The organism is Philodulcilactobacillus myokonensis (assembly GCF_027923585.1).
Classification (GTDB): Bacteria; Bacillota; Bacilli; order Lactobacillales; family Lactobacillaceae; genus Philodulcilactobacillus; species Philodulcilactobacillus myokonensis.
The window spans coordinates 1-57,671 of sequence record NZ_BRPL01000004.1 but is presented as its reverse complement, the minus strand read 5'-3'; the positions used below and the strand labels follow the sequence as shown (position 1 = coordinate 57,671).

General features: G+C 32.9%; 51 protein-coding genes, 1 pseudogene, 1 CRISPR repeat array and 1 other annotated feature (1 of these 54 running past the window's edge). Of the genes and pseudogenes, 16 read left to right on the top strand and 36 right to left on the bottom strand.

The annotated features are described in order from the left end of the window. Positions 1-87, bottom strand: partial view of a phosphoglycerate dehydrogenase gene (locus WR164_RS07500; protein ID WP_286136989.1) — the 5' portion only. It extends 1,074 nt beyond the left edge of the window; 87 of the gene's 1,161 nt are visible here — the first part of the coding sequence; it begins with the start codon at positions 85-87; its stop codon lies beyond the left edge, outside the window. Between the two features lie 17 nt (positions 88-104). Continuing rightward, positions 105-1,184 (bottom strand): 3-phosphoserine/phosphohydroxythreonine transaminase, encoded by a 1,080-nt coding sequence (serC, locus tag WR164_RS07495; RefSeq protein WP_286136988.1) that lies wholly within the window; start codon positions 1,182-1,184, stop codon positions 105-107. A 150-nt stretch (positions 1,185-1,334) separates the two neighbouring features. Here serC and WR164_RS07490 point away from each other — a divergent pair, with 150 nt between their 5' ends. Continuing rightward, entirely contained in the window at positions 1,335-1,946 is a 612-nt protein-coding gene (locus WR164_RS07490) for a histidine phosphatase family protein (RefSeq protein ID WP_286136987.1), read from the top strand. Positions 1,947-2,131: 185 nt separating this feature from the next. After that, positions 2,132-4,342 carry a beta-glucosidase gene (locus WR164_RS07485; protein ID WP_286136986.1) on the top strand — a complete coding sequence of 737 codons (2,211 nt, stop codon included), beginning with the start codon at positions 2,132-2,134 and terminating at the stop codon, positions 4,340-4,342. Positions 4,343-4,413: 71 nt separating this feature from the next. Here the strand turns inward: WR164_RS07485 and WR164_RS07480 are convergent, their stop codons facing one another. After that, positions 4,414-5,244, bottom strand: a complete 831-nt coding sequence (locus WR164_RS07480; protein WP_286136985.1) for a methylenetetrahydrofolate reductase — start codon at positions 5,242-5,244, stop codon at positions 4,414-4,416. Between the two features lie 193 nt (positions 5,245-5,437). On the opposite strand from WR164_RS07480, the gene WR164_RS07475 reads away from it, so the two are divergent. Then, positions 5,438-5,719, top strand: a complete 282-nt coding sequence (locus WR164_RS07475) for a hypothetical protein (RefSeq protein WP_286136984.1) — start codon at positions 5,438-5,440, stop codon at positions 5,717-5,719. Between the two features lie 186 nt (positions 5,720-5,905). On the opposite strand, the gene WR164_RS07470 is transcribed toward WR164_RS07475, so the two are convergent. The 12 genes from WR164_RS07470 to WR164_RS07415 form a co-directional block, all read right to left on the bottom strand. Beyond that, a complete protein-coding gene (locus tag WR164_RS07470) occupies positions 5,906-8,098 on the bottom strand; it encodes a beta-glucosidase (RefSeq protein WP_286136983.1) in 2,193 nt (730 codons plus the stop codon). Between the two features lie 203 nt (positions 8,099-8,301). Beyond that, on the bottom strand, positions 8,302-9,198 hold the full coding sequence (gene metF / locus WR164_RS07465; protein WP_286136982.1) for a methylenetetrahydrofolate reductase [NAD(P)H]: 897 nt from the start codon (positions 9,196-9,198) through the stop codon (positions 8,302-8,304). Continuing rightward, on the bottom strand, positions 9,185-11,467 hold the full coding sequence (gene metE, locus WR164_RS07460; RefSeq protein WP_286136981.1) for a 5-methyltetrahydropteroyltriglutamate--homocysteine S-methyltransferase: 2,283 nt from the start codon (positions 11,465-11,467) through the stop codon (positions 9,185-9,187). The genes metF and metE overlap by 14 nt, the downstream gene beginning before the upstream one ends. Positions 11,468-11,546: 79 nt before the next feature. After that, positions 11,547-11,792 (bottom strand) — a binding site (T-box leader). A 195-nt stretch (positions 11,793-11,987) separates the two neighbouring features. Next, positions 11,988-12,479 carry an HXXEE domain-containing protein gene (locus tag WR164_RS07455; RefSeq protein WP_286136980.1) on the bottom strand — a complete coding sequence of 164 codons (492 nt, stop codon included), beginning with the start codon at positions 12,477-12,479 and terminating at the stop codon, positions 11,988-11,990. Between the two features lie 310 nt (positions 12,480-12,789). Beyond that, positions 12,790-13,942: direct repeats of the CRISPR family, unit length 36 nt; unit sequence GATCTAAAACCTATTGATTTAACATACTTCTAAAAC. A gap of 191 nt (positions 13,943-14,133) precedes the next feature. Then, positions 14,134-14,802 carry a type II-A CRISPR-associated protein Csn2 gene (gene csn2 / locus WR164_RS07450; protein ID WP_286136979.1) on the bottom strand — a complete coding sequence of 223 codons (669 nt, stop codon included), beginning with the start codon at positions 14,800-14,802 and terminating at the stop codon, positions 14,134-14,136. Continuing rightward, positions 14,799-15,104 (bottom strand): CRISPR-associated endonuclease Cas2, encoded by a 306-nt coding sequence (cas2, locus tag WR164_RS07445; protein WP_286136978.1) that lies wholly within the window; start codon positions 15,102-15,104, stop codon positions 14,799-14,801. The genes csn2 and cas2 overlap by 4 nt, the downstream gene beginning before the upstream one ends. Further along, a complete protein-coding gene (gene cas1, locus WR164_RS07440; protein ID WP_286136976.1) occupies positions 15,082-15,984 on the bottom strand; it encodes a type II CRISPR-associated endonuclease Cas1 in 903 nt (300 codons plus the stop codon). Before cas1 ends, cas2 begins: the two co-directional genes overlap by 23 nt. Before the next feature lie 58 nt (positions 15,985-16,042). Beyond that, positions 16,043-19,090, bottom strand: coding sequence for a type II CRISPR RNA-guided endonuclease Cas9 (cas9, locus tag WR164_RS07435; RefSeq protein ID WP_286136975.1), 3,048 nt, complete (start codon positions 19,088-19,090; stop codon positions 16,043-16,045). Continuing rightward, on the bottom strand, positions 19,083-20,327 hold the full coding sequence (gene cas9 / locus WR164_RS07430; protein WP_286136974.1) for a type II CRISPR RNA-guided endonuclease Cas9: 1,245 nt from the start codon (positions 20,325-20,327) through the stop codon (positions 19,083-19,085). Before cas9 (WR164_RS07430) ends, cas9 (WR164_RS07435) begins: the two co-directional genes overlap by 8 nt. 454 nt (positions 20,328-20,781) lie before the next feature. After that, positions 20,782-21,084: a CHY zinc finger protein gene (locus WR164_RS07425; protein WP_373876923.1), complete on the bottom strand. Its 303-nt coding sequence runs from the start codon at positions 21,082-21,084 to the stop codon at positions 20,782-20,784. Between the two features lie 7 nt (positions 21,085-21,091). Then, positions 21,092-21,670 carry a DUF488 domain-containing protein gene (locus WR164_RS08395; RefSeq protein ID WP_309297716.1) on the bottom strand — a complete coding sequence of 193 codons (579 nt, stop codon included), beginning with the start codon at positions 21,668-21,670 and terminating at the stop codon, positions 21,092-21,094. Positions 21,671-21,881: 211 nt separating this feature from the next. Beyond that, entirely contained in the window at positions 21,882-22,070 is a 189-nt protein-coding gene (locus WR164_RS07415; RefSeq protein ID WP_444980962.1) for a DUF805 domain-containing protein, read from the bottom strand. Positions 22,071-22,567: 497 nt separating this feature from the next. Between WR164_RS07415 and WR164_RS07410 the strand changes: the two genes are divergently transcribed. Further along, positions 22,568-22,894, top strand: a complete 327-nt coding sequence (locus WR164_RS07410) for a hypothetical protein (RefSeq protein ID WP_286136973.1) — start codon at positions 22,568-22,570, stop codon at positions 22,892-22,894. Between the two features lie 99 nt (positions 22,895-22,993). Here WR164_RS07410 and WR164_RS07405 read toward each other — a convergent pair whose 3' ends face one another. From WR164_RS07405 to WR164_RS07380, 6 genes are all read right to left on the bottom strand, one after another. Continuing rightward, entirely contained in the window at positions 22,994-23,482 is a 489-nt protein-coding gene (locus tag WR164_RS07405) for a hypothetical protein (protein WP_286136972.1), read from the bottom strand. 135 nt (positions 23,483-23,617) lie between these two features. Beyond that, positions 23,618-25,123: a glutamate/gamma-aminobutyrate family transporter YjeM gene (gene yjeM / locus WR164_RS07400; protein ID WP_286136971.1), complete on the bottom strand. Its 1,506-nt coding sequence runs from the start codon at positions 25,121-25,123 to the stop codon at positions 23,618-23,620. Between the two features lie 196 nt (positions 25,124-25,319). Then, complete coding sequence (locus tag WR164_RS07395; RefSeq protein WP_286136970.1) at positions 25,320-26,519, bottom strand: RNA-guided endonuclease InsQ/TnpB family protein; 1,200 nt, start codon at positions 26,517-26,519, stop codon at positions 25,320-25,322. After that, positions 26,479-27,105: an IS607 family transposase gene (locus WR164_RS07390; RefSeq protein WP_286136969.1), complete on the bottom strand. Its 627-nt coding sequence runs from the start codon at positions 27,103-27,105 to the stop codon at positions 26,479-26,481. Before WR164_RS07390 ends, WR164_RS07395 begins: the two co-directional genes overlap by 41 nt. Positions 27,106-27,602: 497 nt before the next feature. Beyond that, positions 27,603-30,755 (bottom strand): carbamoyl-phosphate synthase large subunit, encoded by a 3,153-nt coding sequence (carB, locus tag WR164_RS07385; protein ID WP_286136968.1) that lies wholly within the window; start codon positions 30,753-30,755, stop codon positions 27,603-27,605. Positions 30,756-30,766: 11 nt separating this feature from the next. Beyond that, positions 30,767-31,840, bottom strand: a complete 1,074-nt coding sequence (locus WR164_RS07380) for a carbamoyl phosphate synthase small subunit (RefSeq protein WP_286136967.1) — start codon at positions 31,838-31,840, stop codon at positions 30,767-30,769. A 665-nt stretch (positions 31,841-32,505) separates the two neighbouring features. On the opposite strand from WR164_RS07380, the gene argC reads away from it, so the two are divergent. The 4 genes from argC to argD are packed head-to-tail and all read left to right on the top strand — an operon-like array spanning position 32,506 to position 36,649. Further along, positions 32,506-33,552: an N-acetyl-gamma-glutamyl-phosphate reductase gene (argC, locus tag WR164_RS07375; RefSeq protein ID WP_373876922.1), complete on the top strand. Its 1,047-nt coding sequence runs from the start codon at positions 32,506-32,508 to the stop codon at positions 33,550-33,552. Between the two features lie 11 nt (positions 33,553-33,563). Then, positions 33,564-34,754, top strand: a complete 1,191-nt coding sequence (gene argJ / locus WR164_RS07370; protein WP_286136966.1) for a bifunctional glutamate N-acetyltransferase/amino-acid acetyltransferase ArgJ — start codon at positions 33,564-33,566, stop codon at positions 34,752-34,754. Between the two features lie 5 nt (positions 34,755-34,759). Next, positions 34,760-35,482 carry an acetylglutamate kinase gene (argB, locus tag WR164_RS07365; RefSeq protein WP_286136965.1) on the top strand — a complete coding sequence of 241 codons (723 nt, stop codon included), beginning with the start codon at positions 34,760-34,762 and terminating at the stop codon, positions 35,480-35,482. A 21-nt stretch (positions 35,483-35,503) separates the two neighbouring features. Further along, on the top strand, positions 35,504-36,649 hold the full coding sequence (gene argD / locus WR164_RS07360) for an acetylornithine transaminase (RefSeq protein WP_286136964.1): 1,146 nt from the start codon (positions 35,504-35,506) through the stop codon (positions 36,647-36,649). A gap of 309 nt (positions 36,650-36,958) precedes the next feature. Here the strand turns inward: argD and WR164_RS07355 are convergent, their stop codons facing one another. The 7 genes from WR164_RS07355 to WR164_RS07325 form a co-directional block, all read right to left on the bottom strand. Continuing rightward, a complete protein-coding gene (locus WR164_RS07355; RefSeq protein WP_286136962.1) occupies positions 36,959-38,095 on the bottom strand; it encodes a hypothetical protein in 1,137 nt (378 codons plus the stop codon). Positions 38,096-38,223: 128 nt separating this feature from the next. Beyond that, positions 38,224-38,970: a hypothetical protein gene (locus WR164_RS07350; RefSeq protein ID WP_286136961.1), complete on the bottom strand. Its 747-nt coding sequence runs from the start codon at positions 38,968-38,970 to the stop codon at positions 38,224-38,226. A gap of 24 nt (positions 38,971-38,994) precedes the next feature. After that, the gene (locus WR164_RS07345) at positions 38,995-39,240 is read right to left on the bottom strand and encodes a hypothetical protein (protein WP_286136960.1); all 246 of its coding nucleotides are present in this window, start codon (positions 39,238-39,240) and stop codon (positions 38,995-38,997) included. 311 nt (positions 39,241-39,551) lie between these two features. Continuing rightward, positions 39,552-39,986 (bottom strand): LysE family translocator, encoded by a 435-nt coding sequence (locus WR164_RS07340; RefSeq protein WP_286136958.1) that lies wholly within the window; start codon positions 39,984-39,986, stop codon positions 39,552-39,554. A gap of 124 nt (positions 39,987-40,110) precedes the next feature. Next, positions 40,111-40,473, bottom strand: coding sequence for a hypothetical protein (locus WR164_RS07335; protein ID WP_286136957.1), 363 nt, complete (start codon positions 40,471-40,473; stop codon positions 40,111-40,113). Between the two features lie 3 nt (positions 40,474-40,476). After that, positions 40,477-41,244, bottom strand: a complete 768-nt coding sequence (locus WR164_RS07330; RefSeq protein ID WP_286136956.1) for a ParA family protein — start codon at positions 41,242-41,244, stop codon at positions 40,477-40,479. A gap of 99 nt (positions 41,245-41,343) precedes the next feature. Continuing rightward, on the bottom strand, positions 41,344-42,330 hold the full coding sequence (locus WR164_RS07325) for a replication initiation protein (protein ID WP_286136955.1): 987 nt from the start codon (positions 42,328-42,330) through the stop codon (positions 41,344-41,346). Between the two features lie 677 nt (positions 42,331-43,007). Between WR164_RS07325 and WR164_RS07320 the strand changes: the two genes are divergently transcribed. Both WR164_RS07320 and WR164_RS07315 read left to right on the top strand, forming a co-directional pair. Then, a complete protein-coding gene (locus WR164_RS07320; protein WP_286136954.1) occupies positions 43,008-43,157 on the top strand; it encodes a hypothetical protein in 150 nt (49 codons plus the stop codon). A 7-nt stretch (positions 43,158-43,164) separates the two neighbouring features. Further along, a complete protein-coding gene (locus WR164_RS07315; RefSeq protein WP_286136953.1) occupies positions 43,165-43,560 on the top strand; it encodes a hypothetical protein in 396 nt (131 codons plus the stop codon). A 119-nt stretch (positions 43,561-43,679) separates the two neighbouring features. Here WR164_RS07315 and hisC read toward each other — a convergent pair whose 3' ends face one another. After that, positions 43,680-44,753: a histidinol-phosphate transaminase gene (hisC, locus tag WR164_RS07310; RefSeq protein WP_286136952.1), complete on the bottom strand. Its 1,074-nt coding sequence runs from the start codon at positions 44,751-44,753 to the stop codon at positions 43,680-43,682. A 244-nt stretch (positions 44,754-44,997) separates the two neighbouring features. On the opposite strand from hisC, the gene WR164_RS07305 reads away from it, so the two are divergent. Next, a complete protein-coding gene (locus WR164_RS07305; protein ID WP_286136951.1) occupies positions 44,998-45,678 on the top strand; it encodes a hypothetical protein in 681 nt (226 codons plus the stop codon). Between the two features lie 129 nt (positions 45,679-45,807). On the opposite strand, the gene WR164_RS07300 is transcribed toward WR164_RS07305, so the two are convergent. The 3 genes from WR164_RS07300 to WR164_RS07290 all read right to left on the bottom strand — a co-directional run bounded on the left by WR164_RS07300 (position 45,808) and on the right by WR164_RS07290 (position 50,279). Continuing rightward, a complete protein-coding gene (locus WR164_RS07300; protein ID WP_286136950.1) occupies positions 45,808-45,951 on the bottom strand; it encodes a hypothetical protein in 144 nt (47 codons plus the stop codon). A gap of 397 nt (positions 45,952-46,348) precedes the next feature. Beyond that, entirely contained in the window at positions 46,349-48,871 is a 2,523-nt protein-coding gene (locus WR164_RS07295; RefSeq protein ID WP_286136949.1) for an AAA family ATPase, read from the bottom strand. 82 nt (positions 48,872-48,953) lie between these two features. Continuing rightward, positions 48,954-50,279, bottom strand: a complete 1,326-nt coding sequence (locus tag WR164_RS07290) for a replication-associated recombination protein A (RefSeq protein WP_286136948.1) — start codon at positions 50,277-50,279, stop codon at positions 48,954-48,956. A gap of 95 nt (positions 50,280-50,374) precedes the next feature. Here WR164_RS07290 and WR164_RS07285 point away from each other — a divergent pair, with 95 nt between their 5' ends. Then, entirely contained in the window at positions 50,375-51,190 is an 816-nt protein-coding gene (locus WR164_RS07285; protein WP_286136947.1) for a MerR family transcriptional regulator, read from the top strand. 323 nt (positions 51,191-51,513) lie between these two features. Here WR164_RS07285 and WR164_RS07280 read toward each other — a convergent pair whose 3' ends face one another. The 4 genes from WR164_RS07280 to WR164_RS07265 all read right to left on the bottom strand — a co-directional run bounded on the left by WR164_RS07280 (position 51,514) and on the right by WR164_RS07265 (position 54,280). After that, positions 51,514-51,735, bottom strand: coding sequence for a hypothetical protein (locus WR164_RS07280; RefSeq protein WP_286136946.1), 222 nt, complete (start codon positions 51,733-51,735; stop codon positions 51,514-51,516). 109 nt (positions 51,736-51,844) lie between these two features. Continuing rightward, the gene (locus tag WR164_RS07275) at positions 51,845-52,726 is read right to left on the bottom strand and encodes a MarR family transcriptional regulator (RefSeq protein WP_286136945.1); all 882 of its coding nucleotides are present in this window, start codon (positions 52,724-52,726) and stop codon (positions 51,845-51,847) included. 388 nt (positions 52,727-53,114) lie between these two features. After that, a complete protein-coding gene (locus WR164_RS07270) occupies positions 53,115-53,447 on the bottom strand; it encodes a hypothetical protein (protein WP_286136944.1) in 333 nt (110 codons plus the stop codon). 101 nt (positions 53,448-53,548) lie between these two features. Then, a complete protein-coding gene (locus WR164_RS07265) occupies positions 53,549-54,280 on the bottom strand; it encodes a nicotinamide mononucleotide transporter (RefSeq protein ID WP_286136943.1) in 732 nt (243 codons plus the stop codon). 171 nt (positions 54,281-54,451) lie between these two features. Here WR164_RS07265 and WR164_RS07260 point away from each other — a divergent pair, with 171 nt between their 5' ends. From WR164_RS07260 to WR164_RS07245, 4 genes and pseudogenes are all read left to right on the top strand, one after another. Next, positions 54,452-55,855, top strand: coding sequence for an MFS transporter (locus WR164_RS07260; RefSeq protein ID WP_286136942.1), 1,404 nt, complete (start codon positions 54,452-54,454; stop codon positions 55,853-55,855). 135 nt (positions 55,856-55,990) lie between these two features. Then, positions 55,991-56,632, top strand: a complete 642-nt coding sequence (locus WR164_RS07255) for a TetR/AcrR family transcriptional regulator (RefSeq protein WP_286136941.1) — start codon at positions 55,991-55,993, stop codon at positions 56,630-56,632. A 13-nt stretch (positions 56,633-56,645) separates the two neighbouring features. Then, a complete protein-coding gene (locus tag WR164_RS07250) occupies positions 56,646-57,392 on the top strand; it encodes an ABC transporter ATP-binding protein (protein ID WP_286136940.1) in 747 nt (248 codons plus the stop codon). A 6-nt stretch (positions 57,393-57,398) separates the two neighbouring features. Next, a pseudogene (locus tag WR164_RS07245) lies at positions 57,399-57,671 on the top strand (ABC transporter permease); the annotation flags it as partial.

Genomic DNA, 57,671 nt, shown 5'->3' with positions numbered 1-57,671 from the left:
ATGATCAGATTTATTAATTTGGTAATCCTTCGTAAATGTGTCCAAACCTTCTTGTGCAATTACGTTATAAGTTTTAACTTGGTACATCGTCTCCACTCCTTTAATTAATGCTTCTTTTCAAAATCATGTAAGAAATCAATTAATGATTGGACACCTGCTGTTGGCATGGCATTGTAAAAACTAGCTCGCAATCCACCAACGCTCCGGTGGCCTTTGATACTCATTAGCCCATGCTGAGTGGCTTCTTTAGCAACTTGTAAATCTAATTTCTGATCTCCAGTGGTGAAGATGGTGTTGGTCAAAGAACGATCACTTGGTTTCACATCATTTCTAAACAACTTGGATTGATCCAAAAAATCATACATCATCTTTGACTGTTTACGATTATGTGATTCCATCACGTCGACTCCACCTTGTTTCTTCAGCCATTTCAAAACTAAACCGGCAGCATAGATTGAAAAGACCGGTGGGGTATTATAAAGTGAATTCTTTTTAGCAAATAATGAATAATCAAGGATGCTAGGTATCTTAGGAACTTTTTTGAGCAAATCATCCCTAACGATCACAATCGTGACCCCGGCAGGCCCTAAATTCTTTTGAGCACCAGCAAAAATCATCCCGAAATCTTTGACGCTATACCGCTCAGCAAGAAAATTAGATGACATATCCCCAACTAATGGCAAGTGGGTCGGATTATTAATTTGATGATAAGTGGTTCCTTCGATCGTATTATTGATTGTCACATGTAAGTAATCATCATTTTTTTGATTAAATGTTAACGATAAATGAGGTAATTCATGATAATGTTCTGATTTAGTGGAATCAAGAACGTCAACTTGATAGCCTAACTTGATCGCTTCGTCATGAGCTTTAGATGCCCAATGACCACTGTCAAGTAGTGCTAGGCGATGATGCTTAGAAGCTAGGTTCATTGGTGCAGCAGCAAATTGGCCCGTTCCACCACCTTGAAAGAAAAGAATCTGGTAATTATCAGGTACTTGCATTAAATCTTTTAAATCCTGTTTAGCATTATCAATCACATTTTCAAATAAAGTGGAGCGATGAGAAATTTCTAAGATGCTCATCCCGCTACCGTGAAAAGATGTTAGTTCCTTTTGAATTTGTTTAATGACTGGTGCTGGCAGTACTCCTGGACCAGCAGAAAAATTATATACAGTTGACAAAAGAATCCCCTCTAATTATTCTTTAATTATTTTAGTGCTTAAAAAGAAAGTATCATAAATTCTTAAAAACTTCAATCTTTAATTTTGTGTTGATTTCCGAACTATGCCATAATAATATTAAAAATATAATTTGAGGGGTTTACATAAAAAATGACGACATTTTACTTTATTCGCCATGGTGAAACCAAGGCAAATATTATGAAATTAAAGCAAGGAACGATTAATTCTAAAATGACTTATTTAACTGACCATGGAAAGCAGCAAGTTAGAAATCTAAAAAATCATTTTAAGATTTCATTTGCGGATCGACTATTTGTTAGTCCACTTCATCGCACCCATCAAACCGCGGAGATTCTTAATCACGATGCTAAATTACCGGTACAAGATGACCAGCGGTTATTGGAAATTTCATACGGTGATTGGGACGGTCAAAATAATGTTGATTTAGAACAAAAGTACCCTAAATATTTTGATTCCCATGTTCATGATGTTTTACCAACATATGCTAAAGTAGCGCATGGTGAAACTTTTGAATCAATTATGAAACGAATCAAACAATTTATGAATGATATTGCAAAACATTACCCGGATCAAAAAATCGTGGTTGTTACCCATGGTTTCACGGTTAAAGCTGCTTGCATGGCAGCATTAGATTTAAAAGATCATTTTATGGTAATCCAAGAACCTGATAATGCTAGCGTCACTAAAATTATGTTAGATCACGATCAATTTTATATTCCATATTATAACCGTACTTTCTAGATCACGTCCTTAGTAACAATGCCAATTAAATGAAATGTTAAATTTTTAATATATATTTTATACTACTCACCTATGATGATGATATAATCAAGTTGGAGCTTGAACAGACGACTAAACGCCCAGTGTTTACAATTTAAGTTTTTATCGGATGCCAATCTACATCCCCTCATGAGGAGATCATCATCATGAAAAGTAAGTTTAATTTAGATTTTGTAAAACGATTAACCCTCAAACAAAAAGCAGAGTTAGTCACTGGTCATCATTCTTGGTATACCTATGAAATTAAGAATAAGGGCATTCCAAAAGTAGAAGTTTCAGATGGACCATCAGGATTAAGAAAATCAATATCTAATCAAACGGAAGGAATCAATCAAAGTGTTCAAGCCATCTGTTTCCCTAGTTCTGCATTGACCGCCTGCTCATTCGACACCAGGATGCTTTTTAAATTGGGTCAACAGTTAGGAATTGCATCCAGAGTTGAAAATGTCGATGTTTTACTTGGTCCTGGAATCAATATTAAACGATCACCATTAAGTGGCCGCAACTTTGAATTCTTTTCAGAAGATCCATATTTATCCGGTGAATTAGGTAGTGCATATGTAAATGGCGTTCAAAACAAAGGCGTTGGCGTGAGCGTAAAGCATTTTGCTGCTAACAATCGTGAAAACCAACGTTTCTCTAATTCATCTAATATTGACGAACGTGCACTACGCGAAATTTATCTTTTAGGTTTTGAAAAAGTGGTTAAAGAAGCTAATCCAGCAACAATCATGTGTTCTTATAACAAAATTAATGGTACTTTAAATTCACAGAATCCACGTTTATTAACCCAAATTTTACGAAATGAATGGGGTTATCAAGGACTTGTGATGTCCGATTGGGGCGCCGTTGACAACAAGCCTGCATCATTAAATGCTGGTCTTGATCTTGAAATGCCTGGTAAGGGGGAATATTCAGCTCAATTAGTAATGAATGCCATCCAAAATGGAACATTAAGTGAATCCAAATTAGATTTAGCTGTTTTACATGTCCTTAAATTGGTTGAAAAGTATCATCTTGATGCCAAAACAATTTCTTCATATGATAAGGGCACTCAACATGAATTTGCTAAAAAAGCTGCTGAAGATAGTATTGTTTTGCTTAAAAACGATCATCAAACCTTACCCATCCACAAAGATGAAAAAATTGCAATTATTGGTAAATTAGCAGAGAAGCCACGATACCAAGGAAGTGGCAGCTCACATGTTAATTCTTATCAAGTCACGACCCCATTGGAAGCTGCTAAAAACAGTGGTTACAAAATTCAATACGCTGCTGGATATTCATTAGACCGTGACCAAACTGATAACCATTTAGTTCAACAAGCCATTAATTTAGCTAAAACTAATGACCGCGTAATTGTTTTTGCTGGTTTCCCTGAAAGTTATGAATCAGAGGGATTTGATAAAACTAGCATGGCACTCCCTAATGTCCAAAACGACTTAATTAAGAAATTAGCCCAGGTCAACCATAACATTACGGTTGTTTTGCAAAACGGATCCGCTGTTGAAATGCCGTGGCGCAATGATGTTTCTGCAATTCTAGAAACTTACCTTGCTGGCGAAGCAGTTGGTGATGCCACATGGGACATTTTAACTGACAAGGTCAATCCATCTGGTAAATTAGCTGAAACCTTCCCAATTCGATTAGAAGATAATCCAACTTATGGCACCTTTGATGTTAGTCATCGTGAAGAAAACTACTATGAAGGGATCTTCGTTGGCTATCGTTATTATGATTTGAAGCACATGAAAGTTAACTATCCGTTTGGACATGGCTTAAGTTATACAACTTTTGATTATAGTAAACTTCAAATCAATCAAGATGGTAACCGTGTCACTGTCGATTTTGATATTAAAAATACTGGCAATGTTCGTGGTAAAGACGTTGCTCAAATCTATGTGTCAAATGAAGCTAGTTCAATTCCATTACCTGAAAAAGAATTGAAAGCATTCACTAAAGTTGAATTACAGCCAGGTGAAACTAAACACTTATCAATCAAATTAAACCGCCGTAGCTTTGCTTGGTATGATGTCCAACTTCCAGGTTGGCGTGTTGACAATGGTAATTACACGATCAAGGTTGGCCGTTCATCACGAGATATTCAATTAGAACAATCTGTTCACATTCATTTAGGTATTAAACCATCTCAAAAGATTACTGAAAACACTTATGTCAGTGAAATTCTAAACCGATCCGATCTCAAACCAGCAATTAAAGAAGCTGGTATTAAATCACAGTTAGATAGTATTGGCGCCGATGCAGCCGTTCTAGCCAACATCCCGCTAAGAGCAACTAATATGATTAATATTAAACCTGAACAAATGAAAAAATTTATTGAACTAGCTAACAAATAATAATTAGTAAAAATAAAATCCACTTCCAGTTTTTTAATTGGAAATGGATTTTTATTTTGTTAATTTAAAAACTATATAAAATCAGATTTAACTGCATCCCAAATACTTTGGGCAACATCAATCTGATTCATTGAATATAAATGGATTCCGTGAACATTGTGTTCAACTAGATCATGGATTTGGTCAATTGCATGTTGAATGCCAATTTGTTTCATCGCCTGCAGATCATCTTGATTAACATTCATATTATGAGCAAATGATTTTGGAATAGTTGCATGTGACATTTGAGACATCTTTTTTAATTGGTGAACACTTGTACAAGGCATAATTCCTGCTTCAATTGGAATGTTTAGATAGGCATCATCAGAACACTTTTGTAAATGATAAAAACTTTGGTTATCAAAAAACAATTGTGAAATCATCTGAGTACTTCCGGCATCCCGTTTTAATCTTAAAAATGGCATCTCATCATGCAAAAATTGAATATCATTAGATGGATAACAAGCACTTGCAACTATAAATGATGGAAAATTGGAGTGAATAAAATTAATTAATTGATTGGCATGCTCAAAAACATGTGGTGATGCTAAATTACTAATTTGATTACCCTGTAGTGCTAAAATTTGGTGAACGTTAATTTGATCAAGCCGTTTCAATACAGAGATAACTTGTGCTTTGGTTTGATACCTTCCAGGCAAATGAACCATGGCGGGAATTTTTAAATTATTTTGAAGATAATTTGCAACATCAATAGTATTTTGATTTTGAATGGTGCCATTAGTTCCTAAGGTAACAGACGTAAAAGCGGGATGCATTTGCTGAAATTTTTTTAACATTAGTTGTATTTTGAAATTTGGTAAATTATGTTTAGGGGGAAAAATTTCAAGTGAAAAAATTGGCATGTATTAAAGATCCTTTGATGGTATTTTAATATTAAAATACTTTAGTATTAAAATTATATAACAAATTATAATTAATATTATTATAAAGCATAAAATTTACTTTTGGCAAAATGATTTTAATGATTAATATAATTATTTTCATTTGAATCTTGAATACATTAAGCGTATATTCTAGGTGAAAGGAGAAATAGTTATGAAAACATATGATTTATCAGGCGAACTAACTGACGATGATTTAACAATTATTCACTCTGCATTGGATGATACTGAAACAGATTCTGCGAAAGAATTGAGTGAAAAATTAAAATCATCCAAACCAAATAATTTAACCCATGATGATGTTGTCGAAATTATCAAGGCACTGTTTCATGCTATTAATCGAACTAGAAATACATTCGGAACGGTGGAAGATATTTTGCCATTCAATGTTGCTTTGGGTCATGTTAGTGAATTCCCCAATAAAGCTAATAAATAATTTAAGAGATAGATTTTAATCAATTCACAAAAATTAAATCCGAAATGAACCCCTAGCGTTAAATTACAATTAATTTAACTTTAAGGGCTCCTTTCGTGCGTTATCCAATACATAGTCAAATCAAAATTCATCCCTAAATAATTTAATTTGGGGATGAATTTTTATTTTTTAATATCTTAATTTTAATTACTTATGATTAACTAATCTGATAAATTCATCAACTTTATTCGGATCAACACCAAACATATTGGCTCCTCGAATTGGAAAAATTTGATGATCAGCTCTGATCTTGTGCATGGCATCTTTAATGCCAACTTTTTCAAGGGCAGGCTGTAAATCGGGACGTTCGACAACTTCTTTAATATAGGTATTCGGGGTAACTTTTTTGTATAAATTGCTACCTAAATCAACTTGCACATTTTCCTTTAATCTAATGTCTCGTGATGAACTACCAATTAAAATAGTGTAGGTTCCATTATCGACATGCCAACCTGGAATTTTAGTGTCATACCAAGCAAAACTACGACGATCTAATTTCAAAGAGACATGTTTAGTTTGGTTAGGTTGTAATTCAACCTTGCGGAACCCCTTCAATTCTTTTAATGGTAATTCTGCTAAACTAACTTTATTTTGAACATAGACTTGGGAAACTTCTTTACCAACAACATCCCCAGTATTAATGATATCAAAGTCAACATCAACATGGTCAGTATCATCATTAACAACTAAATTGCTGTATTTAAAAGTCGTATAACTTAAGCCATGACCGAATGGATAGTTCACATCAACTTTTGCTAAGTCATAGAAACGATAACCAACGAAGATTCCTTCATGATAATTTTCTTCACTCTTGCTACGATCAAAAGTACCAGCAGTAGGATTATTTGATAGTTTAATTGGAAAAGTTTCAGGTAACTTACCAGAAGGATTAACTTTACCGGTTAAGATATTCCAAGTAGCAGATCCGACAGCTTCACCGGCTAGGTACGATTCTAGGATGGAAGAGACATCGTCAATCCACGGCATTTCAACGGGCGAACCATTTTGCAAAACTACAACCATATTAGAATTGGATTGAGCAAGTTTTTTAATGAGACGATTTTGGTTATCAGGTAATGAAATATTAGTTTTATCAAAACCTTCTGCTTCCAAGCTTGCCGGAACGCCTGCAAAAAAGATTACTTTATCACTGTTTTTAGCTAGATTGGTAGCTTGATCGGTTAAATCCTGATTGTCACCATTTTCTTTAATGTTGTACCCATCAGCGTATTTAACTTTGTAACCACTATTTTCCGCAATTTGTAAAGGCGTTTCAACTTTATAAGTATTAACGTGGGAACTGCCACCACCTTGGTATCGAGGAGTTTTGGCTAACTGACCAATAATGGCAATGTTATCTGATTTTTTCACCGGTAAGGTTTTATGTTCATTTTTTAATAAAATCATGCTATCTTCGGCAGCTTCTTCAGAAAATTGGTGTTGATTATCCATACTAAAATTATCATAATCAAAAGTTTTCGAAGTGACTTGATCAACTAATTCTAGTACCTGCAATGCAGCTGAATTTAATTTTGATTCTTCTAAACTGCCGTCTTTAACGGCATCAACAACTTGTTTGATTGAATATTGACCTTTCCCTGGCATTTCAAGGTCTAAACCAGCATTTAAAGAAGCAATCTTATCAGCAACGGCTCCCCAATCAGACATCACGACACCTTTATATCCCCATTCATCTCGAAGAATTTCAGTCAATAAATGGTAATTTTGTGAATTTAATTTTCCATTAATCGGGTTATATGAACACATGATACAAGCTGGATTAGCGTTCTTTACGATTTTTTCAAATGCTGGAAGGTAAATTTCCCTTAGGGTTCTTTCGTCAACATTAACAGAAGCAGTGAAACGTTGGTTTTCACGATTATTAGCAGCAAAATGTTTTACACTAACTCCGGTACCTTCATATTGAACCCCATTAACATAGGCAACGCCTAATTCACCAGTTAAATATGGATCTTCCGAAAAGAATTCAAAGTTACGGCCGCCTAGCGGTGAACGTTTAATATTAATTCCGGGGCCTAATAATAAATTAACATCCTGGGAACGTGCGGCACTCCCAAGATGTTTGCCTAAATTAAATAGCATTTTGGTATCAAATGAAGATGCAGTTAGACACGAACTTGGGTAACCGACTGCTTTAGCAGAATTTCCTGACATGTCTGATTGTCGACTAAGTCCCGAGGGTCCATCTGACATTGAAATACTTGGAATATTTTTATCCTTATTCTCTGCTGTAAACCAAAATTCTCTACCAGTAACTAATGCAGCTTTTTCTTCCACCGTTAACTTTTGAACAAAAGCCAAATTAAATTTGTTGTTCATAACCGATAATCCCCTTACATACTAATGCAATCAAGCTAAACAACATTCAAAAATGATGAACAGCAAAATGATGAATTCGCTTTCATCTATGAATCAACTTTATTATAGCCTAATAATTTTAAAATATATATTAAAAAGCAAATCCACATTCTAATTTTATTAGAGTGCGGATTCTTGATCCTATTTTATTTTTGATGGTGCTTTCAAGAAAGGACGTGACGGTGCTGATTTCGTTTGGATGCGAAAATATTTTTAGTTGCATCCCAAATTCTCTGCGTTACATCTGCTTTATCCATTGTGTATAAATGGATGCCATCAACACCGTGGGATACCAAGTCAATAATTTGATCAATGGCATAGGCAATCCCAGCGTCCTTAATTGCTTTTGGATCATCTGCATATTGATTCATCATGTGACGATACTTTTCTGGAATCGGGACGTGGGCAATTTCAGTAATCCGTTCAATTTGCTTTTTACTAGTGCAGGGCATAATTCCAGCCTCGATTGGAACGTGAATCCCTGCTAACGCTGTCCGTTCTTCAAAATTGTAAAAAGTTTGGTTATCAAAAAATAATTGTGAAATTAAATGAGTGCAACCGGCATCAACCTTTAACTTCAAGTGCTCGATGTCATCGACATAGTTTTGTGATTCGGGATGTGGATAGGGATAACAGGCGCCCGCAATGTCAATCTTTGGAAAATTAGCATGAATAAAGCGAACTAATTGATTGGCATGCTGAAAATCACCTTCAGATTGTAGTCCCTTGATCTTGTCACCACGCAAAGCTAAAATATTTTTAACGTTTGATTGTTGTAATTGCTTAATTAAATTAATAACTTGTGCTTTTGTTTGATATAAGCCTGGAACATGTGCCACCGCTGGAACGTGAAAAGTGTTTTGAATGATATCAGCAATCTTGGTCGTTTGTTGACTTCTGGTTGTTCCACCAGCGCCAAGTGTCACCGAGATGAAATCAGGTTGAACGGTGTTCAAATCGTAAAGGGTTTTAATAATGCGGCCATTGGATGATTGACGTCTGGGTGGAAAAACTTCCAGTGAAAAGACAGTCTTGTGTTTAAACAAATCATGAATGCACATTTTCAGACAACTCCTTCCGAACCCGCTTGGTTGCTTCAACAATATTCTTTAAACTTTCAAATGCCTGTTTTTCAGTTCTAGTCTTTAATCCACAATCTGGATTGACCCATAGTTTTTTAACCGGCAACTTATGAACTAATTTAGTAATCAAATCCTGAACTTCTTCTTCAGATGGAATCCGTGGTGAATGAATATCATAGACTCCTGGACCCATTTCTGTCTGGAAATGATTTTCAGCTAACTCATTAATTAAAGTAAAGTCACCACGGGAAGCTTCGAATGAAATGACGTCAGCATCCAAATCATCGATGGCATCCAAAATATCACCAAAACGGCTATAGCACATGTGGGTATGAATCTGGGTCGTTGGTTTCACACCACTATGAACCAAACGGAATGCAGGAACCGCCCAGTTCAAATACTTAACGTACCAATCAGATTTTCTTAGGGGTAATCCTTCACGTAATGCTGGTTCATCAATTTGAATAATTTTAATCCCATGTTTTTCTAAATCAAGGACTTCATCCCGCAATGCTAATGAAATTTGGGTAACAACTTCCTTTTGCGGAATGTCTTCACGCGAGAACGACCAATTGAAGATGGTAACGGGGCCAGTAATCATCCCTTTAACATAGTGATCCGTTAAACTATTGGCATAGACCGAACTGGCAACGGTAATCGGATGGGTCCTTTGAACATCACCCCAGATAATGGGTGGTTTAACACCTCTAGTTCCGTATGATTGAACCCAACCGTTCTTGGTAAATGCAAAGCCATCCAGGTTATCACCGAAGTATTCAACCATGTCATTTCGTTCATATTCACCGTGAACTAGGACATCTAACCCAACATCTTCTTGCCATTTGATGATCCGCTTGATCTTGTTGCGGTTAAACTGGTCGTATTCTTCTTTTGTAATCTTACCTTGATTAAACTTATGGCGGTTAGCACGAACATCCTTGGTTTGCGGGAACGAACCAATCGTCGTGGTTGGTAAGATTGGCAAGTCAAAGGTCTTCTTTTGAATTTTTTCACGTTCGGATCGTTCCGGTTTTCTAATGTAATCCTGCGGTTGAAGTTGATTGATTCGGTGGTGGACAGCGGGACGATAGGGATGTTTAACGTCATGAAACAATTTTTCATTGGCAGCTAAAGCTCGTTTTCCTTCATCATCATCTTGTAAAACATGGTCTAATTCATGCAGTTCATTCAACTTTTGGATGGCAAATGCTAAATGTTGTCTAACATCCGGTGCCACTTCGTCTTCATCTTCAGCAGTGTATGGAACAAACAAAAGTGAAGTCGATGTGTTTAAAACGACTGGCGATTTAACATTCAATGACCTTAATAATTCAATTGTTTGGTCATAATTATTTCGCCAAACGTTACGGCCATTCACAACCCCAGCAAAGAGAACCTTGTCTGATGGAAAACCATGTTGTTGGATCAAGTGAATATTTTCATCACCTTCAACAAGGTCCAAACCAATTCCATCAAATGGTTTCTTGATCACGTCGGTATAAACATCGCGAATGTCACCAAAGTAATTTTGCAAAACAACTTTAACGTTGCCCTTTCGTCGCAAAATTCCATCGTATAATTTGTCAAAGAGTTGGTGGTCTTCTGAATCAACATCGAATGATAAAGCCGGTTCGTCAATTTGAAGCCATGAAACATTTTGTTGATTCAAACGGTCTAAAACTTTTGAATATGCTTCAATCAGTGGTTTAACAAAATCAACTGGCTGCTTGCCATCAACGAAACGTCCTAACTTCAAAATGGTGTAAGGGCCAATAATAACCGCCTTCGGATTGATACCTAGTGCTTTGGCTTCATCAACCTCATTAAATAATTTGTCGCCAACCAACTTAATATTAGTTTCATCGCTAAATTCCGGCACAATGTAATGGTAGTTGGTGTTGAACCACTTCTTTAATGGTAATGCCCTGACATTGCCTTGATTAGATTGATAACCTTGAGCTTGGGCAAAGTATTCATCTAGCTTTGAAAGCTTTAATTGTTTGTATCGGCTTGGAACAATGTTCAAAACGTTCGCAACGTCTAATAAGTTATCATAAAATGAAAAGTCACCAACTGGAATTAAATCAATCCCAGCCTTCTTTTGAGCGAGCCAATGTGTTTTACGCAATTGACGGCCCACTTTTAATAATGCCTTCTGGTCAATTTCATGCTTCCAATAATGCTCTGTTGCAAATTTTAATTCTCTATGATGACCAATTCTGGGAAATCCAATAATCGTTGTACTCATATGACTCGCTCCTTTAATTTGTAATTAATTAATTTGGGTAATAAAAAACGCCCCTAAACTATATCAACTTAATGATTAGTTTAGAGGCGTTTATGTATAACGCGGTGCCACTCTATTTCGGTAATTAAATCTAATTACCCTTACGAAGGACTCCGAGGAATCCTTGAACCTGATAACGAAGGTTGTTCGTAGCTAACTTGAATTCATCTCATTAGCTAACATTGCTCCCGGACCATTTTCATGAAGCATTCAAACACTGCATTTCATCAGCACAGCTCTCTTTAGATCAAAACCTCTTCATTACTTATCCGCTCGTTGCAATTAATTATGTTATAAGCATAATACAATCAAATTCTAATAAATGCAAGGGAATTATTAAAATAATTTTAAAAAATGGGGTAAAAAGAAAGGTCTAGTTAAATCTAGTCCCTAATACCAAGGTAAGCAACAAAGCGATTAACCAACGTTATTACCTTAAGAGCATCATTATAATCCTTTTACAATTACAATAAACATTAATTTATTTTTTAAATCTAAATTTTAAACCAATTTGATAACAACAAATTAAATTAATCACAATTAAAATTATGAAAACAAGAGATAGGATAAACGTCAAAATCCAGTTTAAAACTGGAATATTAACTATCCAGTAGATACTTAAAATACCACTAATCACTCCTAAAACTAGTCCAGGTGTGTATGATCGAACTAAAATTGATTGAATAATATGACCAATAATGTGATAATCATAAGCTAAAATAAGTGAAACATATAAATAATTAAAATTAGGATGAATCAAAATGATATATGTAAATATCATCAGTAATATTAATTCTTCTAAAATAATTAAGCTGAATAATGATTGTGATGCATTCACCATTTTATCCTTAATTTTTAAAGGTAATTTCGGAATTATAGTTTGTTTAAATTTATTAAAAAATATAATTTCTTCCATTTCATGGAGCATGAAGAAAGAGGGAAATAATGAAATTAGGACGTTTGAGGTTAACATTTTTCACCAACTTATTTATTACTTTTGTTGTGAGTACGCTAATTATATATAATTAAGTCATTATAAAAATAATACCGTATGATGTCTAGCAATTACTTTTTTAATAAGATCACTTTGTCGAAAGTTCCGGACGGTTTTTATTTTATAATCTAACCTTAGAAAATAAAATAGTTAATAATACTTATCATCAAAGCAATAATTGATACTATTAATGCGGCTATACTTAATGTTTTATTGTTCATGATAATTTATTTAAAAATTCCTTTCTTTCTATTGGTATATATTCATAGAGCTACTATGAATAGTATAAAATCTAAAACTTATTAATTTAACGTACTTTTAAAACTGCATGCGCAGAAGTGATTCTTATATAATTAAAACCTATTGATTTAACATACTTCTAAAACAGAATTATTAAAAATATCATATAAAGTCGTGATCTAAAACCTATTGATTTAACATACTTCTAAAACTAGTGAGTAAACGAAAAATAACGGTTGGAAGATCTAAAACCTATTGATTTAACATACTTCTAAAACTTGGAATTGTTGATACCAAACAACAATGATGATCTAAAACCTATTGATTTAACATACTTCTAAAACCCGCTCATCATAGATTGAATAACTCTGATAGATCTAAAACCTATTGATTTAACATACTTCTAAAACAAAGCGCGCTGATGTCTAGAAATATTTGTTGATCTAAAACCTATTGATTTAACATACTTCTAAAACCGACGAAACCCACTATCAGATAAGCAATATGATCTAAAACCTATTGATTTAACATACTTCTAAAACAAGATTGGAATTGGACTGTTACTGACTTGAGATCTAAAACCTATTGATTTAACATACTTCTAAAACGTAATGGAATGAAACAGGGAAAACCCGTTGGATCTAAAACCTATTGATTTAACATACTTCTAAAACTTACTTTGATGCTGGTGCTAATCCTGCTGCGATCTAAAACCTATTGATTTAACATACTTCTAAAACGTTGAACCATTATAAACGACATTCTTATTTGATCTAAAACCTATTGATTTAACATACTTCTAAAACGCCTTGCTTAATCCTTAATTCATTGACTGAGATCTAAAACCTATTGATTTAACATACTTCTAAAACTTATTCAGAAATACGATTCTTTTTTGTGTTGATCTAAAACCTATTGATTTAACATACTTCTAAAACACAATGTCATCAACATATTTTCTTCTATCTGATCTAAAACCTATTGATTTAACATACTTCTAAAACAGCCTTGATTATCAATTAATAACTGATTCAGATCTAAAACCTATTGATTTAACATACTTCTAAAACAGCCCAAACGTTTTGTTGAAGTATTTAGTGGATCTAAAACCTATTGATTTAACATACTTCTAAAACCGATTCACCATGAACATTCATATAAAAAAAGATCTAAAACCTATTGATTTAACATACTTCTAAAACCGTTTTTTTATAATCATTTTCTAATGGCTTAAAAATACGCATCAATATAATTTCAGCTTAAGCACTTGTATAACAGCTTTTATTATGAATATTAATTATCATTTGAATTATGATAATATTTTTAACTTATTGATTAAATAATGATGATGAGCTACATCATCTAAAACATTTACAATTATATTATCTATTTTCTAATACCAATCAACAAAATCCCGATCAATATAATTAAAAAGACAATTTGGATATAATTTTCTATCACTAATATTGTTAAATTCTAACATAATCAATGAAATTCCTGAACTATTACATAAAGATTCAATTTCAGTAATTTGTTTACCATCTAAATAATGACTGGCATTTGTTAGTCCAATAATGGATAAGTCATGACATTCTAAATGAAGCTTAATTATAGAACTTAGTTTATCATATGGATTATTTAATGCCAGTGAATCAAAATGAACATTTGCATATTTAAAGGTATTTTTTAAATCGTCATTAGGAGTTACTTTCAACGGCAAATCAACCATAAACAAACTCTTCTGGACTAGAGTATATAATTTACGATTAATTTCATGTAATTCATTCATCTCGTTGTCAGTTAAATTTTCAGTAATTTGTTTAATTAATTGGCGACTATATTTAGAATTAATAGGAACTTCCATTAAATCGCCAATCCAATCAACATTTCGATTTAATTCTAATTCTTCATATTTATCATTAAACAAGTGTATCTTTTGATCATCATTTCCAGAAAAAGCATTTATAAAATCCATATACACCGTTCGATTGTTAGTACCAATCACTGAAATTTTACCGTTATCAATTTTAATACTATGATGCGTTTCATACGTTAAATTCATAAAATAATTGTCCGATCTGAAGTGTTTCTTATGTCTTCAACTGGCTTTCCTGTAATAAAATGCATGTCATTATATTGTTTTTCAGTCATCATCATACTTTGAATAACACCTTTTTGCGGTGCAAAGGCTGAAACTCGGTTATCAATAAATTTAGCTGAAAGACGATTAACACAAACCTTAGCATAAACAGAATATTGAATCATCACGAAGCCTTCATTTATCAAACTTTTTCTAAAATGACGATAGTTTCTTTTATCTTCGCTCGTTTCAGTCGGTAAATCAAACATTATCATTAATCGCATTATTCGGTACCTCATTTATTAGTTCCACCTTTACTGTACAATCTTTCCCTTTAGTTAAATATTTTAAACAATTTCTAGTATATTGAGCAATTGCATTTTTTAAAATTGTCTTTCGACCATTGTATTTTACTTCAATATTTAATAAACGAACTAAACCAAATTTCACATCCGGAGTTAATTGATTAAATCTTTGATTAGCCAACCATAAATCAATAACTGGCCTAAATGGTTCCATTAAATCTGATCCTAAATTAAAATGATTTTCTTCACTGTGGTGATGGATTCCTAAATATGTTAGATAACCGTTAGCAGTAATTTCTCGATTAAAATCAGATAGTAATATCGAATAACCATAATTTAATGCTGCATTCATAGGTAAGAAATCTCGCCTAGAATATTCTTTTCCAAAAAGTAATTTAAAATATTTTCTTGCTACAACTGCTTCACGATTAGTTGTATCTCCTACTTCTAATTTATCTAACTCATTATCTAATGATTTAGTATCAATTCTATATATTCTTAAAACGGATATTTGATTAATCATTTTTTGATTAACAATTTTAGTCCAAAGAATTTGTTTTCTGTCATTTGACCATTTAAATTGATGGTTTAAAAGCAATAAACTTCTATCATTTGGATAATGATTAATTGTTTCACAAGCTGGTTCACCATCATTGTCTGAGAAAATAATTTTTACTTGTTTCTTATTCAACTGACTAATTAATTCTGTTGTAATAACTGCTTGTGTTGTTGCCACTAATACTAAATAAATATCATCAATTGGAATAATATTAATTCCATCCATTGTCTGAACATTCATTGAATGTGCTGAATATGATAATTTAGCATGTTGAGATATAATAACGCTTCTCCATCCCATAAATAAATTCCTTTCCATGATTAAAAACCGATTTTAAATATGATCGTTTTTTAATTTACTATAGTTTTTTAACTTGTAATTTACGTTCAAATAGCCCCGTTGGTGATTGGTAAATAATGTATGCATTTGGCGATAAATTTATTCCTGAACTATACTGCATTTGCCCTAAAGGCGTTTTTATACCAATTTCTTTAACTGAAATATACGTCGGATTAGCATGGATCCCATTTAAAATATTGATCAATAAATCGAATTTACCATTCTGCTTATTAATATAATAATTAGGTAAGTCTCTAAATAGATTCAATCCTTTATTCAATCCATTTCTAAAATTACTCTTATCATAAAGTGGTAAATATTTATTCACCTTATTTAAAATATCTTGATAGGCATCTACAAAGCGTTGACTAATTTCTTTATCAGACAATTCATTTAAATCACTATGATAGCGTTGGCTTACTTTACGATCTGGATTTAAGAGCGCCATTGTTCTATTGGTCTCATTATTAAAGACCAATTGACGAGCATTATATTTATATGTCGAGCTTCCTAAAGTATACTTCTCATCACCATCAATGATTAACTGACGATACATTAATTTATCTAAAACAACTTGGTATCCATTTTTTCGGTCTTTCTTAGATAATGAATCACCTGCAATTTGGTGTATCATCTTTTTATATTCTACAGAATCATTTTTCTTTAACCGATTAACCTTATCTAAATATCTTAATGACAATCCGACAACTTTATATTTAGTTCCTTTAGGATCGTTAATTTTTACAAGCATCATATAGGCATCTGTATTACCACTATGCCCACCATAAATATTAACGGGTCTATCTTTTTTAATTTTTATTTTACTATGAACATTTCCGGCTGGGTAAACACTCTGATTAAATAGTTGACCCTTCCTGGTAGAAACTTCGTGGGTTATCAGCATAAATTTATAGTTATAAATAGATTTAATATACTTAATAGCATCTAAACGCTTTAGAATTAGATCACCATCATTGTTATAGATTTTATTTTCATTTTTATCTCTAGGATTTGTAATATCATGCAAGAAAGTAAAATTATTTAGATTTTTCACGTTATCAATACTAGCAAATTTCTTGAAATCACTATATACAAAATAATTTCTTAATTTAGGATATCTTCTGTATAAATAGCATCCATTAAATGTCGTTAGGTATGCATCTAAAGCGTGATGATAATCATTTTCTTCACGACTCTTATATAAATCAAAAGTATCACGCATCTCAGAATTCATTTTAGCTTTAATTTCAATAATCTTAGTGTCATCACTTTGATAATGACTCTTTAAAATGTTAGCAACTAATTTAATCACTTGGCTAGTTTCTACTAATTGGCGATGAACAAAACCATTTTTCACATACTTATTAATTTTATCAACACGTAATTGAAGATTCTTTAATTTACGTTTCGAAATTAAACCTTGACGTTCCATACTTTGCCATTTTGGAATCATGGTATAAATATTACATTTACTAGAATTAGACAATCCATCTAAAGGTGTTGCATCCCCCTTTTCATGATTAATACTGGAACTCGTAAGGACCCGATTAGACAGAGAATTATCTTTCATAAATGATTGGGGAATAATATGATCAATATCATAATCTTGAAGTTGATCAATATTAAGATTATGACCTGTATAAATATCCTTACCTCGTTGTGTAAAGTATAAGTATAATCGATCGGTCAGTCCCTTATATTTCTTCTTAGCTGACTTAAATTCATCCATTAATCCTTTATCTATTTGTTTAGATAATCTCACATATTTTTTATTGATTTCGCTTGCGCGGCTTTTTTTAATTTCTGAATTATCTTCTGGATTTCTGGTAAATTCAATGGAAATTGAAGTTGGAGCTTGTCCACCCATTGCGCGTTGAATATCTTCAACGACTTTCATAACCTGTCGGATGGCCTTTTTATTTTGTGGTGAAGTATAAGCATCATCTAAAATACTTTCCATCCCCATCTCATGAACTTGTTGACCATTAATTTTATCAATTTGTTCTTTAATTGATGGATCAGAAATAGCCTGCATAAAATTAGCACGCTCATTCCATAAAACATCAATAATCCGTTCGCCTTGCTTATTCCTTAATCCGGTCAAAAGCTTTTTAGATAATCTTCCCCAACCGTTATAACGTTTATTAATAAGTTGCTTACGTTGATCTTTAGTTAACCATTTAATATCCAATAATTTTTGTTCAAAAATATTACGATCCTCAAAAACAGTTGACCATTCAATTATTCTTTCAAAATCATCTTGTAAATCTGGATTATCTATTTGTTCACCAAAAATTTTATGATAGTCATTATATGCAATTAAACCATTATTAAATTTCTTTGGATTGGATAATCCTGTAATAGTTGGTTTATTAGGATACCCTAATTTAGATAAGAAATAATTTTGAAGTTTTTTAACTGAAACGGTTTTATTTTTCTTAAAAAGATCATTATATATTTTATGTTTAAGATTTACATCATCTGCTAAACGTTTACCATTAATTTTAATAAAATTAAGTTCATTTAACACCTTAAATTCTTGATAAATCAAGCTATTATCTGGTAACACATCTTCACTTAGTAAATAGGTATCTTTCACCGTCATGCGCTTAATGAATCGATTAGCACTTGCCATTCGATTAACTTTTTGATTAAAATTCCAAGGAGTAATCTGACCAGCTTCTTTTCTAACCATCCATGCAAAATCAGCATTAGACGATTTTTGCTGGTCTTCTTTAGTAATCATTGGACCAACATAATAAGGAACCCTAAATGAAACAAGCATATCAAGCTTACGTTGTTGTTCTTTAAGCCAAGGATAATACTTACTTTGGTTTCTAATAATATTATCTAATTCAATTTGATGAATTTGATGTGGTATATTTCCATTTTCGTTATTTCTTTGTTTCAATAAATAATTTTGATTATCAATTAATTCACTGATTTCATCAACATAACTTTTAATTTTATTTGAATTTCTAATGATATTTTGAAATGCATCACAATCAAATAAATTTTTCATAATAGAATAAAAATCATCTTGTGATATTTTATGTTGATTACCCATTACCCTTATTAACACTCTTAATACTCTTAGTAGCATTACCCTTAATATTGTTAAGTAAATTTTTAAAATCATCTTGATTAAAGTTTTCCTGATTTAGATTTCCAATATATAGTGCATAAGCTAATTTAAAATCATTTTGTAATTCTTTATTATTTATTAATGATATCAAATTTTTAAGATTTGATAACTGATCATGATGTTGATGATAACGATCAATCATCGCTTCAGAAAATGTTTTACCGTTAGGAATAATTTGATTTAATTTGTATCGAGAATATATTTTCTTTAATGTTAATAAAATATCCTTTTGATTATCATTTAAATTATTATCATCAATAATAGATAGTAGTTGGTCATCACTATTTGCATCAGATAATTTTAAAGTTATTTTATCAGCGTCAACCATATTTAAAAGAACATTTATTTTAGATTTATATCCAATAATAAGAGCAGCAATTTCTTTTCCAATATTCTGATTAACTTTATTTACATTTTTTTGAATATCCTTATCTTGAATATTTTTCCAAATACTATTATTTAATACTAATTCTGAAAGCTGTTTCTTCTTATCAACATTTTTAATTTCATGACTTAATAAAACATTACCGATTTTTTTATAATTACTTGTGTTTAAATGAAATTTAATTTGTAAATTATCATATAAATTATTAATTAAAGGAAAAAGTTCATCAAGATGTAATTCAGAAGCTTCAAAGGAAGAAACCGGGGTATTATCCAAAAAATTACCACGATATTTTACAATATGATGAATTGCAAGATAAATTTCCTTAATATCAGCCTTTTTATTTTCCGTAGCTAATTTATGTCTTAAATGATATATGGTTAAATGATGGTCCCCATTTCGATAAAAATCACTATCTCCTTTTTCATTTTCTGGAAAGAGTAAAGAGCCAAAATACTTTTTGCGTGGATCTTTATTAGATATGTTAGATTGTGTTAAACGTTTAAAGAAATTAGGATCTTCTTTTATTAAGTTAGAATTATTAATAAAAAGTTGATTTAATAAATTAATTCTCCATTGGCGACGTTTATATCGACGCCTTGTCGTTCTGAAACTACGACGTTCAGCTGCCGTTTTCCCTTCATTAAACAAGCGAGCTCCAATAATATTTTTACCTTTTTTATGTATTATCTTATTGTGATCATCAATTACGGCAAAACCAATTGATGAAGTACCAATATCTAATCCAATATGATAATTTTTGATTTTTTTCATTTAAATCTCCTTAAAATTTATAAACTATTCTGGTAAATATATAATTTATAAACTATTCTGGTAAATATATAATTAGTAGACAATAAATAATTATATTCTACTTAATATCTAAATTCAATTTTTCATTGAATTTAGATGGATTTAAGTATATAATTTATTTTGTTGGGCAGCTCCCAACATTTAAAACTTATTGATTTAACATACTGAGTTAAAATCAAACGCAAAAGTTTATATCTTTGGCCCTTTTATAAAGGGCATACATAAAATGTAAAAGCACTATACTAGAAATAATATTCTAATATAGTGCTTTTTTATTTTCTCATAATTTCTTTAATACATTTATATAAAATTTTATTAAAATAATAACTATTATAATACTTAAATACTATAATATTAAAGTACTTACATATATAAAAAAATCAGAAATAACCATCATCCCTGATCCTATCCAAATCTATTTTCTAAAATAAATTTCCTTATGCAATTTACACCTTGGATTAAACGCGTGCTTACAAAACGGGCAACTGCCTTTCTGATACTGTTGATAAGATAGCACATGTTTACAATTACCACATAGTACCTTAGTACTATCAATTGGCATCGGTTTAAATTGATGATCATTCATCTCGTCATGACACTTATAACAAGCATAAAAACATTGACATTGTGCACACATCAAAGCGACAATGTCATTTTCAGTATGGTAATGAATACAACGTCCCTGCTCATCTAACTTAATTCCGTAAATTTTATTCAAAATTTATCTATCCTCTATTCAAAACTAATTTAGTTAAACTTTGGTGATCGAGTGACTTATTAGAATTTCCAATATAAATTTTACCCGGTTTGCCCAAATTTAAATTTAATTTTTTAATCATTTCAGGATGCTGTTTCAACCATTGGTATGGTCCTTCTAAATTCTTAGCACGATTGCCCTCACCATCATTATAAAGTAGTGATTTAAAATCATCTGGTTGTGCCTTTAAATTTAATTTTTGATTCAGGTAATGCCTCAAAACGATGGCATGACTGCACTTAGTATTCTTAGCACCATATAATAAAATTACGTTTTCATCTTTTAATTTGTCTTGAACTAAATTAGCAAACTTAGGTGCATCCTGATTCTGTTCCAATTCTTGCATATAATTTTGACTAAACTCTTTGAATTTATCATCATCGTGATTAAACCATTTTCTTAAATCCGGTGATGGCGTAATATCTTTCGCCCATTGATCGAGTTTAGCGTCAGATTTAGAAATTCCCCTGGCCCACATCCGATCAACTAAAATTCTATAACCATCTAAATCAAAAGGTTTATTATAAATCCGTTCAATTTTTAGCAATGTAAAATCCCCTTTAATCAATAATTATGTAAATAATACCAACATCGTTTCATATAAACAAATCAATCCAAATAAAAAAGAAGCTAGTAATCAGCTAGCTTCTCTTTTATGCTGGGCGGTAACTCAAGTAATCAACTCATCATGTTACCAATCGACATGGATCCAGTGCCTTTCTCAACCATATTTAATATATCAAAGATATTAACCGTTTTCAATCATTATTTTGATTAACATGACCACTATCATCAGTAGGCATGCAAGCAAGAATCACGATAATCAACCATCCAATCACCGGTAAGAAAACCCAGAAGATATGACCATACGAATGGCCACCGTCTTTCAATCTTCGCATTAATAAAGCGACGTTAGGAGTAATGATTGCAAGTTGGATTAAATTAATAATAGAATCAGGTAACTTTAAAACTGTTGATAGGATTGCTACTAAAGCTAACCAGAGGAAATTCCACTAGTATTCACTTCTACTGCTAACGCCAGTAAAATCAAAATATCCATTCCAATAGGCTTTAAAAGCATCAATTAAATTAGTAACTTGATGGTCGATTTCAGAATATTTTTTCATTTTATCCCCTCCATTTTTACCTAGTTTATCATGATTTTAAGCAAGCAAAAAATTAATTCAAAAAGTTGAGTTAAAACCTTGCATCTTGACTCAGGATGATTAACCTTATAGTTGGATAGATTGATAGATAGCAATTAGAAGTTGTTAGATATCTATTGATTGCCACTAAAAATTATATGTGTGCAGGAGATGATAGAAACGAATTTAGCAGATTTCGATGTAAGTTGTGATGTTAATAGTAGTTTAGTCATCAAAACCGTGAGTCATTTCTAGTGCATCATGATAGTTATGGATCGCGACCGAAAGGAGCGATTATAATGTTTGATTTCACAGAAAGACTTTTAGAACCTATCCTTCTTATGATGTCTGAAATTAAAATTGATACAGGGGACTATCGCCCGGTATTAAATTGGAACTCAGCACCAGTTAAAGAGGAACAAGTTGCACCAGAAGACGATCGTAATGAGATTACCGGCAGCAAAGGTAACTACCTTGGTGGCTTAGGCAGTCAATTATCCAAAGTCGGTGGCACTGTTGCTGAATGGATAAAGGACATGTTCGATACCGCAATGGTTGAAAGTGCCAATCTAGCGGCAGCACTCTATCTGGGGGAAACATTTAGGCCGCGGCCAAATGCAATATAGTTTCCCCAATCTATATCAACTAAAACCTATATACTAATCAGAACAGGCATTTTCAAAAGGAAATGTCTGTTTTTTATTATCCAAATTGTTTAATTGAAATTAATCTTTATTAGTTTTAACGAGCCACTTTTGATACAAGTCAACAAAGAAATCATCATAAGGGCGACCATGTTTTAAGTAAAATTTTTTATTTTCTAACATAATTTTACCGATTATCACCGCATTATTGCCAATTGGCAATGGAGGCCTCTTTAAATTACTAATCGGTTTTAAATCAATCTTAGTTGGCCGACTTAACTTATAATCATGATGGCTTCCATTAATATATCCTTTATAGTAATCATCAACCCTTGCATCAAATGATATTAAATCATCCCGGATTAAAGAACCAAGTTTTTGAAATCCCTTTGTATAATTAAACCATAAATGATCACACATCAATTGATTATTTTCTTTCAAACGAACATCTTTTAAAAGTAAAGTTGGTGAATAGTATTCGTGATAACTTTTAAACCCACTTCTGACAAAAATACCAGTAAACCTAAATCTGTGTTGGCTACCAATTTTCTTAAGTTTATTCCTTGGCATAATAAAACACACCCCAATTTATATATTTAAATCCCATAGATACATACGTAAAACCAGTTTCATAATATTATCAGCACAAACAAAAATCCCACCTTTTATCACATTAAAGGGTAGGATTTTAGTATTTTAATATTATTAATTCAATTTATTTTCCTTATGCATTGAATAAAGGTAGAAAATGTAAGCAACCCCACCAAAGAAAATGGGCCCGATAAATGTCCAAAATGCTGTCATGTAATCGTGAACTATCAATGGTTGAATCAAATTAAAGATAATTCCAAATGATAATACTAATAAAACGATCACAACCGTTGTCATCATAAATTTATAATTTTTAAAAAAGACAAATGGACGGTCTAAATCGCGACGCTTTTTGAAGAATGGGAACGCAAAGACTAGGAATAAGTATGGACAAGCATTTGAAATGTTCATCATGTCGGTTAAGACGGTGTAAAATTTTTGAGCATCATCGCCACCGAAGGAAGTAAAGAGCAGAATAGCTGCAATGACAGCAGCTTGCATCCACATTGCAAAAGCCGGCATCTGGTGTTTGTTTAAACTAACCATTCGTTTTGGCCAGAACTTAGCAGGTGATCCAGTAATGAAAGCTTTAATGGGTGAATATACAATAATTGTCATACTACCTAAAGTTCCAATTAAATTACTGAAACCAGTAAAACGAGAGAAGCCATAACCAAGTGTCGCAGCAGCTGATGGTGCCATTCCAATACTTTTACCAAAGAAATCACCTACGTTATACATCAAAATAAACATGATATTTTGCAAATTAACGTTACTTTTCCCCATTACTTGTGACCAATTAATACTGAAGCCACAAAGGAAAATCGAAACTACGTAAAGCGTTGTCATTAAAATTGCGGCGATAATAATCCCTCGTGGAAAATTTTTAGCTGGATTTTTAATTTTATCAATAATGCCACCGGCAGATTCAATCCCACCATAAGCAAAAATAGCATAGACAACAAATGACATAATTGATGTTCCACTTTGAAATGCAGGATTCGGTGAAACAATAAAACTTTTAATCCCATTGATTGGTTGTGCCAATTGACCGTGGTTGATAAAAATCAAAAGGATTGAAGCCCCACAAAAGACAACTGTGATCAGTGTAATGAAAAATCCACCGATTGAGGATAATAATGCGACCGATTTAATGCCGCGACATGAAATCCAGGTAATTCCAAGCACCAATAGGACTGATAGAATTGAGATACTTTCATTACTATTTAGACCAAAGAAACTTAGTTTGCCCGTTCGGTCATCTCCGAAAATCAATGTTGAAATTGAAATCATGACATTAGGTGCGTTATTGACTAAAATTAACACCCATTCACAAATCCAGATGAATGAGCCAACGAACGCCCATTTCGTACCAATTGATTTTTCAAGCCAGGTGTAAACGCCACCGGTATCATCTTTAATGGCTGATCCGTATTCGGCAAACATAAATGAAGTTGGCAAAAAGAATGTCACTGCTGCCAATATGTACCAAATAATACTTGCGTATCCCATTTGATCGAACGCAACGGCAGTATTTGGAAAACCAAAGACGGCAGATAAAATAATTAATATAAAACTGAATAACGATATTTTCTTAGCGGGTTTTGCTTCCATTTCCATGTAAAATCACTGCTATATAAAATACGGAAAAACATATAAATAGTTATTTTTATATGTTCAGAAAGGATCATATAGCTCTCCTTTCTATATTTTATTTACTCTCGTCTACATTAGTATTCCGATATTTCCTAAAAGGAAGTAATCACAGAGACTAACTCTCAGAGCTTGTAGGGTATAGCCTACCCTAATCATGTTTTTATTGAATTAAAGCTAATAAATTCTGGACAGCATTATCATCACGGTCGGCTTTAAAACCACAATGATAACAAATAAATTGGTGATGATTAGTATGATGTTTTTGATTACCCTTAAGGGTAATCTTATCAGTACCTTTTTTTATATAGCCACATTTAGAACAACGTTGTGTTGAAGGATAACTTTGATCAGCTAAAATCAATTGTTTTCCGTACCATTGGCATTTATATGTTAAATACTGTCTAAATTTACCAAACATACTTCGCTGCATTCCTTTCGAAGCTACGTGGCTCATGAACATATGTTTGACGTCTAAATTTTCGATTACAATTTGGTCATAATTTTGTACTAATTTATTTGTAAACTTATGCAGAATATCATCCTGAAAATTTTTAATTCTTGTATAATTACGCTGTAGTTTGGTTCTCACTTGCATGTAATTATTAGATTTCCGAAAAGTTTTAGGATGAATTGTCCGTTTTCGAGCTAGTAGACGCTGATAGTATTTATTTTGTTCGTATAAACGTTTTAATTTATGACCATAGGTTTTGATATCTCCATTAGTATAGTTAAAATGACCTACATTAACATCCACAGCCGTTTTTTGATTGGTATAAATAGTGGTATTATCCGGGAGATTAGTAAATTGCAGATTAGCTGTGTATTGATGATTCTGCATTGTAATCGCAACCATTTTCAATTGGCCTGGTTGTGGACGTAGTCCACTCAATCGAATATCGTAAAACAAATTTTTAGGATACCCACTAGCACGGTCTAATCTTAATTTACCATCAATTATTTTAGCTCGATCAGTTTTAAAACCTTGTTTCAGCCATTTCTTTGATTTAAAACGTGGATGTTTAAAATCAGGCTGTTTTTTATCGAAAAAAGCTTTAAAAGCATGGCCTAAATCTTTAATCGCTAATTGCAAAATCCTAGCTGAATATTGATATTGCCAATCAAATTTATTAAAAACTAATTCATTCCTTATTTCACGCTCATTGGGCTTAGAATTATGTCCTTTATCAATTGAATTGCAATCATACATATGGTTCCAGGTTTCTAAACCTTGATTCCAACAATAGCGACGATAATTACACATCAAATCGAGATAACGCTTCATATGTTGATTGGGATATAGCTTGACTTTAATACTACAGCTATGCATCATCATGTTCTTCTTTCTGGATGGTCTTATCATTTTTAATTTGACCCTTATATTTACGAAGTCCATATAAACGACAACTAAAAACATGAATAATGCTGATAATATCTTGCACAAATTCTTCATTGGGTGAACTATTCTTATCGTTCAAAACTACCAATTTAGTTCCAAATTGGTTGAGCAAATGCTCAAACCAATGATATCCAAAGCGGATAAAGCGGTCTTGATAGGTAATGTAAATCGTTTTAACTTTCGATTCTAACACTAATTTTAATAGTTTATTCCAGTTTTTACGATTATAGTTAAGTCCACTCCCAATATCAGTCATAGTTTTATCTAAGATAATGCCTTTGGCATTAACAAAAGTCTGAATAAATGCAATTTGATTTTTTAAATCATCTTTTTGATTCCGACTGGATACACGAGCATAAGCTACGTTAATTCTCGATTCCTGCTTATTTTTAATCCCTAAAACTTGGTCTAGCTGGTTTTGGGTATAATAACGCCGATTAGTTGGCGTCCGATAAGCAGTTAATGTTCCCTTTTTGTCCCAATTTATTAAGGTTTTATTAACTACACCAATTTTTTTAGCAAACTGTCCGGTTGTATAATGTTGTTGCAAACTAATCACTTCCATATTTTACTTTCTATAATTAGTTTACCATATATTTACTTTTATTTATATTGATTTATATCTATTGCTATAATTTATCATTCCTCTTATTTTTTATTCAAGATCCGTTTTAATAACCAATTGCTTCGATGCTGAATATGCTTTTTCATAAATTGTTCCCCCTTTAATCCGATTGCGACAAACAAAAAACCACACAGCCTTTATTGAGCCATGTGGTTTTAATTAGTTTGCCCCACACAGCACTTATAGCAGTCTGTGTGGATTCCGGTTTTTATAACGCAATTTAAAAACTGTTCATTCAACACAGATTGTTAAAAATGATCTGTGTGATGATGGACAAGTAAATTTAATAACGATGGAAAATCGCTTGATTGCATTATAAATAACCTCCCTGTTTGATTAAGTAACTTTATTATATAATTTTTTAAGATCAAAAGTCAACCGGTGATCTTTGAATTCATTTCTTCCTATATGATAGTAGAAAACTACATCGGATCAATACTAAAAGATAATCCGGCAATTGCCGTTTCATATGCTTTAACCGTATCAATAGCAGTAAACAACGGAATTTGATGTTCCAATGCGACATCATTCAATGTGGTCTGTCCCTTTTGGGTGTGTAAATCGTATTCATCAGTGGTATTGACGACGACTTGAAGTTCATCATGTTTGATTTCATTAACAGGATCTTTAACCGCTACTTGTAACCCCTGCTGTTTCATAAAGTCAGCAGTTGATTGATCCGCTTGAATTTGAAAGCCAATTGATTTAAATTCACGAGCTAATTTAAGTGATTCATCTAAATCGGATGGTTTAACTTTGAAGAAAATGCTGCCTTCCTTTGGAACGTTAAACCCAGCAGCAACAAAGGCCTTATATAGAGCCTTATCATAACTATTGTCTGTTCCTAAAACTTCGCCGGTTGATTTCATTTCGGGTCCTAAAGTGGCATTAACTAATGGTAGTTTTGAGAAACTAAAGACGGGTGATTTCACCGCAATCTTTTTAGCTGGTGTGACTAAACCAGTATGGTATCCCATTTTTTCCAATGGTTTTCCTAACATGGCATGCGTAGCAAGTTGGACCATTGGAACCCCGGTTACCTTAGAAATAAATGGAACCGTTCTGGAAGCTCTGGGGTTTACTTCAATAATGTAAACTTGGTCATGATAAACAATAAATTGAATGTTCATTAAACCAATTGTATGCAATTGATGAGCTAATTCAATTGAAATTTTCACAATCTTTTGTTGAATGCTTTCCTTCATATGCTGTGGCGGATAAACGGCCATTGAATCACCAGAATGAACACCAGAACGTTCAATGTGTTCTAAAATTCCTGGAATTACAACGCTATGCCCATCTGAAATGACATCGACTTCTGATTCCATCCCCATTAAGTACGAATCAATCAAGACGGGATGGTCATTAGATGCATTCACAGCTTTTTGCATGTAATTTTGCAGTTCATCATCAGAATGAACAATTTCCATTGCCTTCCCGCCAATTACATATGATGGTCGGATGAGAACTGGATAGCCAATTTGATTTGCAATCGTTAAAGCATTCTTAGTATTCGTGGCCGTCTTTCCTTTTGGTTGCTGCAGGGATAACTTCTTAACAATTTGATCAAATAGTTTCCGGTCTTCACCACGGTTAATATCTTCGACGGAGGTTCCAATTACTTTCACGCCCCGTTTAGATAGTGGTTCGGCTAAATTAACGGCGGTCTGCCCACCGAATTGGAGAATGACCCCCTTAGGCTGTTCATGATCAATGACGTTCAAAACATCTTCGGTCGTTAACGGTTCAAAGTAGAGTTTATCAGAAATTGAAAAATCGGTTGAAACTGTTTCGGGATTAGAATTAATGATAATTGCTTCATAGCCAGCTTTTTGGACAGCATCGACACAGTGAACAGTGGCATAATCAAATTCAACTCCCTGTCCAATTCTGATCGGACCGGAACCAACAATCACAATTGAAGGTTTCTTAGTGACTTTGGACTCATCAGATTCTTCATAGGTACTGTAATAGTAAGGGGTTGTTGATTCAAACTCACCGGCAGCGGTATCAACCATTTTATATACTGGTGTAATATGCTGCTTAGTTCTGATTTGTCTAATTTGATCCGGTGTTTTTCGCCATAATTTTCCAATCACGTCATCAATAAAACCATTTTGTTTTGCAATTTTCAAAGCTTTGGCACCGTGATTTTGCTTTAATTGTTCCTCAATTTCAATGATGTGTTGAAACTTATATAAGTAAAATTGATTCATTTGGGTAATGTCATGAATTTGATTAACTGAAACGTGACGTCTTAATAATTCTAAGATAACAAATAACCGATCATTCTGAGCCGGCATTAATTGTTTCAATAGTTCATCAGTTGATAACTTTTGAAACTGTGGTTTAAAAACATATTTAGTATCAACTTCTAATGAACGTACTGCTTTTAAAAATGATTCTTCAAAATTTCGTCCAATTGCCATGACTTCGCCGGTAGCTTTCATTTGCGTCCCTAACGTTCGATCAGCCGTTGTGAATTTATCAAACGGCCATCTTGGAATTTTTGTGACCACGTAATCCAATGCGGGTTCAAATTCAGCTAAAGTCTTGCCGGTAATTGGATTAATAATTTCATCTAAATGCAAACCGACCGCAATTTTAGCCGACATTTTAGCAATCGGATATCCAGTGGCTTTCGATGCCAAAGCTGACGAACGCGATACCCGCGGATTAACTTCAATAATGTAATATTGACCACTATATTGATCAATTGCCATTTGGACGTTACAGCCACCTTCAATTTTTAAGGCACGGATAATCTTTAAAGCGGCATCCCGCATCATTTGATAATCCTGATCCGACAAAGTCTGGGTTGGTGACACTACGATTGAATCACCAGTATGAATGCCAACCGGATCAACATTTTCCATTGAACAAACAATCATCGCATTGTCATTGGCATCCCGCATGACTTCAAATTCAATTTCTTTATAGCCAGCAATCGAATGTTCGACTAAAACTTGAGTCACTGGTGATAACCCTAAACCGAGGGTCACAATTTTCTTTAAATCATGGTAGTTATCAACGAAGCCTCCGCCGCTACCACCAAGGGTATAAGCTGGTCTAATGACAACTGGAAAGCCAATTTTTTCAACAAACGCTTTCGCTTCATCATAATTCGTGGCAATTTGTGATTCCGGTACCGGTTCATGTAGCTGTTTCATTAGATCCTTGAATTTTTCACGGTCTTCCGCTTCTTCAATTGCATCTAGTTTAGTTCCCAGTAATTCGATTCCTAATTCATCAAGAATTCCCGAGTCAGCAAGTTGTTTAGCCATGTTCAAACCCGTTTGACCACCCAACGTTGGTAAAATGGCATCTGGAATTTCCTTTCGAATAATCTTTGAAACGAATTCTAAGGTAATTGGTTCGATGTAAACTTGATTGGCAATTTCCTTATCGGTCATGATGGTAGCGGGATTGGAGTTAATCAAAACTACTTGGTAACCTTCCTCACGCAGTGAAAGACAGGCCTGCGAACCGGAATAATCAAATTCTGCTGCTTGCCCGATTACGATGGGGCCAGAACCAATCACTAAAATTTTATGAATATCCATTCTCTTTGGCATCAAAAATCCTCCTATTTCTTTTGACTCTGCTTAATCATTTCAAAGAATTGATCGAAAACGTAAAGGGCATCATGCGGACCTGGTGAAGCATCCGGATGAAATTGAACCGAAAAGGCGTTACAGTCCTTCACTTTGATGCCTTCTACGGTATGATCGTTAATTTCTTCAAACCAGGTTTCAAGGTTGGTCCCCTTTAAAGAATTCCGATCAACCGCATAACCGTGGTTTTGGGATGTAAAATAGCATTTACCAGTCGTTAAATCTTTAACGGCGTGGTTAAAACCACGGTGGCCAAATTTCATCTTATAGGTTTTAGCACCGTTGGCTAATGCCAGGAGCTGATTACCAAAGCAAATTCCCATCAGTGGCAATTGATGTTCCAACGTTTGAATTGTTGGTAGAACATCACTCATTTTTTCAGGATCGCCAGGGCCATTTGAAAGCATAACTGCATCAGGATAACTATCCAAAACAGTTTTAGCACTGACGTTGCTTTGGAAAACCACCATGTTGGCGTGGCGCTTCGATAGTTGTTTCATGATTGAATTCTTAATTCCGTAATCGATGATGGCAATTTTAGGTCCGTCATTAGGTGCTGGATATGAATTCTCAATCGTCGTCATATCAGATAATTTATTAGGTGTCTTTTGATCAAACAGCTGATTAACATTTTCATGGTTCAGATCATCTGTTATTACACCTGGCATGGATCCCTGGTCACGAATTTCTTTGGTTAACCGTCTAGTATCAATTCCTGAGATACCAGGTAAATCTTGTTTCTCCGCATACCGAGTTAGCGTCATTTTACAGCGATAATTACTGGGATATTTAGCAATTTCGTGGGCAATGATGGCTTTAACTTGGGGATGTAAGCTTTCATCATCACCGGTAGTAATTCCATAGTTACCAATTAGTGGGTTCGTAAATACCATGATTTGCCCATAGTAACTAGGATCTGTAATGGTTTCTTGGTAGCCAGTCATCCCGGTACTAAACACAACTTCACCGTTGACCGCCTTCTTAGAACCAAAGGCATGGCCCTTATAGACTGAACCATTTTTTAAAACTAAATAACGTTCCATCATCAAATTTCCTTTCATGTTAATCCGTGATGAAGATATTGAATATATAAAAAAGATCGATCAAGTTAATGATCGACCTTTTAGTTTGAGATATCTTCAATCCATCTTCTTAAACCAGTCGATCAAATAATTAATTTATCTTCCAGTTTGAAGCCGCACTTAAGATATCTGATTTTGTTTTCAGTGAAATCTTCGTTAATGACGAACCACTAATCCAATCAAGATATCTTAATATCACGATTTAAACTGGAATTCGGCCGCCACCAACGAAATTATGATGACAATTCATAAATTATAGTGAATAAAGAAAATTATCCAACATAAAAATTGGGGACGGCACCAGACGTCGTCTCCTCAATGCAACTTGGTTGTAATTTTTAATGTTGTTTAAGGTTGTCATCAGTTTCACTTCTTTCTGTCCATAAATTTTTTCAGTTGTTATTAATTTACCACAAGCCCATTATTAAATCAATCCTAATTTTAAATTAAATTAAAATTAAAAAAGGATTTGCATTTTCACATAATTGTGATATATTTTAGCCAATAACATTTCTCAATTCAAAAATGTTAAATTTAATTTAAAAAAGGATGATTACAATGCTTAAATTCAATATCAGGCGACGACGTCTTAACGCTAACATTCAAATTCTTAAATCGATGATCAACAAATGGAAAGGAATATCGGCATTATGGAAGTCGCAATTATTGGAATCACAGGATACGCAGGAACTGTATTATATGAATTACTGACTAATCACCCTCAAATTAGCCAGATCAACTTGTATGCCCATAATCTCACTCAGTCAACTCCACTGGGAAAGATTACGGGCCAATTTTCGTTTGGGGAGCAAATTGTTTATCCATATGATGCTCAACAGATTATGGAAAATAACGACGTGGTTTTCTTTGCTACTCCAGCGGGGGTAACATCAAAATTAGCCCAACCGTTTTTGAAGCAATTATTTCCAGTGATCGACCTCTCGGGTGATTTTCGGTTAAATGATCCCAAACAATATGAAAAATGGTATCAAAAACCGGCTGCTAATGAAGATGAATTAAAATCCGCCTACTATGGCTTAGCTGATTTACAAAATAATGATGATCAAAAATATGTTGCTAACCCTGGCTGCTACGCTACTTCGATTTTACTTGGCCTGGCACCATTAGTTCAGAATGATTTAATTCAACCGGATAGTATTTTAATTGATGCTAAATCCGGATTTTCCGGTGCCGGCAAAAAGCTGACAACCATGAATCACTTTGTGAACGCTCATGATAATTTACAGATCTATAAACCCAACCAACATAAACACATCCCGGAAATCATGCAAAAATTAAAAGAATGGAATCAAAATGTAGACTACATTCAATTCATGACCACCGTGGTCCCGATGAACAGGGGCATCATGAGTTCCATTTATGTTCAAATTAAACCTAAAATTAGATTTCAAAACATCCAAGATGCATTCAAGACGTGTTATCAAAACAGCCCGTTTGTTTTTACCACGCCCAATCTGCCGACCGTGAAAGAAGTCGTCGGCACAAATGAATGTCACCTTGGATTTTCTTATAATCCAAAGACTAACTATCTACTCGTTGACAGTGTCATCGATAACATGATTAAAGGTGCCGCAGGACAAGCAATTCAGAATTTAAATCAACTATTTCATTTTTCAATTACTGACGGATTAAAACTCACACCGACTTTACCTTAGGAGGAATCGCAATGAAAACAATTAATTTTAAATGGCCAATTGGCTTCCAATCTGGAGCAACTCACGCTGGTTTTAAGGATCATCAGAAACAAGACCTGTGCTGGATGGTATCAAAAGTCCCTGCCGTTGCCGCCGGTGTTTACACCACCAATCAATTTCAAGCAGCCCCCGTTCAGTTTACCAAACACACAATTGATAAACATCATCAAATGCAAGCTTGGATTATCAATAGTGGCAATGCCAATTCGTTTACCGGCAAACAGGGCATCCAAAATGTCCAGATTGAAACCCAACTTGTCAGCAAAAAATTACATCTTAATCCCAACTTAATTGGGGTCGCATCAACCGGCATCATTGGCAAACAGATGCAGATGGATCTGTTTGAAAACGGTTTAAACCAATTACAACTTTCCGACCAAAACTATGATGCCACTAAGGCAATCCTGACAACTGATACGTCTGCTAAAAAAATATGTATTGAATTAAACATTGATAATCATCCTGTTACAATCACCGGTTTTGCCAAAGGATCCGGCATGATTCATCCCCACATGGGAACCACCTTAAGCTTTATCACGACTGATGCTCACGTTGACAAATTGGTTCTACAAAAAATTTTACAACAAAAAATCGCCACTTCGTTTAACCAAATCACCGTTGACGGCTGCATGTCGACTAATGACATGGTCCTATCAATGGCTAATGGCATGGCGGACAATCCAATCATCAAAGAACACACCAAGGAATTCAAAGCACTAGCAAAGGGATATGAATTAATTCTCACTAGTTTAGCTAAAATGGTTGCCAAAGATGGTGAAGGTGCCAACAAATTAGTTGAAGTCCATGTTCACAACGCCTATTCACAATTAGAAGCTAATCAAGTTGCCAGAGCCATCGTCGGTTCTAACCTTGTCAAAGCAATGATCTTTGGCGAAGAAAATAACTGGGGCAGAATTGTTCAAGCAATTGGCCAAACCATAGCCCATGTTGACCCAAATGCAATTGGAATCACGTTCGGTGGCGTGCCACTCGTCAAGGATAGCACCCCGCTGAAATTTGATGAGCAAAAAATTAAAAGGATTTTAGCTGGTGATGAAATTAAGATTGAAGTTGATTTAAACAGTGGTCATTTTCATGGCATTGCATGGGGATGCGACTTGTCATATAAATACGTTGAAATCAACGCAGCATACGAGGGGTGAGCAGAATGATAATTATTAAAATTGGCGGTAATATGGTAAATCAACTATCGGAACCATTCTATCAACAGCTAAAGTCATTGCAAAATAACGGTGAACAGATTTTAATCGTCCATGGTGGTGGCAATTTAATTTCAACCTGCGACCAGTTCATCGGGCAAATAACTCATAAAATTAATGGCATTCGGATTACAAACAAATCCACCATCAAAATTTCGGAGCTCGTTCTAAACCAGATTGTTCAGCCACACCTGAATGAATTATTATCTCAACATGACATCCAATCCGTCATGCTAAACCAAAATGGTCAATCATTTTTGCATGGTGATTACTTAAATCAATCGATTTATGGCGAAGTTGGCCAAGTTACCCATGTTGAAAATAGTATTAAACAAGCAATTGATCATAAAGTGGGCATCTTATCACCACTTGCTATGGGCAATCACCATCAAATGTTAAATGTCAATGCGGATACCGCTGCTAGCGATCTTGCCGCCCTACTTCACGCCGATCAGTTAGTGTTGCTCACCGATGTTTGCGGCGTTAAGGTTCATCAACAAATGATTAATCATTTAAATTACAAATACACTAAACAATTAATTCAAAAACAAGAAATCAAAAATGGAATGGTACCAAAAGTCAAAGCAGCGTTCTATGCTTTACAACACGGCGTTCATAACGTCTTTATCACCAACAGTCTTAAAAATATTGGTACTAAAGTCACACTATAAAATTAAGGGGAGATCATTAAAATGAAATCAAATTTATTACCAACATACAATCAGTTTCCAATTGAACTTGTCGATGGCCACGACTGGCATTTAATCGATTCCAAAAGCAAAGAGTACGTCGACTTCACCAGCGGTATTGGTGTTTGCAACCTCGGTTACAGTAATGAAAAAGTTAAAAATGCGGTTGCTGATCAATTCAAACACATTTGGCATACGTCTAACCTCTACCATAATTCATTGGCAGAAAAAGTGGCTGGCAAACTTTGTCCAGAAAATTACTTGGCTTTCTTCTGTAATTCTGGAACGGAAGCAAACGAAGCTGCCTTCAAAATTGCACGTAGACATACTGGTAAACATAAGATGGTGGCATTCAACAATGGGTTCCATGGCCGGACATACGGTTCACTCTCGGTTACCGGATACCCTGGAATTCAAAAGGGATTTCAGCCGTTAGTCCCTGACGTTAGTTTTGGCAACTATAACGATGATGAATCATTGAAACTAATTGACAGAGATACCGCTGCCGTGATTCTAGAAGTCATTCAAGGTGAAGGTGGCATCAACGTTGGTAAAAAAACGTGGTTGCAGAAAGTAGAACAAAAATGTCATCAGACTAAAACAATGTTAATTGTTGATGAAGTTCAGAGCGGGATGGGCAGAACCGGATATAAATTTGCCTTTGAAGCAGACGGGCTCCATCCAGACATCATTACATCTGCCAAAGGACTCGCAAATGGTTTACCAGTGGGTGCTATGATGGCGAAGAAGGAAATGGCCAGTGCTTTTGGTCCGGGTTCCCACGGAAATACGTTTGGTGGGAACAAGGTTGTTATGGCATCTGCCAATGCCGTTTTAGATCAACTCACCCCCGATTTCCTGTATCAAGTTAAGGTCAAGGGTAAATTCTTATCTAAACAGTTGCATCAAAAGATTGAACCACTTCCAAATGTTAAATCGGTTTCCGGGAAGGGCCTCATGATTGGCATTCATTTAGATCCAAGTATCAAAGTTAGTGACGTCATTACTAAACTTCAAGGGTTAGGCTTACTAACATTATCAGCCCGGGGCAATACATTAAGACTATTGCCACCATTAATCATCAGTGAAGAAGCCATTAGTTGGGGCCTTGATCAGATTGTAAAAGTCATTCACAATGAAAATCACTAAAAAAATAATAGAGTATATTATTATTTTCCATTGTATCAACAATTTTTTGTATTATTATTTATGGTAATCATCTGTTCATAGTTTTTTAATGGAAGCAACATTCTTTTACATTATTTCATTAATAGGATGGACACTGGTAATTATATATTTATATATAAAAAATAAGTAATTAAATCAGATTAATAATTTTCATGTAATAAATTAAGAGACAAACCACTAATTTTATGAATGGTTTGTCTCTTTTTTAATTTAAGTATTATAGTACTAAAATATTATAGTACTTCAGTACTTTAGTATTTTAATATCAATTTATAATATTCGATCCGATTTCATAATCTCTGGAATCAAGTGAACTAATAGATATCCGTGTCCCTGTTTATCAAAGGTTAATCCCTCAAATTCACGGTGACCGGAAATTTTACTATCATAAACATCGGCATTCTTTAAATGACCTAATTTATTAACTGGCATCGACATAATCCCGCCGTCAGCAACAATGTAAATTCGATTGGTTCGCTGGTTATAAGCCATCCCCTGAAGATTCTGACCTGGCCAGTGTTTCAATCCTTGTTGAATTAAATGAAAGTGAACACCGTCGTTAGTAATTCGTCCTTGATAAATTTTAATGAAACTATTCATACTACGTGTGAACGTATACGCATTCCCATTTTTATCAAAAGTCATGAAATCACTGATGGGATAATTATTATTAAACTGAAAATCAATTTGTTTAATTGGTTTCAAAGACGATGTTCCAATCTCAACCATAGCAGCACGCGTCTGGGCAATCTTACCAATCCTGATCAACCATAGTTGATGATTCTTTGGATTATACGATAGCGATTGACCGTGGCCGGTTGTGAAATGAGGACCAACTTTGACGGCACTTATCACCTTTCGCTGCTGTTTATTAAAATGATTAATCTTGTGGTTGAAGTACAGATATGAAATTCGTCTGAGTTTTGCAACGTTACGACCAGCAATCCCCATCTGACGTAATTTACCCATGTCATACCTTACAATCCAGCCATCATAATCGTTATCGTGATGGCTCTGGTTACGATTACATAAAACATACATGTACCGGCCATTTGGCGTTGAGGTAATGCTTTGAACGTCTCCCCAATCGTACTTACGGTCCTTAATATTATTCGGCAAGAAAAGATAACTGCTAAATTTAACTTTGCGGTTACCACCAATCGTTGCTAAGTGGTGCTTAACACCATTATCAGGGGCATAATAATATTTATACGCCTTATTTTCATAGTTATGATTATCTAAAATATGAAAATTACTCCCCATATCCTGTGGAAGTGCATTATCTTGTTGATTAACAGTTGCAACATGATCCTGATTCATTGATTGGGCCAAAGATGTCTTGGGTGCAGTAACGGCCATTCCACCAGCCATGACAACAGCTGCAATTAATAATGAATATTTTTTCAAAATTCATTCAATCCTTTTTTGTTTAAATTTATTATGTATATATTTATTATTGCGCGAAATAATTAGAAAAACAACTAAAATAATAGAACGGATTTGAAAATCAGATCCGTTCTATTTTACACATATTATTAATAATCCTTACCTTCGTAAATCCACTTGTGACCATTATATTGCCAAATTGATTTACCATTTGACCACTCTGCACCATTATATAAATATAGTGGTTCACCTTTAGATGCGATGACATATTTTCGATCCTTAGCAGTCGGATTAAGACTTGAAAAAATTCCATCCTCAGTGTTGGATGTTGAAAAGGCCTCGTTCTCTTCATCTGTTGGGGAATAGTAGATGCTATGATTAATTTTAACCATCAAGAAATCTTTCCTCCGGATTTTTTTAGCTTCAACTAATTGTCGAACGTTGTAGAAATGAATCGACTTTCGTTCAACTTTTTTAATTTGTTTTGTTAAACGATGATCCCGCTTAGTTTGACTTCCTAATCGATTGTACTCCTTTTGATATTTTGGACCATATTCACCGGCATCTTCTAGATCGCCTTCGTTTTCCATTTTATCTTCAAGTGAATTCATTTGATTATCGATCCGATCGTATTTATTCATGTCTGACAAATTAGTAAAAAGTAAAATCGGCTGACTTTTAGAAATGTCCTGATCATCACCAAGGGTGGCTGCATGCCACTTATACGTAAAGTGTTTAGTTTGAGCGACTTTATAATTTGTCAACTTTACCTTATTAAATAGTTTACAGCTAGGAATTTTAAATGAGTTAGCGGTTAAAAGTGGCTGGTCATCATCAATCAACTTTTCGTTTGGACTCATGGCAACAATTAAATGGTTACCAGATTTGTTAATCAAATCTTGATTAGTTAAGTAAACATTTCAACCAGCTGGAATGGTCTCACTTTTAACAGCATGATAACCTTTTTTCTTTGACCATTCGTTCAATGTTACTTTTAATGGAGCATTCAACTTAACACGTTGTAATGTGTCCCAATAACTGTTACCAGCCGGGGGAATACTGACGCTAACTTTCTGTTTAGATATTTTACGATGCGTTCGTTTAGCGCTGGCAGGTCCAGAAAATAAAATTGTTAAGCCTAAAACAGCCATGATGGCAACGGACACACGCCAAAGTATTTTCTTAAATGAATTGATAATAACATCCTCTATTTATATTTTACATCTAAAATCATCCTTAAGAAATAGCTAAACCAAGAGCAATTAAATTGAATATAAATTACCCATCAAAGTATTATGATATTTTAGTACTATAATATTTTAGTATTAAAATATTTAATTCCACATTTCAACAATGGCATAACACAACAAAATTGATAGAACGATATTAACCGTCAAGCCATGGTGATTAAACCAAGATTGAAAGGCAGAGCCAACCAATGCCCATAAGATATTACAGAGTGAAGTGATCAAACACATTACAATTCCCATGTAAAAATAATTCCGAAATGATGCTGAAAGATTGGAAACAGAAATGATACGTACCCGATTAAGAAATATAACATCACTTTAAAATTGGTTAAGTTCACTGCCATTCCTGCCCAAAAACGATGACTGGAATTCCTTTTTCTCTGATTTGATTTTCCAGAAGAAACAAATAGTGAATAAATTAAATAAGCTAAATATAATGATCCAATTAATTTCAGAATAATCAGAAAAACAGGTGAAATGGCCTTCATAGAACTAGTAAGAAATAAAGCAATAAAATCCAGAATAAAGAAACTAACGAATAATCCCAATAGAAAAGCACGTGATCCCTTTAATCCACGAATACGGCATTCTTGAAGTGCCATTAAATTATTCGGCCCTGGTGTAATTGCCATGATGGTAACGTAAGAAAGAAATCCTAGCATACTAAACACCAACTTTCTTAAAATTATGCTCATTATATTCTAATTTGAAATAAAAGCAAGTCATGAATATATCCATGACTTGCTTTTAGTATTTTAGTACTATAGTATTTTAATGTTTAAGTATTTATTTTTGATTACGCTTATCATAACCACGATTATACGCATCTTTGATTTCTGCATCAGTCAGGTAATGATCCAAAATTAATCGTTTAATAACATCACTGATACTCATACCATCAGCAACCGATTTAGCTTTCATTTGCTTTTGAAGTTCTTCTGGTAAGTAAATTGAAAACTGTTTCTTAGAATTTGATTTTAAATAAAAATCTTTGATTTTAGAAAAACGAGTTAAACGGGTTTCTTTTGGTTTTTGATTTGCTTTCGATTTTGGTTGTTTTTTTACTGTTTCAGATTTAAACAAAGTATCTAAATCTTTGGAGTAATTATTATTTTTACTCAAAATGGATTGTCGATTCTTGTTTGCCACGATTTATTCCCCCAGTTTCATAATTTTTTTAGTCAGATGAAGGTATTCTAAACCAGCCTTGCTATTCTTATTGTACTCATAGGTCGACATGTTGGCGACAGCCGCATCTGCAACATCAATTGTCCTCGGAATTTCTTCGATTGTCGGGTATTCATCTTGCTTAATACTTTCGGTCACTTCGTTACTGTGATTAGTGTGAGAAGTCATTGTAATCACATAACCAAATACCTTCAAATCAGCATTAATCTGGCTTTGAACATTTTTAATCGTGTTCTTCAATAGTTGCATTCCCAGCAATGCTTGATATTCAGATTGAACCGGAATCACAACATAATCACTAGCTGATAAAGCATTGACAGTCAAAACTCCACGGGAAGGTGGACAATCAATTAAGACATAGTCATAATTATCAATCACACTTGATAATGCCTTTTTAAGAATTAATTCCCTTAACGTTGCATTAACTAAATTTAATTCTGCATCTGATAAAACAAGGGTAGCTGGTGCAATATCTAAATTAGATTTAATATTTAAAATAATATTGCTAAGATCTTGATTACCAAGCATCACATCTGACATCGTTGGTAATTTTTGATCAACAATTTGATGCATATTACTTTTGACACTGGTCATACTTGCCTGTGGATCTAAATCAATCAGTAATACTTTTTTATGAAAGGTCTGTGATAAATTTTCGCCGACTTCAATCGTCGTCGTGGTTTTACCAACCCCACCTTTTTGATTAGCAAATGAAATTATTTTAGCGGACATTTCATTAATGGCCTCCCTTAAGTAATCAGTCTATATTTACATTATAGTACTTTAATATTACGGTATCAAAGTACTATAATACTAAATCATTTTTATTTGTTACTTGGATAAATTATTGATGTCATCTAAAATCCCACTAATATCATGCTTTTGACCTGATTCTTTTTTATCCGATGTTGTCTTTTTATGATTTGCGTTCTTTTGGTAGGTAGCTATATCAGATTTTATTTTTTCCTTTTGTAAGTAATCCGGGCCCAAATAAAGCTTAATTAATTTTTTCTTCTTAGATGCTTCTAAATTATCAGCATCATTAAGAATTTTTTCTTCAAGCAATTTTTTCTCTTCCTGATCCAATTCGTTCGTATTAACAACATTATCTAAACGCTTTCTAATATCCGAAAATGTACCCTGACTAAAATCATCAGCATTCTTCATTTCTGGTTTCCATGAAAAAGCATAAGCAATGATTTTGCGGCCTTTTTTAATTTTGGAAATATGTAAACCTTTAAGATATTGCGATAATTCCTGTTGAATGGGCTTTAAAACCCGTTTATTAATGTCTCTAGCCTTATAACTCTTTGGAATTGCAAATAATACCCTAAATTCCTTTAAATTAAATTTTCGATAACCAACAATCCGATATTGCTTAAAAAGGCGAAAGGCCGTTTTAGCATAACTAGACCTAAGATCAACAAACTGAGAGAGCGAGAATCGCGTCCAATTAACAATTGAATTTAAAACTTCTTTTAACTTAGGATTAATTGTGATGGCAACCGTTTGTTTATCTTTGTTAATTTCAAATCCCGTAAATAAGACCCATGCTTTATATACGTGGGTATCTTCATACCAGATGTTCAAATTTAGCATTTTGTGATATGTATTCTCCAAATCTTTTACAAAATGATTGGTATGCTGATCATACCTGCTTAACGTTTTAATAGAATCAAAGGGAAAAACAACTGTATCGGTTCCCTTATCTCGCATTCGACTAACAATCGAGAAGAAAATATTAAACTCTCTCGAATTAAATTTTCTAAATGGAACGGCATTAAGTTCATTACTATACTTCACAATCTCATTGCTCATTTTTTTCACTCCAATCACAAAAGAATGTTTTGCAATTATAGTATCACATTAAAGGGGACAAATTCAATTAATGGTAAGTCCCCTTATTACACCGATTTATGACGGGTAAAAATGTCCCCTTATTTCGATAAATCCAATTACGTTTTAATTAAGATCAAGACAATGAATCAACTAGTAATTTATCCACGGTAAAAAAGTCCCCATATCAATTAATTAATCTAGTGCTAACTTGGTAAAAATGTCCCCTTGATTCTGCTATCAAGGCCTATTAAACCAGTAATAGAATAGGTCGGGTAAAAATGTCCCCTTATTTATCCATAAGCTCAGCTTACGAGTTCAAAAAATCATGGTAAGAATGTCCCCATAAGCACCTATCTACTAAATCATCCCAAATCAATATTATATTCGGGTAAAAATGTCCCCTTATCTGGGTAAAAAAGTCTCCTTATTGGGGTAAAAATGTCCCCTTATCACGGTAAAAAAGTCCCCTTATTTATTTATAACCCTATGATATATAAGCAATTACAAGCAGCTAAAGAGTATTTAAAGAGTTTATAAAGAGTATGTAAAGAGGAAAAGACAAAATAACATAAAGTGGCAACTAAATTTGACAATTAATAATTACCCAAATTAAACTAAATAATGTTTATGAAATCAAAAGTAAAGAGGGAACATTAATGGATCAACAATTCGGATGCAGTAATTGGGCAACGGTAATTATTATCTTCTTTGTCCTATTACTTTGGCATCCCAAAATAGGTCTTTTGTTTTTAATTATCGTTTTACTATGTGTTCTACTTCACATTATTACCCATTTTAGAATCTAGGTGAATCATGAGATTATTTAGAAAACCAAGTTGGAAGAAATCATTTAAAGCTAGAACCACTGGTAAATATAAACGACGCATGAAACGTGCTATTAATCCATATTACGGAAGAAAAGGTGCAGGTTGGGGTAATAACCCTAAAAAAGCGTTATATAATCACATTTATCACAAATCAACCAGACCCATCTTTAAAACTAGACCAACTAGAAGAAGAACTACATATCGGAGTTCAATCAACCGTAATAATAACCAAAAATTATTACCATACCACCGTGTCAATAATAAATTCGATGAATTCTTAAATGTGATTGTTTTTATTATTAACAATATAGATTTACTTGGCGAATGTGTCATCATTATTATGATAATTTGGATTCTAACGGAAACTATGTTTGAAATGTAAATAGTATCATAATACTAAAGCACTATACTATATCAAAAAACATCAGAACTAATAATTCTGATGTTTTTTAATTAAATAAATTAATTTTAATAATATTAAAGTACTTTAATATTTTAGTATTAATGATTTAAAAAATTCTGAATTAATTTTCTTACATCCTGATTCTGTTTGGGAGTTCCCATTGAAACCCGTAACCAGCCTTTTCTTAATCCAGCATTTAATAGATAGCCATGTTTTTGCAAGTAATCATTTAGTTTAGCTGCATCCTTAATCTGAAAGAAAATGAAATTAGTTTGTGATGGATAATATTTTGATTTAATTTGATCAAGGAATGCTTCCCATTTCTTAATTTCAATGGAATTTTTATGTTCTACTTGTTTAACAAAATTCTGATCTGAAATTGCTGCAGTTCCAGCCACATCTGCCACAGTACTTAAATTAAATGGCGGACGGATTTTTTGAAGTTGATTGGCAATTGGCAAATTAGTAACTGCATATCCAATTCTTAAATTAGCTAAGCCGTATGCCTTTGAAAACGTTCTTAATACAATCAAATTCGGATATCGTTTTAATAAATCAACTGATGAGGGATGACTACTTGAATTAACAAAGTCAATGTAAGCTTCATCGATTGCAACGATAACTGATTTAGGAACCCGGTCCATAAAAGCAACAATTTTATCGTTGTTTAAATAACGGCCGGTAGGATTATTAGGATTACATAACCAAACCAACCTAGTCTGCTTTTTAATCGCATCTGCAAGGCGATTCAAATTGATTTGACCATTATCATTAATTTTTACATCCGTGATAGTGGCACCTTCGACGTAAGCATTCACCTTATATTCTGGAAATGTGGGTGCTAATTCAACCATATTATCATGGTCATTCAAAAAGACACGGTTAATTAAGCCGATAATTTCATCCGAACCATCACCAAAAACTAATTGTTTAGGATCAACATTCAAATGTTTGGCAACGGCAAATCTTAATTGATTTGCTCCACTATCAGGATAACGATTTAAATTAGTTAATCCCCATTTCAATAATACTTTCTTTACATTTTCAGATGTTCCATAGGCATTTTCATTTGCTGACAAGCGAACAAGGTGTTTTACCCCTAATTGTTTGGCCAATGATGACAAGGGTTGAGCAGGATGGTAATCAGGCAAATTAGCAATCGTTGGTTTCATTATTTTCACCTCAATTAAACAAATTAAAGAAACATATATATCAACTAAATCAGTTTCTTTAACGTATATTTATAACGCTTTTGATTCGAAAAAGCTAGTGTTAAATAAAATAAAATTAGTAGTATTAAAGTACTAAAATATTTTAATATTATAGTATTATAAAAATTTGCTAATTTGATCATAATCCTGTATATTTAGAAATGCTGTCACAATTGAATATTCTAAAGGAATGATTAAACGATTTATGAATAAATACGATCAACAAGTGGAAGAAATTAAGAAGCAATTAATTCCACTAAAGGACTCAAATCAAATTGCTAAAACATCTTACTTTAAAAATGTTGAATTAAATGATCTAAAAAGAAATTTAAATAATAATGATGTCATTAGTGGTGATGATGCAAAATTAATTATCAAATCAATTAAACATAGTAATAATCCTGAATATATCATGCGCTCGCATGATATTGATAAATCATTTCAACTTAATGATCATAATGAAGATTCATTATATTTTAAACCAAGTATCGTTAAAAATGATTTTGATAATGCAATCTCAATTACATACCATAATTTATTTCAAATTTTTAATCAAAATCATGTTTTAAAATACGATGTGGTTAAAAGAAAATTGGTTCCTAAAATATTCACTAAAAATAATCAGAGGTTTCCAACATGGCAATACGTTTTAGCGATTATCCTAGCAATTGTTTTTACTATGATCAGACATTGGTCGTTTTTCGGACTATTCGTAATTCATGGCTTAGAATGGATTGTTAGTGGTTTCATTATATTAATGTTCATCGTTGGAACATTTTCTGGTAGCGGTAATTCATCATCTAATTATAATGACAGCAGTTCCTCCAATCATAGAATCACTGATATGTTCATTGGGTATGAAATTTTTAAACATTGGAAAAAATAATATTAAAGTACTTTAATATTTAAACACTAAAAGAAGCGTTCATTTTGAACGCTTCTTTTAGTGTTTAAAATGGTCCTTAATTAACGAATAACCAAATTCAATCCAAAATATTATAAAGGCAAATATGAATTAAAAACCAAAATTATCCCAAAGTTCCCGTAACGAACTAAAGCCATCGGTTGGTGCACGGAAAATAGCTAAAATGGCTGCGAAAATTCCAACGGCAATAATCAAGAAGAAGATAGTTTTAATCCATTCCCATATCTTTTTCATGATTAATCATCTCAATTTGTTCAGTATTTTAGTACTAAAGTATTTTAATATTATTACTTTTTGTTTTTTTGTTTTTTTATTTTTAAATACACTAGTCTAATTAATATATAAATATTTAATAAAACTAAAGTGCCACCACCAATAATTAATTCTAGCCAGAGCGTGAAGTGAAAATTGGATACTTTTGGTTTTTGAAGGATTAATAGTGGAAGAAAAGCAGGAATAGCTTCATAAAGAACAATCGGAGAAGAAACGATAAACAAAAAGATAATATTAGTAAAAAGCCAGTCACTTAAATCATTTAAACAACCATGGTTATGATCTTTAATTTTTTTAATTTCATAATCATTATTTCTCCTTAATTTATTCAGTATTTTAGTACTAAAATACTTTTATATTATTTAATAATGCCAAATTTACGGCAATGCTGATTTAAGTACTTTAGTGTTAAACTATTTGGATGTTTAATTAAATCTAATGGTTTACCACTCGCCATGATTTTACCTCCAGCTTGGCCGCCTTTGGGTCCTAAATCAATTAAATTATCAGCATTCGTCATTAAATCCAAATCATGAGTGATGATGATAATAGTCGCACCCTTTTGTTTTAATTTATTAATGACACCAATTAAGGTTTGAACATCTTTGGGATGTAAGCCAACGGAAGGCTCATCAAACACGAATAATGAATTAGCTTGTTGTTTATTCAAATGCTTAACCAACTTCAAACGCTGAGCTTCACCACCAGACAAACTCGGGGTGCTTTCTCCTAAGTGAAGGTAGTTTAACCCAATTTCATCTAAAATCTTTAATTGGTGATCAATTACTGGAACATCTTTAAAGACAGGAATGGCATCCTTAACGGATAGTTTCAATAAATCAACAATACTATAACCATGCCATTTAATTTTTTGAACTTCATCATTGAATCGATTGCCATGGCAGTACGGACATGTTTCTTCAATGTCTGGCAAATATTGAACGTCCAAATGAATCGTGCCCAATCCACCACAGTGCGGGCAAGCACCTTGTTTATTATTATATGAAAAGTAGGCGGCTCCTTCATGATTAGCTTTTGCAGCAGGCAGTTTAGCAAACATCCTTCTTAAATGATCCATAATCGTAGTATAGGTTGCTAAAGTTGACCGTTCATTTTTGCCAACCGGTTTAGCATCAACGCTAACAACATTTTTAATGGTTGTCTTTAAACTTGATACCTGCTTGGGTAATTTTTGATGATGATGGGAAGCCTTGATTGCAGGGACTAAACTATCTAATATAAGACTAGTTTTGCCAGCACCGGAGAATCCAGTTACCGCTGTAATTTGATTATTTGGAATTGAGACGTCAACATTATGAAGATTAAAGTAGTCATTCACATGCATTTTAGTCATTGCAGAATTCGGTTTTGATTGAACCTTCCGATGTAAAATATTTGCTTGACCAGAAATGAATGGACCAATTAGTGAATGCTGATCATGAGCAAGGGCTTGGGGTGTTCCTTGTGCAATAACACGACCGCCAGCATCACCTGAACCTGGTCCAATTTCAATCACCCAATCAGCCGCATTAATGATTGAAACTTCATGATCGACAACCACTAATGAATTTCCTTGTGCAATTAATGCCCGAAAGATATGAATTAGACCTTTGACATTATCGGGATGCAAGCCAACTGATGGTTCATCTAAGACGTATAAAACTCCCGTCGTTTCCGTCCGCAAAGTTTTAGCTAATTGAATTCGTTGTAATTCGCCAGTAGATAAGGTATTGCCACTTCTTGAAAGGGTTAGGTAATCTAATCCTAATTCAAGTAATGGTTTCAAATTTTCATTTAAGTTTTCAAATAAAATTTTAGCCATTCGGTTCATATTTTCTGGTAACTGTTGTTTCGTTGCTTTTTCCCAATTTGTTAGTTCGCCTAAGGTTAAATTACTGACTTCAGCAATATTTTTACCGGCGACTAATTGTTTCAATAATTTCGGATTTAAGCGGGAACCATGGCAGACTGGGCAGGTTGAAAAATGAAAGAATTGATTGATTCGTTTAATAGCCCGTTCGCTCTTCGCTTTTTTAAGTGAATCATAAACGGAAGCATACGCATTTTCGTACAATGCCTTGTTGGCATGAAAAACACGACCCGTTGAAGTATGAAAATTAACGGAGTATTGTTTCTTTTCACCATGTAAAACAATCTCTTTTTCATGTTTAGATAAATCTTTAAATGGTACATCAGTTCTCACACCTAGAGTAGCGGCAATGGTTTTCATGAAATTACGTCCTGGAAGATGCCAAGGTGCAACGGTCCCTTGATCAATCGTTTTATTTTCATCTTCAATGATTTGATACGGATCCAATTCTCGAACCACACCGGTTCCTTGGCATTTAGGACAAGCACCGCCAGCATTAAAAGCAAAATCTTCAGCAGACTTCGCCATAAATTTAGCTCCACAAACGGGGCATTTAATCATCCCCATATCTTTTCCAGGCTCATCCATCGCTTGTGCAATTGCTAAACTGGGCTGAATCCGATGCCCATTTGGACAAACGGGTGAACCAAGTCGTGAAAAAATTAAGCGAACAACATTAAAAATTTCACTCATCGAACCGACGGTAGATCGTTCAGATGGAACGTTTGGCCGTTGCCTTAATGCAATTGCTGACGGAATATGTTTAACTGCACGAACCTTTGAACGCCTAGTTTGACCAATTCTTCGACGGGTATAAGTTGAAAGGGCTTCAAGATAACGCCTTGAACCTTCAGCATATAAAATTCCCATTGCTAATGAACTCTTACCAGAACCAGATGGTCCAGAAATGGCGACAAATTTATTCAATGGAATGTTCACATTAATATTTTTTAAGTTATGAACGTTTCCACCACGGACTTCAATTTGATCAGGTTGTTTTTGATTAGCCAATGAAATTCCTCCTTACATATTTTTTTAATTTACATTAAAGTATGAAAGTATTATAGTACTTTAATATTATAAAGTCTTAATACTATTTCTTATCATGTTTAACATGCCACATTTTAATTTGATTTAATCGATTTTTAAAATGTATTTCTTTTCCTTCAGCAGTTGGCTTATAGTACACATGTCCTTCAACTGAAGGTGGCATTGTTTTCATCGTTGTTAATTTATCTTTAGCATAATGGGCCAACTGGTATCCCTTGCCATATCCTAATTTTTTCATTAACTTAGTTGGTGCATTTCGAATCTGTAATGGGACTGGATCATCTGCAGTTCTTTTAACGTCTTTTTCTGCAGCTAATTTAGCTTTATAAATGGCGTTAGATTTTGGTGCTAATGATAAATAAGTCACTGCTTCAACTAAGCTAACATCACATTCTGGCATTCCAATAAAATGGCAAGCTTGAAATACATTAATAGCAACATTTAATGCATTTGTATCAGCCAATCCAACATCCTCACTTGCGAATCTTATTAATCGTCTTGCAATGTAAATTGGATCTTCGCCGCCATTAAGCATCCTTAATAGCCAATAAATAGCAGCATCAACATCACTATTTCGCATTGATTTATGCAAAGCTGAAATAATATTATAATGTTCTTCGCCATTTTTATCATATAAAATAAATTTTTTAGTAATTAACTGGCTTAAATCATTTAAAGTAATTTTAATTTTATTATTATATTTTTTCCCATTTAAAATGGCCATTTCTAATGTATTCAATGCTCTTCTTGCATCACCGTCTGCGAAATTAGCAATAATTTTAATTTCATCTGATCCAATATCAACCTTCTTTTTATTTGAATGATTAATGTTTTTAATTATTCGATAAATTAGTAAAGTAATATCTTTTTGGTTTAATTTATGCAAAACAAATACTTTACAACGTGACAATAATGCTGAATTTATTTCAAAAGATGGATTTTCAGTTGTAGCACCAATTAAAATAATACTTCCTTTTTCAACATAAGGTAAGAATGCATCTTGTTGAGATTTATTAAATCGATGGATTTCATCAATAAAAAGAATTGTTTTTTGGCCTTCATCTCGATCTAAACTAGCTTGTTTCATAATTTTTTTGATTTTACTAATGCTACTATTAACAGCACTAAAACTTATAAAACGTGCTTTGGTATGTCGTGCAATAATTGATGCTAAGGTAGTTTTACCTACGCCTGGTGGTCCCCAAAAAATCATTGATGAAATTTGATCATTTTCAATTAATTCTCGTAAAATTTTTCCATGTCCCAGTAGATGATCTTGTCCAACAAATTGATCCAAAGTTTTAGGGCGCATTCGATCAGCTAAAGGCATGCTATTAGATTGATTGGCAAAAAGTGATTCCTGTTTCATTAATTAAAACCTCCCTTTTTAAAAATAATTATCATTATGTATAATTAACTATATACTGTAACGTAACGTTATAATCAAGGAGAAGAGATAATTTTATGATTAAAATAAGTCATATGGCTAAATTGGCTCAAACAACGCGTCGAACATTAATTTTTTATGATCAAAAAAATATATTTAAACCTGCTTTTAAAAATCGTTTAGGATATCGTTATTATGATTACGATCAATTATATAATTTATTGTTTATATTAGAATTGCGCAGTTTAAATATCCCATTAAATAAAATAAAACAAATCAATAATAAATCTAAATTATTTCCAATGAATACTTTAATTAATATTCAAAATAAAATCGATAAAAAAATTAATCATCTCGTTAGAGTTCAAAAAATAATTAATAAAAAAATCAATACAGAGAATATTAAAAATAATAAAATCTTTTATAAACCGATGGTTCAAAAAATGGGGAAGGAAATTTTTTGGTGTTCAAAACAATCTGTCAACTGTACTAAAAAAGAAGTTGCTCAATTATTCTCAGAATTTTATAAGCAATTGAAACCACTAACTTTAATTAATGCTAATAAATCAGGATTTTTAACTAATCTATCATTAAATAATCCCAATTCATATTCAAATGCTTCATTTAGAATTATTAAAGAAACTAATATCAATCATCAACAAAATTCCGAAATTATACCTGTTATTCCCAAAAAATCAAATCGATACGTTACTATCCATGTTGAAAACAATATCAGTGGTATCCATAAGGGATTAATAAAGTTAAAGCACTTTTGTCAAAAAAATAACTTAAAAACTAGCAATTATCTTTGGCAAATTAATGATGATAACCCTTTAATTAAAACAGGTGCTTCGAAATATGGATGGTTGGAATTTAACATTGTTAATAATTAAAATATTATTTCTTTTTTAATTATATATTCAATTGCATAACTATAATATCTTCACTTTCTCCTTTAAATATATTAAATAGTCATTAAACTAAAAGTCTATAACTAATTAAAAAAGACTGACATGAAATGCCAGTCTAAATATAATGATTAATTTGTTGATTCAATTTAGTTAAACCAAGTTGATAGATAACGTTTTATGTCTTTAATTAAATAAAATCAATTAAATTTGATCTGGATGTTCCTTATCGAATCCATCCCAATACTGATTGTATTTAGGTAGGAAAATTTTATGAATGTTATCTTCATTCTTAATAATTAAATATCCTAATTTTTTAAATCGTGATATAAAAAACTAACTTCATTTCGATTTAAATTTAAAATTTTACTCATTTCTTTTATACCACAAACTACATAACGCTTATTATTTTTATCGTATTGTGGATTAAATTTCATAGAATTATTAAGATATGCTAAACAAACCGTATGGTTAGCATCTAATTTATCTTCACTAAATAATTTTTTATTAATAAAAATATCATGATTCAATTTATATCGCCACTTTATTTATTAATTAATGATTATTCATCTACTATAATCATTTTTCATCCACTAATTTAGTAAATATAGCATAATCTACAACTAATTTAGCTAAAATTTAACTATTTTTACCAATTCTAAAAATTGGGATTGCCCCATTATCCTTACATTTGGTTGCATCTTCCTGCATATATTGATCAGCACGTGATGTAAACCAATCTACGAGCGAACTAAAGACATAGCCATAGAAATTTCTGGCTTTATCCCGAGCATTAATTATAATATCCTTTAGTTTAAATTCAAGCTTATCAGAAAGGTAGGGATTAACTTCAAACCGGAATGCCCCATAGTTATTACGGTTATGAGCATTATATCTCATTGCTTGATAATATCCAGCCTTTTTTGCTTTAAAAATTAGACTAGCATATTTATACAACGTCTTTTTACTGTTAAAAGAATATCTAATTATCGTGTCAACCACCCGTTTAGATAAACCTGTTTGTTCATGTAAAGCACGGCCTAAAGTATTTACGGCATCTTCTTTAAATTTTTCGTTAAAATTTGATTGTTCAGAATTTTTTTCAACGTTTTTGGTGACTTCTGTCTCACTTGTACATTTATTAGTATGGTTATAATCAGTCTGGTTAGAATTGCATTTTGCACTTTTCGAAGTTGTGTTTTGCGCTGTATACGATTCGGGCAAAATAAAATGAGGTAGGAAGAATTTATTTGGCGCATTAAACTGTTTTTTAATTATGATCCATCCTTTTTTAACTAGCTTTTTGATTGTACGCGTAATTGTTGATGGATTAATATTCATTCGTCTGGCTAATTCTGTTCTTGGATAAATAACATAACTGGCATTATATTTCTTATCATAAAATGAATCGTTTCGAATACTTAAATTCATTCGGTCGTATAGATGTACCAAGACTGAAACTTCGCTTGGCTTTAATCCAGATTCTTCAAATTCTAAATATTGTTTAAGATATGATCTCATATTATTATTCCCCTTAGTTGGAATAATAAAAAGACTAGAAAATATTCTAGTCCGCTAGTATGTATTTGAAATTTTAGTCTATAAATTATATAATGCATTTATAGTACTTAGCTACTAGTGGAAGTTATTAATGTAATTCTGGCCAAAGAATTGATGCATTAATAACTTTTTTTATTATTCAATTTTATTTTGTCCATTCAATTAACTTGGACGACCATTTATTACTATATTGATAATAGACTGAATTAGGAATTATGTCAATTATTATTTTATTGCAATTCACAACATCTATTAATTACATTTGTAAATATTTTATATTTAAATTCTAAATAAAAAGACCAGCAAATAAACTGGTCTTTTTGTATATCTATATTTAATTAAAATTAATTTATTTATTTTCCCTATCAATCACTTTTTGTAAACGATTAGATGATTGTTGAGCTAACATTGCTAAATAAGTATTCAAATTATAACTGGTTGTTTTAGATACTCTTTTATGATGATCCTGTGATAAACGTTCAGTGAAGTTTTTAGTAATGACCGCTGGTTTTAAAAATGGAATCTTTTTCTGATTAAAACTTTGAATAAAGACAATACTGCCAATTTTCAATTGTTTCTGATCATTTGAACCAACAAAAAAAGCATAGGGCTTCTTTTGAATTGTATTGTGATTACCTAAGCGCAAAAAATGAATGTTAACGGTATTGTATTTTAAACTCATAATAAAAATTACTCCTTATCGGTATTTATAAGGTCATTAAACCCCAAATAGCATAAAATAGCAAGTCATGATTGATGACTTGCCATTAGTATTAATCTTAATTATTTTCTATTCCAAAATGCTAAGCCACCCAATGACATCAAAACGTAGTAAATGTATTTGCCAACGTTTGCAAAGTTGCCTTGTGAAAGGGCTTTGAAAAATTGAACAAAATCATATACTAACCAGAATTTCCATTGAACAGTTAATTTCATCGCATTCATGATGTTAGCAGTCATTGAAATGCCAAAGACAAAAACAGTCAAAATGAAAATACTAGCATCACTAGATGTAATGGCACCGAAACCAATTTTATTAACAACTAAACTGAATGCTAATGATCCAATTAAAATAATGGTCATTAATAAAGCACCCTTAGTGCCTTTAATTGGCTTTCTAGCTTTGTATTTTTCACTGTTCAACCATGTCTTGATTGCCCATGTCTGGATAATAAAAGTGATTGGATAAGTAAGGATTGCTCCTTTATTACCCAAAAGATAATCAATCGTTCCAGATAAAATAATTTCTGGAATCCCAATCCAGTTACCAATATTACTGAATCGGCCAACCAGCCTGGTGGACATAATTGATAATACTGAAGCAAAGGCACTGATGATTCCGAATGGAATATAAACACTCATTCCGCCCCAATGGGTAACCTGATTTAAATTTTCAAACAAATAACCAGATTGCCATGCAACTAAAACGATGATAATGATTCCGATTAAATCAAATACCTTTGACTTTGCCATTAGTCTTAACTTCGGACTAAAAACAGAATTAAGAATATTCAAAATTAAGATCTCCTTTTGTTTTTTAGCAGCCGTACCGGAAGCAACGCTGCTTATTCAATATTGTAGTTTTTTAGAAAATAAAAATCAAATCAATTACTTACTATTTATTAGTTTAGTGAATTTAAATGGATTATAATAGTATTAATTTGATTTACGGAAGGGAGAGATAGTTTGCAAAAACACTCGCAGTATATCTTACTATTTGCAACATCAATGGTATCGTTCATGTCGACCATTGATGCCAGCATTGTCACAATGGCAATTCCAAAAATTTCCCAAAGCTTGAACACCCCGATGAATGAAACCGAGTGGATCACTTCAGTTTATTTGGTTCTCATTTGTATGCTTTTAATCCTATTTGGCAAATTAGCAGATCAAATTGGCCGAATTCCAATCTTTCAATATGGAACCTTAGTTTTCATTATTGGATCACTATTTTCAGGAATTAGTTCAAATTTATGGTTTTTGATTATATCAAGAGGGCTCCAAAGCATTGGTGCAGCAATGACAATGTCGACTAATATGGGAATCATTACTGAAATTTTCCCACCTAGTCAGCATGGAATGGCACTCGGATTAAATGGTTCAATTGTCCAATTAGGCAATGTTTCTGGACCTGCTATTGGCGGTTTAATTTTATCAATTGCCAGTTGGCATTGGATTTTTCTAGTCAACGTCCCAATCGGAATTATCGCATTCATGTTTGGGCACCATATTTTTCCACACCATCGTGAAAAGCTAAATCAAATTAATATTGACTGGCCTGGCTTTATCACATTTGCTGGATTCATACTATTTTTCTACCTAGCAATTTATATTGGTCAGGCAACCAGTTATGTCACACCACTTGTGATTTCATTCTTCGTTCTAGCATTGATTCTAATTGGATCATTTATTGGAATTGAAAATCATGTTAAAGAACCGTTGATTCGATTATCAATCTTCAAAAATGCTAATTTTACGATTGCAATTATCACAACGATGTTAATTTTCATGACGGTTTACTTTAACAACGTCATCATGCCATTTTATCTTCAGAATAATTTAATGTTCAGTGCGGGAACGACCGGTTTAATTTTAATGTTTATTCCGCTTGCTAACATTATTAGTGCACCCATCGGTGGTTATTTATCAGATCATATTGGTTCCCAAAAGATTTCAATGATTGCTTTATTTATTTTCATTGTTCCAATCACAATTTTTAATTTTATTACACCTAAATGGTCAATCTTGATCTTGCTAGCAGCATTTTTGATCTTTGGTTTTGCAAACGGAAACTTCCAAAACAATCCAATGATTATGGATAACGTTGGAAAAGAAGAGCAGGGAATAGCTGGTTCTCTAGCAGCTTTAACCCGTAACATTGGATTTACAACTGGCCTTTCATTATCAACATCATTAGTATATTGGGGTGTCAGTATTAAAGCTCACCAACATTTTACTTCATATCCATATGACCATCCAGATTGGTTTGTCTATGGGATGCATTTCTCATATCGATTTGCATTGGGGTTCATTATCATCAATATCATTTTGTTAGGGACCTTGATGTTAAGGAAACATGCTAAGAACTAGTTAGACGACTCTAAAGTTATTTACGAAGAATAACTTTAGAGTTTTTTATTTCTAAAAATGCTTTACATTTCTAAAAAAATTTTGTATTATCATGAGTGAGTGATCACTCATCAAATAAAAGGAAGATGATTTAAATTGAATCAAAATATTGCCGTTGATTTAAAAAAATTATACCAAACCAATCAAATGCAACCTGGCAAAACTAAAGTTTTAATTGCCGCCCTTAATCTAATATCGAAACAGGGATATGAAAGAACGAGTACCGCTCAAATTGCCAGGGAAGCACAAGTTAGTGAAGGCACCATTTTTAAATACTTCCATAGCAAAAGTAATTTGCTTGATCACATTTTAAAACCAATTTTTAAAAATTTAGCTCCTAATTATGTAAAAGAATTAGTCAATGATCAGAATTTAAAACAAGGTGGTTTATATGGATTCCTCAACCATTTTGTTCACAACCGGTTTGAATTTCTATCCCAAAATCAGATTATCATAAACATTTTATTATCTGAAGTCATGGTTAATGATAAATTACGGGAAGAAATTACAATTAATTTTAAAAAGCAATTACTACCACTTATCAATAAACAAAAATTATTTTTGAATCATTTTGATGAAATTAAACCTGACATTAAAATTCAAAATATAATTAATCTTATGGTGTCATTAGTTTTCAGCTATTTTATCCAAGTCACTAAATTTAATCGGGATACTAGTCATACGTCAAACGATTTAGATCAAATCTCTAAATATATCTATAACGCCATTACAAAATAGGGAGGAACCATAAATGAACACAATCAATACTAAAGTTAAAAATATTATTGATTTAAAAGATATTAATAAAAAATTTGGGAACCACGTCGTTTTAGACAACATTAATTTTCACGTTCCCGCCGGGCAAATTGTCAGTCTAATCGGACCGTCTGGAGCCGGTAAAACAACCATTATCAAGGTTGCACTAGGTCGGATCAAAATTGATTCCGGAACCGACTCAGTTTTCAACACCAAAATGCCAAACCGAAATATTTTAAGTCAGATTGGCTATATGGCCCAAGCAGATGCTTTATATTTAACTTTATCAGCTAGAAATAATTTAGAATTTTTTGCTCACATGCGAGGAATTCCAAATTCTAAAATTAACGATGAAATTCAACATGTTGCTAAATTAACCCAATTAGAAAATAATTTGAATCAACCTGCAATGTCGTACTCCGGTGGAATGAAGAAACGTTTATCACTAGCCATCGCACTTCTGGGTTCACCGAAATTATTAATTTTAGATGAGCCCACCGTTGGAATTGATCCGGTTTTAAGACGGCAAATTTGGGATGAATTAAGGAAATTGAAGGAACAGGGTCACACCATTTTAGTTACCACCCATATCATGAGTGAAGCTGAATTGGCAGATAAAGTTGCGATGCTGATGAATGGACAAATTGCAGCTTTTGATGCTCCTGATAAATTAAAGACTCAATATAATGTGAACAGTATCGAAGATGTCTTCATTAAAATTGAAAATCAGGAGGGGAAGTAAATCATAATGAGAAGGTCACTTACAATTGCCAAAAGAATTTTACTAGAATTAATTAAAGACAAGCGAACACTAGCATTAGTCATTATTGCACCAGTATTTATTTTATTTTTGGTACATCTAGCTTTTAATTCTAATCAAACCACTGACGTTAAAATTGGGACGGTCAATATGAATCATCAAGTTGTTAGTAACATGAGTGATATGAAACATGTCAATGTTAATCGATATAGTGGAATTAACAATGCAAAAAAGAAGTTACATGATCAAAAATTAGACGGT

Coding starts and splice junctions, on each gene's coding strand:
- WR164_RS07405 (WP_286136972.1), bottom strand. CDS start 23,482: ATGCCAAGGAATAAACTTAAGAAAATTGGTAGCCAACACAGATTTAGG.
- metF (WP_286136982.1), bottom strand. CDS start 9,198: ATGTGCATTCATGATTTGTTTAAACACAAGACTGTCTTTTCACTGGAA.
- cas9 (WP_286136975.1), bottom strand. CDS start 19,090: ATGGGTAATCAACATAAAATATCACAAGATGATTTTTATTCTATTATG.
- WR164_RS07315 (WP_286136953.1), top strand. CDS start 43,165: ATGAGATTATTTAGAAAACCAAGTTGGAAGAAATCATTTAAAGCTAGA.
- WR164_RS07455 (WP_286136980.1), bottom strand. CDS start 12,479: ATGTTAACCTCAAACGTCCTAATTTCATTATTTCCCTCTTTCTTCATG.
- WR164_RS07300 (WP_286136950.1), bottom strand. CDS start 45,951: ATGAAAAAGATATGGGAATGGATTAAAACTATCTTCTTCTTGATTATT.
- WR164_RS07270 (WP_286136944.1), bottom strand. CDS start 53,447: ATGAGTTTAAAATACAATACCGTTAACATTCATTTTTTGCGCTTAGGT.
- WR164_RS07475 (WP_286136984.1), top strand. CDS start 5,438: ATGAAAACATATGATTTATCAGGCGAACTAACTGACGATGATTTAACA.
- argJ (WP_286136966.1), top strand. CDS start 33,564: ATGAAAACAATTAATTTTAAATGGCCAATTGGCTTCCAATCTGGAGCA.
- WR164_RS07380 (WP_286136967.1), bottom strand. CDS start 31,840: ATGATGGAACGTTATTTAGTTTTAAAAAATGGTTCAGTCTATAAGGGC.
- cas2 (WP_286136978.1), bottom strand. CDS start 15,104: ATGCGATTAATGATAATGTTTGATTTACCGACTGAAACGAGCGAAGAT.
- carB (WP_286136968.1), bottom strand. CDS start 30,755: ATGCCAAAGAGAATGGATATTCATAAAATTTTAGTGATTGGTTCTGGC.
- csn2 (WP_286136979.1), bottom strand. CDS start 14,802: ATGAATTTAACGTATGAAACGCATCATAGTATTAAAATTGATAACGGT.
- WR164_RS07470 (WP_286136983.1), bottom strand. CDS start 8,098: ATGAACAACAAATTTAATTTGGCTTTTGTTCAAAAGTTAACGGTGGAA.
- WR164_RS07485 (WP_286136986.1), top strand. CDS start 2,132: ATGAAAAGTAAGTTTAATTTAGATTTTGTAAAACGATTAACCCTCAAA.
- argB (WP_286136965.1), top strand. CDS start 34,760: ATGATAATTATTAAAATTGGCGGTAATATGGTAAATCAACTATCGGAA.
- WR164_RS07480 (WP_286136985.1), bottom strand. CDS start 5,244: ATGCCAATTTTTTCACTTGAAATTTTTCCCCCTAAACATAATTTACCA.
- WR164_RS07275 (WP_286136945.1), bottom strand. CDS start 52,726: ATGAGATCATATCTTAAACAATATTTAGAATTTGAAGAATCTGGATTA.
- WR164_RS07290 (WP_286136948.1), bottom strand. CDS start 50,279: ATGAAACAGGAATCACTTTTTGCCAATCAATCTAATAGCATGCCTTTA.
- WR164_RS07340 (WP_286136958.1), bottom strand. CDS start 39,986: ATGCTAGGATTTCTTTCTTACGTTACCATCATGGCAATTACACCAGGG.
- argC (WP_373876922.1), top strand. CDS start 32,506: ATGGAAAGGAATATCGGCATTATGGAAGTCGCAATTATTGGAATCACA.
- WR164_RS07490 (WP_286136987.1), top strand. CDS start 1,335: ATGACGACATTTTACTTTATTCGCCATGGTGAAACCAAGGCAAATATT.
- WR164_RS07395 (WP_286136970.1), bottom strand. CDS start 26,519: ATGATAAGACCATCCAGAAAGAAGAACATGATGATGCATAGCTGTAGT.
- WR164_RS07410 (WP_286136973.1), top strand. CDS start 22,568: ATGTTTGATTTCACAGAAAGACTTTTAGAACCTATCCTTCTTATGATG.
- WR164_RS07250 (WP_286136940.1), top strand. CDS start 56,646: ATGAACACAATCAATACTAAAGTTAAAAATATTATTGATTTAAAAGAT.
- WR164_RS07305 (WP_286136951.1), top strand. CDS start 44,998: ATGAATAAATACGATCAACAAGTGGAAGAAATTAAGAAGCAATTAATT.
- WR164_RS07320 (WP_286136954.1), top strand. CDS start 43,008: ATGGATCAACAATTCGGATGCAGTAATTGGGCAACGGTAATTATTATC.
- cas1 (WP_286136976.1), bottom strand. CDS start 15,984: ATGGGATGGAGAAGCGTTATTATATCTCAACATGCTAAATTATCATAT.
- WR164_RS07330 (WP_286136956.1), bottom strand. CDS start 41,244: ATGTCCGCTAAAATAATTTCATTTGCTAATCAAAAAGGTGGGGTTGGT.
- yjeM (WP_286136971.1), bottom strand. CDS start 25,123: ATGGAAATGGAAGCAAAACCCGCTAAGAAAATATCGTTATTCAGTTTT.
- argD (WP_286136964.1), top strand. CDS start 35,504: ATGAAATCAAATTTATTACCAACATACAATCAGTTTCCAATTGAACTT.
- metE (WP_286136981.1), bottom strand. CDS start 11,467: ATGAGTACAACGATTATTGGATTTCCCAGAATTGGTCATCATAGAGAA.
- WR164_RS07285 (WP_286136947.1), top strand. CDS start 50,375: ATGATTAAAATAAGTCATATGGCTAAATTGGCTCAAACAACGCGTCGA.
- hisC (WP_286136952.1), bottom strand. CDS start 44,753: ATGAAACCAACGATTGCTAATTTGCCTGATTACCATCCTGCTCAACCC.
- cas9 (WP_286136974.1), bottom strand. CDS start 20,327: ATGAAAAAAATCAAAAATTATCATATTGGATTAGATATTGGTACTTCA.
- WR164_RS07325 (WP_286136955.1), bottom strand. CDS start 42,330: ATGAGCAATGAGATTGTGAAGTATAGTAATGAACTTAATGCCGTTCCA.